Source organism: Serratia oryzae, from assembly GCF_001976145.1.
In the GTDB taxonomy this organism is placed as follows: Bacteria; Pseudomonadota; Gammaproteobacteria; order Enterobacterales; family Enterobacteriaceae; genus Chania; species Chania oryzae.
The window spans coordinates 115,343-173,013 of sequence record NZ_MOXD01000005.1; the positions used below are offsets into that span (position 1 = coordinate 115,343).

Genomic DNA, 57,671 nt, shown 5'->3' on the forward strand with positions numbered 1-57,671 from the left:
CGCATGGATTTCTCCTGCGAGATCCCGCCCCGGTTTCGCTCGCTGATCGTGATGCCCAGTATGCTGATGAACCGAGCAGGTATCGATGAACTGATTAACAGCCTGGAGGTGTGCTATCTGGGTAACGCGATGCCGCACCTGCATTTTGCACTGTTAACCGATTTCCCCGATGCGCCCACGCAGACGATGCCTGAAGATGCCGATTTGCTGACCTATGCGGTGTATCAGATCGCTCAGCTTAACCGCCGCTACCCAGCCCATCTTGGCACCTCATTCTTTTTGCTGCACCGCGAACGTGCATGGAATCCAAAGCAAGGGGTGTGGATGGGTTACGAACGCAAGCGCGGCAAGCTGGCGGCGCTGAACCAGTGGCTGCGCCACCAGCAACAGCAGTTTGCCACCGTGGCGGGCAACCATCCTGAAGTGCTGAGCAACGTTAAGTATGTGATTACGCTGGATGCCGATACCGTGCTGCCCCGTGAGGCCGCGCACCAGTTGGTGGCTACTATGGCGCACCCGCTTAACTACCCGGTGTATGATCCGCAAAGCAAACGGGTCGTCAGCGGCTATAGCATTTTGCAGCCGCGCCTGGCGGAAGAGATCCCGCGCTACGGGCAGAGCCGTTATGCTGCGATGTCCAGCAGCGTTGCCGGTAATGACCCCTACTCCCTGATGTCTTCCGATCTTTATCAGGATCTGTTCAAAGAAGGCTCCTTCGTCGGTAAGGGGATCTATGACGTTGATATGTTTATCTGCACCACCAGCGGCGTCTGCCCGGAAAACCTGGTGCTCAGCCACGATCTGCTGGAGGGCTGCTATGCCCGCTCCGGGCTGCTGAGCGACGTACTGCTGTATGAGCAGTATCCGGCCAACTATCTGGTGGACGTGGCTCGGCGCACCCGCTGGATCCGTGGCGACTGGCAACTGCTGAACTGGCTGCGCCTGCGGGTACGGCAGGCTGACAATAGCCGCATCGCCAACCCGCTCAGCGTGCTGTCGCGCTGGAAACTGGTTGATAACCTGCGCCGCAGCCTGGTGGCACCCAGCCTGTTAATGCTGCTGTTTTACAGCTTAACTATCGCGCCTAATCCGTTGTTCTGCCTATTGGCGCTCGCCATAATGCTGCTGTTACCAACGCTGCTGATGCTGTTGCAAGGGCTCATCAGCAAACCGCGCCGCCGCCCGCTGCTGCTGCACGTGAGCATTGTGCTGAACGGCACGCTAAAGCGCCTGAGCCACATTGGCCTGCATCTGGCCACGCTGCCGCATGAAAGTTGCTATTCCGTGCGGGCGATTGCCGTGACGCTGTGGCGGCTGGCCGTCAGCCAGCGCAATCTGCATGAGTGGACAAGCTTTGCTCAGAGCCAATCCGGCTTTGCGCCGCAGCCAAGCAACTTTTACCGGGCCATGTGGCTGAACCCGGTTGCGGGGATTGTGCTGGCTTTGCTGAGCGCACGCCTTAACCCCGCCCTGCTGCCGTTTGCCCTCGCGCTCGGCCTGCTGTGGTTTATCGCTCCCCGCTTGCTCAGTTGGCTAAGCCAGCAGCCGGTGCGTTCCCCGGTGGCGATCCACGATCGGCAGCGCCGTTTTCTGCGCCAGACCAGCCGCGAGATCTGGTCGTTTTTTGAAACCTTTGCCAACCAGCGGGAGAACTGGCTGCCGCCGGATAACTACCAGGAAATCCCGCTGCCGGCCATCGCCCATCGCACTTCACCCACCAATATCGGCCTGTCGCTGCTGGCGAACCTGACCGCCTGGGACTTTGGTTATATTCCCCAGGGTGAAGCGTTGCAGCGCATTTCCCTGACGCTGGATACGCTGGATAAGATGGAGCACTATCGCGGCCACTTATATAACTGGTACGACACCCGCACGCTGGCACCGCTCAGCCCACGCTATATTTCCAGCGTCGACAGCGGCAATCTGGCCGGGCACCTGCTGACGCTCAGCTCAGGCTTAAACCGGCTGAAAAATCAGCCGATCCTGGAAGCTCCCCGCCTGATTGCCGGGCTTAACGACGCCTTATACATTATCGAAGAACGTTGGGGTGAAGCCGCCCCCAGCCTGCTCAGGCAGGTGCGTAGTAGCCTGAACGATCTCACCTCGCTGCCGCTCAATACGCTCTTTGCGCCATTGAGCCTGACGATGACGCTGGCCAGCGGTCTGCAAAACCTGGCGGGCAGCAAAGACGGCGTATTAACCGACTGGCTGGAAAAGTTCGATAAACAGCTGAGCCTGATGTGCGCAGAGTGGACGCTGTTATTGGGCTGGATCACCCCCGACACCGAGCTGACCACCCTGCCGTCCACCCTGTGGCTGGCGCAGGCCGATCGGCCCTCTTCAGCCATCGGCCCGCAACAGTTGGCTAGCATGCAGCCCGCCATTGAGCAAGCCCGTCAGCGGCTGGCGATTATGGCCGAGTTGGAAAAGCGGTTGAACGAACATGCGATCATGGATTTCCAGTTTCTCTATCACCAGGCCAGCAGGCAGCTTAGCGTGGGCTATAACTGCGATATCACCAAAATGGACAGCGGCAAGTACGATCTGCTGCCTTCGGAAATTCGTCTGACCAACTTCTTTGCCATTGCCGCCAATCAACTGCCGATGAAAAGCTGGTTTGCGCTGGGGCGGCTGTTTACCCTGATCGATAAACAGCCCGCGCTCATGTCGTGGAGCGGTTCGATGTTTGAATATCTGATGCCGCAGTTGGTGATGCCCGCTTACCCCGATACGCTGTTGACCCGCATGTGTCAGTCGGCGGTTGAGCGCCAGATCGAGTGGGGTAAACAGTGCGGCGTGCCGTGGGGCATATCAGAATCCGGTTACTTCTCGTTTGATCCGCAGCAGAACTACCAGTATCACGCCTTTGGCGTGCCCGGCTTGGGGCTGCGCCGTGGCTTGGGTGACGATGTTGTTATCGCTCCGTATGCCACGTTGATGGCGCTGATGATCGCGCCTCAGCAAGCTTATGCCAACCTGCGGTTGCTGGAGAAAAACGGGGCCAAAGGCCAGTTCGGGTTTTATGAGGCGCTGGATTATACCGCCTCCAGACTGGCTCGCGGCCAGGTCTATGCGATCGTGCAATCCTATATGGCGCACCACCAGGGAATGGGCTTCCTGGCCTTGTCCCACCTGCTGCTCGAGGCGCCAATGGTCGATCGCTTTGCCGCCAATCCTTCATTCCAATCGGCTCGCTTGCTATTGCAGGAACGGGTGCCGGATGCCGTTGAGCTTTACAGCCCGCGCCGCCAGTTCGAATCTTATGAAGGCCGCCTGAAATCCGTCGACTACCAAACCCGTGAATTCAACGACGTTAGCAGCCCGATCCCTGAAGTTCAGTTGCTGTCCAACACCCACTATCACCTGATGGTGACCCAGGCCGGTGGCGGCTACAGCCGCTGGAAAGATATCGCGCTGACCCGCTGGCGTGAAGACACCACCCGCGATAACCGTGGCACCTTCTGCTACCTGAGCGACCCGAAAACCGGCGAAATGTGGAGCACTACCTGGCAGCCGGTAGGCCAAACCGCCGAGCATTACCATGTGCTCTTGACCGACGCCGGTGCTGAATTTAACCGCACGGAAGGCACTCTCAGCGTACAGACTAAAATCGTGGTCTCGCCAGAAGACGACGTTGAGCTGCGCCGCATGACCCTCATCCATCGCGGCCGTCATGCCCGCACGATTGAAATCACCACCTATGCCGAGGTGGTCCTGGCGCCTGCCGCCAACGAACTGGCCCATCCGGCGTTTAATAATCTGTTTATACAAACCGAGCTGTTGCCCAAGCACGAAGCGATCCTCTGCCATCGCCGCCCGCGGGAGCCTCACGAGCACTGCCCATGGCTGCTGCATATGATGGTGATCCACGGCGATATTCAGCGGGAAACCTCATTTGAGACCGATCGCGCGAAGTTTATCGGCCGTGGACAGACGCCGGGCAACCCGCAGGCGCTGAAACAGGGTGGCGCGTTGAGCAACACCTGCGGACCGGTGCTGGACCCGGTGATCGCTATCCGCCAGCGCATCCGCCTGGAACCCGGTGTGCCGGTGATTATTGATGCGATTTACGGCGTCAGCCCAGATCGCCCAACGACGCTGGCGTTGATCGAAAAATACCGTGACAGCCATCTTGCCGACCGGGTGTTTGCCATGGTCAGGTCCCACAGCCAGGTGGTATTACGCCAGCTCAATGCCAGCGAAGACGATGCCAGCCTGTTCAACCGCCTGGCCGCTGCCGTGCTGTTCCCCTCGCACGAACTGCGGGCCGAATCACGGCTGATCATGCAGAATCGCCGTGGGCAATCTGGCCTGTGGGGGCATGCTATTTCTGGCGACCTGCCGATTGTGCTGCTCACCGTCACCGACGATCAGAACATGGGGATCGTGACCACGCTGATCCGCGCTCATAACTACTGGCGCTTAAAAGGGTTGCGCGCCGATCTGGTGATCCTGAACGACAGCATGGGCGGCTACCGCCAAGATTTGCACAATCAGATTGTCGATCTGATTGCCGAGGATGCGCAAACCAACCAGCGCGATAAATCCGGCGGGATCTTTATCCGTAACGGCGAGCAGGTTTCGTCGGAAGATCGCACGCTGTTGCTGAGCGTGGCACACATTGTGCTCGACGATCAGAGCGGCGGCCTGCTGGAGCAGATCACACAGCGTATGCAGCCTACCTTGTCGATTCAGCAACCGCTGATCCCGAAAGTGAACTTACCGCGCAACCTGCAGCCGCAGCGGCGTTTTGCGACCGAGCATCTGGCATTTTTTAACGGTTTTGGCGGCTTCTCAAGCGATGGCCGTGAATATCAAATCCTGCTGGAAGAAGGCAAAAATACCCCTGCGCCCTGGTCTAACGTGATCGCTAACGCCAGCTTCGGCACCGTGCTTTCTGAAAGCGGCCAAGCCTATACCTGGTATGAGAATGCCCATGAATACCGCCTGACGCCGTGGGAAAACGATCCGGTATGCGACAGCTCCGGCGAGGCGTTCTATCTGCGCGATGAAGAGAGCGGTTATCTATGGTCGCCGATGGCCCTGCCGCTGCGCGGGCAAGGCCGCTACCTCACGCGCCACGGCTTTGGCTACAGCGTGTTTGAGCATCAGGAAACCGGCATTGACAGCGAACTGACGGTGATGGTGGCTGAACATGCGGCGGTGAAATTATTCACCCTGACGTTAAGCAATAACTCGGGCCGCACCCGCAAACTGTTGGTGACCGGCTATGTGGAATGGGTGCTCGGCAACCTGCGTTCGACCTCTGCCCGCCATGTGGTGACCTCTGCCGCCAGCGTGGCTAACGGCTGCGGCGTGTTGGCCAACAACTATTATGGCAGCAACGGTTCGGAGCGCACCGCGTTCTTTGCCGTGAGCGGCGCTCATTGTGCCATCAGCGGCGATCGCGGTGAATTCCTCGGGCGCAACGGTTCACCAGCCGCTCCCGCCGCGCTGCAACTCCTGCGGCTTTCCAATAAAACCGGGGCGGGGTTCGATCCGTGCGGTGCGGTGCAGTCTGCCACCACCCTGATTGATGGCGATCAGCGCACCTTTGTGTTTGCCTTAGGTATCGGCCAGGACGCGCAAGAGGCGGAAGCCTTGATACGCCAGTTCCTCAGTGAGGATGCGGCTAACGCCGAGCTGGGCCGTATTCACCATCACTGGCATCAGATGCTGGATAAAATCCAAGTCACCACGCCGGATGCGGCACTGAATCTGCTGACCAACGGCTGGCTGATGTATCAGACGCTGGCCTGCCGGATCCTGGCGCGCAGCGGGTATTATCAGTCTGGCGGTGCCTATGGCTTCCGTGACCAGTTGCAGGACAGCCTGGCGTTGGCCCATGCCGCGCCGGAAAGAATGCGCGAGCAGATCCTGCTGTGCGCATCGCGCCAGTTTGTTGAAGGTGACGTGCAGCATTGGTGGCACCCGCCGCAGGGCAACGGCGTGCGCACCCGCTGCTCGGACGATTACCTGTGGCTGCCGCTGGCAATCTGCCACTACGTTAAGGTGACCGGCGATAGCGCCATTCTCGACCAGAAGGTCGGCTACCTTGAGGCGCGCAGGCTCAACCCGGGGGAGGAGTCCAGCTATGAGCACCCTTCGCTCAGCTCGGTTGAAGAAACCCTGTGGCAACACGGCGTTCGGGCGATCAGGCATGGGCTGACCTTTGGTGAGCATGGCTTACCGTTGATCGGCTGTGGTGACTGGAATGATGGCATGAACCTGGTGGGGCTGGAGGGGCGTGGCGAAAGCGTCTGGCTCGGCTTCTTCTTCTACAGCGTGTTACAAAGCTATGCCACGCTGGCACAGCAGCAGCGTGATGGAGAAACCGAGGCGTTATGCCGGGAGCAGGCCGCTACGCTCAAGCAGAATCTGCACGACCACGGCTGGGATGGCGAATGGTATCGCCGCGGCTACTTCGACGGTGGCGAACCTTTGGGCTCCCACACCGCCAATGAGTGCCAGATTGATGCGATCGCCCAAAGCTGGTCGATACTTTCCGGCGCTGGCGACAGCGAGCGCAGCCAGCAGGCCATGCAGCAGTTGGATCGCCAGTTGGTTGACGCAGAGGCCGGGATCATCAAACTGCTGATGCCGCCGTTCGACGGCAACGGCCCGAACCCTGGCTATATTCGAGGCTATCTGCCCGGCGTACGGGAAAACGGCGGCCAATATACCCACGGGGCAATTTGGGCGGTGATGGCTTTTGCTGAGATGGGCGAGGTTGAGCGGGCGTGGCTGTTGATGGCAATGATTAACCCGATCAATCACAGCCTGAACGGTGACGAGGCCGAACGTTACAAAGCCGAACCTTACGTGATGTGTGCGGATATCTACGCGGTAGATCCCCACGCCGGGCGCGGCGGTTGGAGCTGGTATACCGGCTCCGCGGGCTGGACCTATCGCTTGATTACCGAATCCTTGCTGGGGTTGGAGCGCCACGGCGAATGTATCACCCTCCACACGCGCCTCCCGGCCAGTTGGCCTGAGGTGTCGCTGAGCTATCAGCAAGGCAGCAGCCGTTATCAGATCACCGTGCGGCGCAGTGAAAGCCAATACCGGGTGGTGATGGATGGGAATGTGCTGGCGGATGACAGGATCCCGATTGGGGACGACGGCGTGGATCACCGGGTGGAAGTGTTCGTTTAGGCACGGTTGCGGGGTTTGCTGATACAGGCGAATCCTGTGGTCATACTGACAGAGATCCTCTGATTCAGGTGCGTTAACCCCTACCGAGCGATTGGCATCGCAAGGTAAACATCAAGCACCTGAATCATTTATGGGCATCACTCCCCTTTAGTTTCTCCATTCAAGGAGGATGTGCCTGCAGGAGAGTAGCAGAGATTATTCTTGCGCTGCCTGAAGCGCCTGGGAAACATCCGCAATAATGTCTTCAATATTCTCAATGCCAACAGAGATCCTGATCAGGTCTTCGCTGACACCGGCGCGAGCCAGCTCTTCAGGGGTCAACTGCCGGTGGGTGGTGGTGGCCGGGTGGCACGCCAAGGACTTGGTATCACCAATATTCACCAACCGTAAAATCATCTTTAACGCGTCAATGAAGCGCCCACCCGCCTCTTTCCCGCCTTTGATCCCAAAACTCACAATCCCTGACGCCTTGCCGGAGGTTATTTTTTCACAGTTAGCCCTATAGGGGCTCGCAGGAAGCGCGGCGTAGTTAACCCAATTAACCAACGGGTGGTTTTGCAGAAAAACAGCGAGCGCCTGCGCATTGCTGCAATGCTTTTCTACACGCAAGCTCAGTGTTTCAAGACCCTGCAGCAGTAAAAAGGCGCTATGCGGCGAGAGTGCAGCACCTGTATTACGCAGCGGCACGACACGGCAGCGGCCTATATAAGCCGCAGGACCAAATTCGGCGGTATAAACTACGCCGTGATAGGAAGGGTCTGGCTCGTTCAACAGACGAAAACGGGACTTGTTAGCAACCCAGTCGAATTTCCCTGAATCGATAATAATCCCACCAATGGTCGTGCCATGCCCGCCGATATATTTGGTCAATGAGTGAACCACAATATCCGCACCGTGTTCAAAAGGCCGACACAGTACCGGCGTTGCCACCGTGTTATCCACGATCAACGGTACACCATGGCGGTGAGCAATCTGTGCCAGGCGAGCAATATCGACCACATTGCCTGCTGGATTGCCGATGGATTCACAGAATAACGCTTTTGTCCGATCGTTAATAAGCGCTTCAAGGCCATCAAAGTCGTCAAAGTTCGCCATGCGGACTTCGACACCCTGGCGCGGTAACGTATGGGCAAAAAAATTATAAGTTCCGCCATAGAGCTGGCTGGTACTGACAATATTATCGCCGACTTCGGTCAACACCTGTATGGAATAGGTGATAGCCGCCATTCCAGAAGCCACGGCAAGAGCACCGACACCGCCTTCAATAGCAGCAAGCCGTTCTTCAAGTACCGCCGTTGTTGGGTTCATAATGCGGCTGTAGATATTACCCGCCACTTTCAGGTCGAAAAGATCGGCCCCATGCTGCGTGTCATCAAAGGTATAAGAGGTGGTTTGATAGATAGGGACAGCGGCCGACTTGGTGGTCGCTTCCGACACATAGCCGTGGTGCAAAGCCAGCGATTCCAGTTTCATAGGATTGCCTCTCTGTAAGGTTGCCATGGGTAATTCATAAACAGAATACGATGTGCTTTTAAAAATTCATCATAAATAAAAAGCATTACGTTAGATGAATACCTGGCGTAGCGCCTGTCTTTGTCAGCATTGCGTATCGGCATGCTTAACGCGGCTTGTTGCTGTGAATTCTGCAACGTTCTTCAAGGTCTTTCTGCCCATTGTTCAAACCCGCATAAACTTCGCAAGGCATCGTCAGGTCTTTGTCCTCAAGATACCAATACGGCGGTTCTGGTGAACAGATATCCATCTGTTTCACGTTCCATTGCTTGCTGGATTTATTGAGCACCACCCAAAGCATTTTATCTAAATCCGCATCACAGTCCTTAGCCAGCTTCCAGTTGAGATCGCCACCGTCAGCGGCCACCAGCTTGCCAATCAGCACACCCCAATCGTGGCTGACATTCAACCGGTCTACCTTAATCAGCACCGCCTGCCCCGCTTCGCTGGCCGCCGCAGGACGAATAGCATCAAGAATAAGCTTCCGCTCACTCTTGCTGGGTTCTGGCATATTGGGTTTGGCATCAGGCTTGGGAGTACCCGCAAGCTCCAACAACAGTGCGGTATTATGATGCCCGCTATGTGCATGACTGAGGCTACCGTTAACGGTAACGTGCCGACCGGCAAAATCCGCGAGATCGAGAGAACCCGTAGGAATCAGCGTCACCTCAATCTGCTCCTTTTCTGCATCATTAAACTCTTCTTCAACAGTGCAAATTGGCTTATCTAAAAAAAGAATGCCTTGAATATTCCGGCTGTCGGTTTCTGGATCTTCACCAAAATTGGGTGGGCCAAAGAACACCCGTATTTCGACAATGCCGCTGAGGCTGACGGGCTTGTCATAATGCAGACAACGCTCTGCCGCCGATACCGCACCGGTATACAGTGTGAGAAATGCCAAGAGAGTGATAATCAATTTATAGAGATGGGTAATACGTTTATTTTCAGTCATCATTTAAGGGGCTCTTTCATCGTCTCGTCATTTCACATGTTTAACATTATTTACTGTGGCGCTGTGCGAGGATAATCAAACACAGTCTGCATCAGACCTTATTGAACAGGCAGATTCTGGCGGTTCGGGAGCCACTCATGCCCCGGTAACCTGTTCTAGCACGGGTGTTGGCGCTCAAGTCTCAAATAGCCGGTATGCTACGTATCGACAGATGACAACAACATCTGAACGAAACGCTCAACTGCCCATTCTTTGATATCCGACACCTGACCATCGCCGATCTCGATCAGCCGTAATTTTCCGCTGTCGTTGATGGCCATATCGATGGAGTAAAATGGCCTTTCTATACGCTGTGCTATTGCAATGACCTGTTCCGGAATAGTGTCATCAGCGGCATAGATTCGTTTATTCAGCACAAAGTAACGCTTTTCGCTCTGATCATCAAAATGCTCAAAACGACGCAGGCAGATCCCTCCCTCAATCTGCCCGCGAAATTTCTCCAGTAGCTCGATAATCTCGCGGATCTCCCCAGCATTGCGTGCTATTGACCCTCGTTGTGTGGTTAATGATTTCACATAATCCTTAACGAAATAGGCAGGCCATTGCAGCTCTTCAACCAACTTGTCAAAATCGGCATCTCGCTCGGTAATATGAGTCTCTGGCGTGAAATCACGACAAAGAGAATACCAACCGGTTAAATGATGGCTGCGAAGATAGTCTTCTGGAGACGTCATCAATGTGGCACCTTGTTTTGCGACAGCCTGATGCAACTGCTGATACTCATCCCCGGCCATCATCCAACCTCGCCAGATCACCGGAACATCAGACTCGAAAGGTGCAGAAAAACGATGTTCCCCCATCGCTGCCGCATCAGAAGATAACAGCAGGCAATGAATCCCCTGCTGTTGGGCACAATAGAATTCTTGTTCGAAGGTTTCATCCGGTATTGTTGGATGAAAAAGCCGGCTGGGATAAATAATCTGCATGGATTTTGCCCCTGGATATAGCGTGTTCAAACTTATTGATGGAATAGCGACATTACTACAACAGAGATCCTCCTCACAGCCCGATATTTCATTTCACGCTGGTATCAGCCTGCTGCTAAACCACTCTATAAACGAACGGCCACACAGATAATTTTTGGGACATCCCGCGGTTTTTCCCCGCTGAATAACCATTGCTGGTAGAGATCGGTGAGTTTTGGCCCTTAATGGATTTCGACATCTGGCAACTCTTGAATGACCTCACCTTGCAGGCGAGCGAGTTCGTTGTCCCAGCGGCAACCTTCCAGCCAGACCAACCTTTCTGCTTCAGAGCGATTGGACGTGCCTAAATAAGCGTTCCAAATAGTAGATCACTTGAAGGGAACTCAGCCCAGATTGTGCGATCTGATCAATCGCCAAACATCACAAATCACCAACCGGACTGAGCGATGCCGATAATAGCACCAATACCCCGCAGTGAAAGACGCCTGATGCAAAAAGCGATTCACAGAACACGCGGCAAAAACCATGCACGCAGGCTGACCGCCATGCTGATGTTGCACCGAGGAGAACCCGTCAGCGCGGTCGCCAGAATGCTTTGCTGTGCACGTTCTTCCATTATTCGCTGGATTAACTGGTCTACCCGTTATGGTATCGACGGCCTGGAATCGCTTTCCCCCGGACGTGGACGCTGCTGGCCTTTTGAGCATATCTGCACGTTTTTACGTGAGCCGGTGAAACACACGCCAGGTGACTTTGGCTATCAGCGTTCACGCTGGAGTACAGAGCTGATGGCAATAAAAATCAATGAGATAACCGGTTGTCAGTGACATGCTTCCACGGATCGCCAAAACCACGTACACCGTTAAAAGTACAAAAATAATGATCAAATGAGCGGTTTTCCTGCATCAGGATGACGATGTGCTCCACATCCTGTAGCGTTCCGGTGCGTTGATGAGCGGGTATTGCCAACGCTTTTTGAATACTTTCCGGAATGGCACCTAATGCTGCTACACTCCCGGCAATTTTCAGAAAATTGCGCCGAATCATCTCTATCTTAATAACGTCCTTGTACATTCAAGACATCGTAAAAAATGTCATATTGAGTTGAAATAGCTTTCATCAATCCCCAAAATAATATGCATTTTTTATCGTTGACAAGAAATGACTCACACATAGACTTGACGAATCTATAGCCTGAGCAAAGAAAATCAACGTGCCCGCGCCCAAATTATTTCAGGTATGACATCATGTTATCGGCCACCTCGGCTTATGGTTTCTGAGTCTCTGTAGGCAAGCGTTTTTGCGTTTCAATAAATAGCGCTTTTGCTTCAACGGCAATATCAGGGTAATTGGAGAAAAAGCCATCCATTCCAAGCTCAAAAAAACCCAAATATTCAGCAATAGACTGGGCATCTAGCCTTGATTTATTAAATGTCCAACCTGTAACTGTCATACCAAGCTCATGAGCATAAGTATAAAAATCAGGTGTATATAAAGGCCAGCTTGAACTGGTTGTTAGCGCCTTAGACGTTGAGAGGGAGACACCAATATCTGGCGCATATTCTTTGATATCAGCAAGACGAATCACCTGTGGAGGGCTGTCTTGTGTAAGCACGCAGTAATCCTGACAGTCTAAGCCTAAAGTCCCACTATAGTCGGTGTCATTAAAGCTGCTATCAATCGCATTACCCAGTTGAACCAGAGGTAGTAAATACCCTCTGTTTTGCATTTTATTTTTTAAGCTTTTTAATGTCTCCGCACTAAAAGACTGAATGTATATTTTGTTTTTTTCAGTGTACCCGTATTTTTCTAATGACTCTAATATTTTATTTTCTTGAAGTTCATCTTTTAATTTTGCCTCTGGGTAGATGCCAATCTCTTTTGCGTTCTCCTTTGAGAGCCGTTGAGCCAGTTCGATCACTTCATTAAAGGTAGGGACTTTAAATGGATCGTTCGATGTTGGCGTAAAACCTGGATAAGTATATTTAGCCGTACCATTTAGCTTCATTTCAAGTTGCTTGATCTCTGCTAAGGTGTACTCCCCTACATTCGTAGAACCATTTCTGGCACCAAAACGTTCCAAAACATCGGTCGTCCGTTCCAAGGTTGTATCATGAACAGCGACAAGTTCCCCATCCTTGGTTAATTGAAGGTCAGGCTCAATGTATTCAGCACCCATTTTAACGGCTAACTCGTAGGCCCCTAACGTATGCTCGGGTAAATATCCACTTGCGCCTCTGTGAGCAATAATTATCGGTGACTTAATCGGTTTGAGTTCTGGTTCAACATACTCTGTTTTAGTGATATATTCAGTTTCTTTTTGGGTCACATACTCAGTTTCCGTCTTGGTAAGATATTCGGTATCACCATCGCAACCGGTGAGTAATATCGCCCCTACGGCTGCCGCACTCAGATTAAATATTCTCTTGCCTCTCATAATATTCCCCTTTTAAAAATTTAGGATATCTACTCGTCAAACTTCACCTTGCATGAATGCTGACTGAATGACTTGGTACTTATAACAGCCCGAATGCAGGATCGGTAATACTGTCTTTACCGATTTCTACCCGCCCGGCAAAACGGCGATAAAATGCCGGTAACTCCTCACACGTCACCTCAAAATCATACCAGTTGCCGCTGTCTTCCAATTCCCAGGCATATTCGTGCTGTGAGCCGGATGCTACAGTGGCCGTCCAGGGGCCGTCTTTGCGATAAGCTTTTGCTGTGACGTTAAAGGCGCAGGGACGATCGCTGCTGTTCATCAGGGTAACCAGCACTTTTCCATACGTGATGTCATAACAAACGCGTATTTCAGGATCGGCATGCCCCGGCGTTAGTTCGCCAGCAAAAGCGCGATGATAGCCATTGGGGCCGAGCACCCACAAATCATAAGCCCCTGCATCCGCGTTATCGAGAACCCAAACGTCATCCAGTTGTTTACCCGCTTCCACCACGTAACGGCGTGGTACACGCTTCAGATGCAATTTGTCATAGACGTGGAAAACCGCGGCCTGACTGCCGGTATTGGCAAATATCAGGCTCACTATCTGTGCCTGTGCATAAGTACGAGCGCTGGTATGCAACTCATAAGGCAATGCGCGAGACGGTTTTATTCCCGCCTGCTGAACGGGAAAATCCTGTTCTGCCGGGACGGGTATTTTCAATAAAGCCTCCTGCGCCTGCCGCAGTGTGTCCGCATACTCTTTGGTACTGCGCCCTTCCAAGGTTGGCAAGGGATCAACATTAGGATTGGTAAAGTTAAACGCACTGGTTAAATCGCCGAATACAGCACGCCGGAAAGGGCTGATATTCTCTTCCCTGACGCCAAAACGGGCTTCCAAAAAGCGCAATACCGATGTGTGATCAAACTGTTGTGAATTGACCCAACCACCACGACTCCAAGGCGAAATCACAAACATGGGCACGCGCGGGCCTGGGCCATAACAATCTTTATCCTGAGGCGGCATTCTGGTGCCATCGACGATGGGATGCGTGTAATACTCATAGGATAACTGCTCTTGGCTGAGGGTCGACTTGCCGATCGGTTCATCATTCTCATCCAACGAGGGCGCACAGGGCGGCGGCATATGATCAAAAAAACCATCGTTTTCGTCAAAATTGACGAATAACACGGTTTTACTCCAAACATCAGGGTTTTCAGTTAATGCATCCAGAATTTCTTGTGTGTACCAGGCACCCTGTACCGGGCTCGAAGGGCCGGGATGTTCAGAATAGTCGGCAGGCGCAATAATCCAACTCACCTGTGGTAGGTTCCCTGCCAATATATCCTGTTTAAAACTGGCCAAAAAACCACCGTCGGGCATGGTATTGGCAATCCCTTTATATAAGCCTTTGCTATCCGTTGCCGGGTCATAAGCAGGATTATCATCAAAATCCACATCGTTATAGACCGGTTTACCCGAAAGGATGTTGGCCTCGCGATATTGGCGGAACCCCGCCAGCGGATTATCAGTAAAGTTATCAGGCAAGTTCTGATAAACCTTCCAGGATACGCCGTTAGCTTCCAGTCGCTCAGGGTAGGTTGTCCAGTCATAGGCGTAATTCAGATCGGTATCCGTGTTTAATTCATCAAACACGTTGTTAACCACCACTTTGCCTGTAGATGTAGTGGCTCCGTTTGTCCCTGTCATATGGAATAAACGGTTGCTATTAGTCCCACCATGCAGTGAACAATAATAGGCATCACAAAGGGTAAACGCATTGGCTAGGGCAAACTGGAACTGCAACTCCTGCTCACCAAAATAGGACATGGATTGAGGTTGCTTGTATTGCGGCCAATGAGTCATGCGGCCTTTATCCCAGGCATTTCTGGCATCAACCCATGAATGTGGCGTACCGGCAACGCGCTGTGCATTACCCTGATCTTGATCGAGACGATAAGGCAAGATGACATTCCCTTTACCATCGCTCTGTTGCCAAACGTTGAGGTTGTTCGGCAATGGAATGGTAAAACGATCGCCAAAACCGCGCACGCCAGGAAAAGTACCAAAGTAATTATCAAAAGAGCGGTTTTCCTGCATAAATATAACAACATGCTCGACATCTTTAATAGTACCGGTTTTATTGTTTGCCGCTATTGCCAGTGCTTTTTGAATACTGGGTGGGAACATTTGCATCGCCGTCATCGCGGCAATGGTGCTTAATGAGCCCTTTAAAAATTTGCGTTTACCTTTATCGATTGTCATAACCAGTCCCTTTTAAAATAGAAAAATAAATCCATTCAACTCAACACACCTGCTTCAGGCGTTCGTGCAGTAGAGCTTGTATACCCGTCATACTTAAAGTTACATGGGTGTTGGCTCATCTATCAGCATCGCCCCTTTGGAACCGCCTACAAGCAGCGCTTGCAACTCGAATTATTTAGGGTATACATGCGCTAACTGTTATCATGGCGCGCAACGTATGACGCCTGGTTTTTCTTCTTGATCTTCTTCCTTATTTTTATCATCCGTTGACTCCTCCGATGATTCGGATGACTTCTCTTCTGCTGACAGGCTCGAATCTGTTGGCTGAACTGGCTGGGTTGAGGAATCACACGCAGACAAAACCGCCACACAGAATAACACCCGTAATAAAGGTAATAACTTCTTAGCCCAATCGAGTGGGCTATGGTGAATAACATACATGCTGACTCTCCCTAATTTGCCCCCGTCATACTTCACGTTGTGCGATGTTAACAGCGTGACTCGCTCCATGCGGGCCAGTGCAAGCGCGGTTTAAATCGCTCTCTCACCGATATATCTCTTAGTTCCCGTTGCCAACTCCGGGTTACCTCGGGCATATCACGTTTTCCATGGCCTTATGCTTTGTATTGTTCAAGTTACTGCGGGAAGTAAAAAAGCCATGCATCGATAACTTGAACCTAGAAAAAGATACTGACAAATAATGGTATATATATTAAGGAAATATGTGATTAATATGACATTGGAAATAACAGGGGACTCTTTACCATCGCTCCATTACAGCAGAGGTATTACCCTGCTGTAATGGAAACGTTTTGTCGGCCAATGTGACGTTAAATTTTAGATTACTTTGAGAGATCAATCTGGTAGAGGCTCATACCATTACCGTCATCGGCTTTGTAGACGCTGATATTCATCAAACCGATGCTCTGCGCATAGGCCAGTTTATCTGCGGCGGAACGGAAAATAACCGGGCCTGAGGTGGTCACCGGGGCAAAGCGCCAGCTGCGTGCGTTGCCATCCTGTTCGCGTGTCAAGACTGCCCGATTCTTGATGTAATTAATCAGTACATCGCGGTTATTATCCGGTGATGCATAAATAATCCGCTCCGCCGTGAGGCCAGGGAAACCACCCCCGCCGGTTGCACGATAATTGTTGGTGGCAATAATAAACTGCTGGCTTGCATCTATTGCTTGACCTTTATAGGTGAGGTCAACAATCCGTTTGCCGACGGGTTGAGTGATGTCAATCTGATATTTCAGGTCATCGGACGTAAACATATCAAAGTTAAAGCTGGGAAATGAGGTCGTCAAGTTTTGCGCCATGTCAGAAGCAGGATCAATCTGATTAAAGCGCTGTGCTGATTTTTCCAGCCAGTCTTTAACAATATCGCCTGTCACTAACACCGCATAAACCGTATTCGGATAGAGATAGAGATCGGCGGCGTTATAGATAGAGAGATTCCCCGCTTCAACTACTGTAAAATCACCGACGCCAGAAAAGCCGCCCTTAAATGGTGCGCTGACAGAGAGAACGGGAATATCGTGATATTCAGGGAGGTTAAGATCAACATAAGTCTTGACGTAATCCGCCTGTGCAGCGTTGACAATCTGAATAGCAGAAGCCTCGCCGACATCGGCAAAAAAGGTTGTCATATCAAAATCACTCCGTCCAATCGGCGTTTTGACATAATCAATCACTTCTTCATGCACGGCCTGAATCGTTTGTAAAATTGAGGGATCGGCAGCGACATAGGTTTTTGTGCTCGAATCTAATAGCGTTTTTTCCAATTCTACGCGGGTATTGTCCTTGATGACTTTCCAACCAGACCGATCGTGCTCTAGGGTTAAATGAATTAGCCCCACCGCTTTGCCCCAATAGCTGGCCATTACTGCCGGAACGCCATTCAGAAAACCATTTTTGCTGTCGACGCCTTGGGTATTACAGGCAGCGCTATTACAGGATGCCAATGGGAATTCATTATGGGTATGCCCCATAATGATCGCGTCTATTCCAGGAACTTTTGCAAGATAATAGTTGGCGTTTTCCATCTCTGCTGAGTAAGCGTCGGTGCTATAGCCGCCGTGAGAGAGTGCAATAACCAAATCGGCACCTTCAGCCTTCGCCATAGGAACATATTTTTCTGCCGCTTCAACAACACCGCTGACACCGATCTGTTCAGCCAGCCAGCGCTTGTCCCAGTTCATAATAGGGGGAGGCGTGAAACCAATAACGGCTATCTTGATGGGCACCAGGCTTTCCTGACCTTGAGCATCATAGGTTTTCAAGCTTTTATTCAGGATGATATAGGGTTTATAAAGGGGCTTACCGTCCTTTTGGCTCCAGACATTGGATGAAACCAACGGAAAATTGGGGCCAACACATTTCTTTTGTTCACTCACTGCAGGCAGAGCCGCTATGTTGAACGTTGCCCCGGTAACCTGGGCCAGATAAGGTAAACCGTAATTGAATTCATGATTACCCAAGGTACCCGCATCATAACCTATCTCATCCATCACTTGGTAAATAGCCAGCTTTTCATCACAGCTAATCGGATTAACCTGTGCCTGATAGTCTGCCAGTGTGGTGCCTTGAATGGTGTCACCATTATCCAATAGCAAGACATTACCGTATTTACTTTTCATTTCCCGCAACAGCGTTGCCGTTCGTTCAAACCCGAAGTTCTGATCCTCACTGAGTTTGAAATAATCATAACTCAAGGCGTTGGCATGAAGATCGGTGGTCGCAACCAGCGTGAGTTCGCTATTACCAACAATCGGAGTTGCAGTGGTATCTGTTTGATTATTGCTTGAGTCACAGGCGTCTAGCGCCAATACCACGATGGATAGAAGAGACAGGATAATAATATTTTTCTTAAAACCGGCTAACATAAGCTCTCCAGGAATAATAGGGGCGTCACTTAAACATTGATGACACCGTCGAAAAAATCGGTCCATGATTCAATATAAAAATATCAAAATAAAAAACCTCTGTTACATCAGCATTTCATTTTAGTGAACAATGAGATAATAGCTAATAAAAACTGATAACTACGCTCTGCCCTATCATCCCGCGATACACTGAATCTAAAAAGTCCGCTGATAATTCTGCGGGTAAGTCGGGACGACTGGAGGCGATGACCCAACGCACAGCAAGCTATACCCAAAATAATTCGAGTTGCTTGTAGACGGCAATTCCGAGAGTCGCCAGGAGCATAGATAACTATGTGACTGGTGCGAGCGGATGCAGCCAACATCCAAGCAACTTGAAGTATGAAGGGTATAGGCTGCATTCTTTAATTTGGCCACTTGCTTACCCTGTAACATTTTCGTCACACACTCTGATTAGTATTCATCGTAATTTTTATCCCAGCAACTCTGGTGAATGTTGCTCATGACACAAACTATTCAGGAAGCGAATACCATGACGAAGAAAATAGAACAACTCACTAGCTCCCCTCTGCTCAACCCTACCCGGCGCAAGTTGTTGCTCGGCAGCGCTAGTGCCGTTGGCGTAGTCAGTTTCCTCGGCGGCAGCATATTGAGCCTTTCCAGTGAAGCGCTGGCGGAAAATTTGCCAGCCAGTAATTTATTAGGTTTTAAAGGGATTGCGGCTTCTACTGCCGACGAAGTGGTCATTGCTCCAGGTTATAAAGCCGAGGTGCTGATCTCATGGGGCGATCCCTTGGTGGACGGCGCAATGGCGTTCGATCCCAACGGAGGCAACAGCGCAGCCGAACAAGAAAAACAGTTTGGCGATAACAATGACGGCATGAGTTTCTTCCCTATTGACGACAATCACGGCGTGATGGCGATCAACAACGAATACGTTAACGAACAATACCTGTTCGCCCATGGCGGCAGCCAGGCCAGCAGCCTGGAAGACGTCCGTAAATCCCAAGCGGCGCACGGCGTATCGATTGTCGCGGTGAAACGCATCGGCGATAGTCAACGCTGGCAAGTTGAGCGCCCATCGCGCTATAACCGCCGCATCACCGCCAACAGCGAAATGCAGTTCAGCGGCCCGGCCACGGGCCATCCACTGTTGCAAACCGCCGCCGATCCTTCAGGCCGTAGAGTTCTGGGTACGCTCAATAACTGCTCCAACGGAAAAACCCCATGGGGCACCTACCTGACCTGCGAAGAAAACTTCGAAACCTATTTCGGTACCCAACAGGCGGATTATAAAACCACCCCGGAACAAAAACGCTATGCACTCAAAGCCAACGAACCGGAGCGCAACTGGTCAACGTTTGACGAACGTTTCGACGTAGCGAAGAACCCCAATGAGCTCAACCGGTTTGGTTGGATCGTCGAGATCGATCCAATGAACCCGCACTCTACACCGATAAAACGTACCGCTCTGGGTCGTTTCAAGCATGAGAACGCCGCAGTAACGGTCGCCAAAGACGGTCGCCTGGTGGTTTATATGGGCGATGACGAGCGCGGCGAGCATATCTACAAATACGTTTCCAAAAACAAAGTCGATAGCAGCAATCCAGCAAATAATCACCGCCTACTGGATGATGGCACGCTGTACGTGGCGCAGTTTGACGGAGATGCCAACGGCACGCCTTTGAAAGGAACAGGCCGCTGGCTTGCACTTGAGTTTGGTAAAAATGGACTTACGCCAGAAAATGGCTTCCGTGATGCAGCCGAGGTCTTAATCTTTGCACGCAAGGCAGCATCACAGGTTGGTGCAACCAAAATGGACCGCCCGGAATGGATTGCTATCAATCCGCATGACGGCCAAACCTATTGTACATTGACCAACAACAGTAAACGCGGCGAAGAAGGCATGCCGGTCAATGCGGCCAACCCTCGCCCCAACAACCTTTACGGCCAGATCATTCGCTGGGATGAAGGCGGTGATGCAACTGCGGAGAATTTCTCTTGGGACATTTATGTACTGGCTGGCAACCCGATTGCCCATCCAGAGGGGGTTAACCGTGGTACACCAAATATCACCGCAGAAAATACATTTAACAGCCCCGATGGTTTAGGTTTTGACAAGGCGGGCCGTCTGTGGATCCTGACCGATGGCAAATACAGCAATAAAGGCGATTATCAAGGACAAGGCAATAACCAGATGTTAGTGGGTGATCCGAAAAGTGGCGAAATCCGCCGATTTATGGTTGGACCAAAGTCGTGCGAATTGACCGGTATCGCCTTCACTCCCGACTACAAGACGATGTTTGTCAACGTACAGCACCCTGGAGAAGAAGGGGATTCACGCTTCCCAAACAACAGCCCGCGCCCGCGTTCCTCAGTGATCATGGTCACCCGGGAAGATGGTGGCGTGATCGGAGCCTGATGCGTGAATATTTTATTCTGCCTATCTTCTTAACTTTGCGCCCTACACTTTTACTCACCGATATTCGCAGGATACCAAGCTAGCCCTTCAAATATCGATTCAACACAGGGTTAAGAAGGACAATTGAAACCAATACCTAATGATATAGTAAAAAACCGTTAAAGAAAAAACCAAGCGTATTAAAAGGTTGAAGCAGCGTATCTCCACACTGATTAATTGGAACAACGACGGCCAATGATAAAAGCTAGGGCTGGCTTTGTGACGAAAGTTACGGTATAAAAAACACCTTAATATTTTCAGAAAGATATTGCTGCTTCTATTTCACATTGAGCACAACTACTGTTAGAGGTACAGAGTATAGAGCAGACAAGCCCTGGGACAGGTTGGCTCTTCCCCGTCAGGACAGCGATAACAGAAGAATTAGGGAGGAAAATGCCGATTATTAGGCTATTCTGTAAAAAACCTTATGAGAGTCTTCACGGAAAAAGTTTACTAATATGCCGAGCGACTGTGTCCCTCAATTAAAAATGGTATACTAATAACTAACTCATTTTCAGATAGTTATCACCGTGGCTCGCTAAGCGGACAACTAATACCTTCTATTCATCCCAGTCACTTACTTGACTAAGCGCCTGGGACTCGTTCAGTTGCTGCTTACAAATAACTCAAATTATTTTGGGTATTTTACTCTTTATGTGTGTAAGCATTAAATGCAAGCAATAATCCCCCAAATAATGTTACGTTTTTAAGAAAATGGTATAGTTCATTGTAAAAATGATCAGGGCTAGCAGTCCAAAATGGATGGAACATCAACGTTGATGGTATCAAAAACACTGCCAAAGTCATAGCTGCCCATCGCGCTTTCCATCCTAAAGCTAGAGCAAAACCACAACCAAGTTCAATTACGATAGCCAATAGAATACCCGGCTTTAAAAGAATAGCTGGCACACCAACCTTGCCTAACATAGTCAGAAACGATTCGAAATTGGCTATTTTAATAAAACCTGCAACGATAAATAGGGATGAAAGCATAATCCCTGCCATACGTACAGCATGATTAACTCTATTAACATTTTTAATATTTACAGCGAGCTGGTTTGTCATATTTAATTCCTATTTTACAAGTTATGATATTAAAAAATTGACAGCAAGGCGATAATGATAATTTATGGTCTATGTATTGCCACGCAATATTAATAACTTTCTTTCATGTTGTTTTGGCCAAGTTCATGAGTTTTTTGCTATTCGGTTATGCACGACTCGGTCAACAAATAGCCCACAGTTTATCACTGCCGACTATTTGCAGTTTATATATGGAAAACTGCCTGAATTCACACACCAAGTTTCATAGCTGCTTGAGTCAATGCTGCTCCGACAGCGAGTACCTGCCTTTGTGCGGTAATATCACGTAGATGTCCTTCATCATCAAACGCTGTATGTGCTGAACTGAGTGCAAAAGAGTTTGGAATAACCAGAACACCGAGCTTATCCAGAACAGTGCGCATGCTCATTTGAGAGCGTAGGCCACCAAGCAAGCCGGGTGATGCAGAAACAAGGGCGGCAACTTTGCCTGTGAATAGTGCGGTACCAAGAATACCATTGTTTTGTGGCCTGCTAATCCAATCAATGACATTTTTCAACAGTGCCGTATATCCACCGTTATATTCAGGGGTAGCTATCAAAAAGCCATCGTGTTGTGCGAAAAGCTCTTGTAATGCTATAACACCTTTCGGTAAACCATGCTGTAATTCTTCATCGCCATCATAGATAGGTAACTCAAATTCAGCTAACTGTACAATTTTAACTTCTGCGCCAGTATCCACAGCCCCCTGAGCAGCTAACTTAAGCAGTTGTTGATTAAAGGAGCCGCGCCGATTACTGCCACAAAATGCCAGTATACGTATAGTCATTAATGGTTTCCTCCAAAACAAATTGGGCAAGGTTTATTGTAGATGAGAGGGTGGCGCTTTGTATTCAATCGCCCCATCTGGAAGAAAAAACATTATTAACGCTTTTCCTTCCACTGTTGGGAAATGTTCACTCATCGGTTCAAATACACGCCATCCCGCTGTAGTACCACAGAAGTTAGCACCCGACTCAAGTGGAATGATCATATTGATCTCTCCTTTAGTATGGCTGTGGTATTGACCTTTTACATTGCATAGAAGACCACTTTCAATGCTCATGCCTGCTGTATTAAAACCAATCTCAGCAAGGCGTCCGCGGCGATAACTCGGGCCCTCTATCTCAACATAAGCAACCCACCCCTCTTCAACCCCGAGTCGCAACAAGCGTGATAATGTCTGATAAGTACCCGTATTGGGCCCATAATGCATGTTCAAATATTCTGCTAGCTCATTATCAAGTGGCATTCCACGAATTGCGTCACATACTCGATGCACCACGTCAAGAAACTCTTTTTTATGTTTTTCACTGTTTGACATATAGAGGATTCCTTATGTTTTCAACAACCTTGATATAGGCCGTTTTTTCAATTTTTTCGTTCAAGCCAAAACATTATTTTCCGTATAATTTTTTATAAATAGAATCTGTAGATACTGGGCTAGAATAACATCGGTTAAGACCATCCCTTCGCCAACAATATGATATCTTTGTAAATTTCCATGTAAAAATAGCTATAATAGCTGTAAAAAGTGGTAATGAGATCATAAAAATAAAATCCGTTTTCATACTAAAACGCACTACACACTGGATCCACAAAAATGATGCAAACAAAGATTCCGGGATCCAGGAAAACAACATTAATGGAATACTCATACTATTAAACTGTATTCTTTGCCATGAAGAGATAGGGTGGTAAAAATATAGACTGGGCTTTGGTATAAGACCATCTCTAAAAGAGCGATAATTAATCCCCTCCCTCTATTGTAAAGAACAATCACCCGATTGCGGAGCACCCATGCTAGTACAAAAGGCATTAACACAATAAATGCTAACAACCAACGATAAAAAGAGATTGTAGCCGGATCTATTACATCAGTTGATGCTTTATTAACAACATTAATCGACCAGATCAATACGGCAAATAATGGAAATAGAAAACTCATAAAGCCCATAGGCAAGATATATCCTTACGCGGACACTGTATACAATGAACGTACCAATCATCCTGTCGTTCATTTCGGAACAACTTCGTAAATAAGTTAAGTTTGCCGGTCACCCAGTGGTAGCATCATGACATTAAGCGGCGAGAGTGTTTAACGTACAAACAACTGCATAGTTACTCCGCTGATACTAACATCTATACCTTGATGCTCATTTTACTCCGGTCGAATGAGTGACGTCTGTCCCTTTCTCGTCCAGCATAACGAGGGTAATAATGCAGTTTCCCTCGTAGTGCTTTAGGGTTACAAGGAGTATAGGACTGAAACGAATTGACCAGATACGCATAATATGACAGTTTATATCTAAAATATGCCATTATTTATACTGCCCCTATGTTGATCGATCCAGAGACATCTCCCCTGCCTGTAGTCGCCCTGCAGATAGATGTAGACGGTACTCTACCTGAGCAATTGCCTCATCATCATAGCAAGGGACAGTTGGTCATCTCTTTGAGTGGTAGTACTGCTTGCCAAGTACCAGATGCACTTTGGTTGGTGCCGCCGCAGTCAGCTATCTGGATTCCACCAGGCATCCCTCATCACAGCCATGTTACATCCAAAGCACGCTTTCATTTCTTGTTCATCGATCCCAGCGCAGCCCGTATGCCAACTCAGTGCTGCAGCTTGACACTGTCACCATTGGTCAGGGAAATTATTTTACATCTAAGTGGGTTACCACAGCATTATGAAAGCACGGATCGTACTGGCAGACTGGTGCAGGTGCTGTTGGACGAACTGGTTGATTTGCCGATGGAATCTATCTACTTCCCATTACCCAACGATCCTAGATTGCGTCGGATTGCCGAGGCTTTACGTAGAAACCCGGCTGACCGTAGAACCATTGTGCAATGGGCAGAGCACGTGGCAATGAGTGAGCGATCCTTGGCTCGCAGGATCTACCATAGCACCGGAATGAGTTTTGGTCAGTGGAGGCGACAATTGCATCTGGTGGTAGCTGTGCAAAAGCTGTCGATAGGGTTACCAGTACAACAGGTTGCAGATGAGCTTGGTTACGATTCATCCGCTGCCTTCATTGTCATGTTCAAGAAAGCACTAGGGCAGTCCCCTGGGCAATATGCGACACAGTTACATCGGCGCTTCGATGTTTATAGGTAAGTCGTATTAAGATGCTGTCCAGTAACATTGATCTTACCCACGAACAATGGACACACGGCTAATGAAGCCAATATCCAATGACATACAGGATGATATACAAAAAAACCCAAGCTTATCAAAAGCTTGGGGTCAAAATATGGCGGAGGAGCAGAGATTCGAACTCTGGAACGGTTTCCCGTCGACGGTTTTCAAGACCGTTGCCTTCAGCCACTCGGCCACCCCTCCGCAACGAAGCGAACTATAAACACAGCCGATCCGCTTGTAAAGCCTGAAACCGTTCAACCGAACGAAAAACCGGCATATCACAGCTTTACGCTGAAGAAATCACCATTTCACCGGTGTAAAACCCAAGCGCGGCAGCCCATGAGTAAAGATGAGTAAACACTCTTTAATCAAACGATTATGCTGCCTATGATCATGATCAATTTTGTGATGACCTGATAAGAGAGATCATTATGGACCGCATTGTCGTCTCATCCTCCTCGCGCGACTCATTACTTAGCACGCATAAAGTATTGCGCAACACCTATTTCTTGCTATCCCTTACGCTGGCCTTCTCTGCATTAACCGCAACAGCCAGCACCATGCTGGGCTTACCCGCTCCAGGGCTGCTGTTAATGTTGGTTGGCTTTTATGGCCTGATGTTCCTGACTCACAAGCTGGCAAATAGCCCAGCAGGTATTCTTGCTGCTTTCGCCTTCACAGGTTTTATGGGCTATGCCCTTGGCCCGATTCTGAGTTCTTTCCTCAATGCTGGCGCAGGCGATCTGATTATGTTAGCGCTGGGCGGCACCGCGGCAGTGTTCTTTTGCTGTTCAGCCTATGTGCTGACGACCCGTAAAGACATGTCATTCCTTTCTGGCATGCTGATGGCGGGTTTCGTGGTGCTGTTAGTGGCGGTGATTGCTAACCTGTTCCTGCAAATCCCTGCCCTGCACCTGGCGATTAGCGCACTGTTTATCCTGTTTTCTGCCGGTGCCATGCTGTGGGAAACCAGTAATATTATTCACGGCGGCGAGACCAACTATATCCGCGCCACCGTCAGCCTGTATGTTTCACTATACAATATGTTCATCAGCCTGCTGAGCATTCTGGGCTTTGCCCGCAGCAACTGATCGTCCGTTAGGCGAGATCCTAGCCCCGCTCATCCCGCGGGGCTTTATTTTTGCCGATAACAAAATTTGCTAAACTGATGCCCGCCATAAATTATTTGTTACCGAGGCAATATGTTGGAGTTTGAAGGACAGATCATTGAAACTGACGCCCAGGGTTACCTGAAAAACAGCGCCGACTGGCAAGAAGGCATGGCACCGCTGCTGGCGGCGCAGGAAGAGATCGAGCTGACAGAGGCGCACTGGGAAGTGGTGCGTTTTGTCCGTAATTTTTATCAGGAATTTAATACCTCACCCGCTATCCGTATGCTGGTGAAAGCCATGGCGCAGAAATACGGCGAAGAGAAAGGCAACAGCCGTTACCTTTATCGCCTGTTCCCAAAAGGCCCAGCCAAACAGGCGACAAAAATCGCAGGTCTGCCAAAACCGGTGAAATGTATCTAATACCTAGTAGCGGATGCTGAACCCTTTGTAATCCGCTACTCCCTGCGGCTCCACCAGCACACGATCGACGCGAGCCCCCCGTGGGCCGCCGCTTTTTAGCCACGCCACCAGTTGTTCAACCTGTTGTTGTTCACCACATGCCACCACTTCTACGCTGCCATCATCCAGGTTGCGTGCATAGCCGGTCAGCCCTAACGCCGTCGCTTTATACTGTGTGTTATAGCGAAACCCCACGCCCTGCACCACGCCATAGACATACGCGGCAATACAAACTTGTGTCATAATCGGCTCCTTATCGATTTTCGTTTATGCATTTTCTGCGTTGATGCTCAGAGAGTGTGACTCTTTTTTATCTAGCTGGCAGCATACTTAATTATGACCGTACGTCTCTATCTCACCAAAGGACGTGAAAAATCCTTACTCCGTCGCCATCCATGGGTTTTCTCTGGTGCCGTTCAACGCATTGAGGGCAAAGCTCTCTCAGGTGAAACCATTGATATTCTCGACAGCCAGGGCAAATGGCTGGCACGCGGTGCTTATTCACCAGAATCACAAATTCGCGCGCGCGTCTGGACTTTCCAGCACGATGAAGAGATCGACATTGCGTTCTTTATCCGTCGTCTGCAACAGGCGCAGAACTGGCGAGACTGGGTGGCCAAACGTGATGGGCTGGACGGTTATCGTTTGATTGCCGGTGAGTCTGACGGGATGCCGGGGATCACCATCGATCGCTTTCAGAACTTCCTGGTGCTGCAGTTGCTTTCGGCTGGCGCGGAATACCAGCGTGCGGCGCTGATCTCCGCTCTGCAGCATTGCTACCCAGAGTGCGCTATCTACGATCGTTCCGACGTTGCCGTGCGTAAAAAAGAAGGCCTGCCTTTGGCGCAAGGCCAAATTCTGGGCGACCTGCCACCCGCTCTGCTGCCTATTACCGAACACGGCATGAAGCTGCTGGTTGATATTCAACAAGGCCACAAGACCGGTTTTTATCTCGATCAGCGTGACAGCCGCTTGGCCGCGCGCAACTACTCTGCTGGCCGCCGCGTACTCAACTGTTTCTCTTACACCGGCGCTTTCGCAGTTGCGGCGTTGATGGGTGGCTGTACGCAGGTCATCAGCGTAGATACATCACAGGCAGCGCTGGATATCGCCAAGCAGAACGTTGAGCTGAACCAACTGGATCTGAGCAAGGCAGAATTTGTGCGCGACGATGTTTTCCAATTGCTGCGTAATTATCGGACGCAGGGTGAGAAATTCGACCTGATCATCATGGATCCACCCAAGTTTGTTGAAAACAAGAATCAACTGGCCAGCGCCTGCCGTGGTTATAAAGATATCAATATGTTGGCGCTGCAATTGCTGAATCCAGGTGGCATTTTACTTAGCTTCTCCTGTTCCGGCCTGATGCCAACCGATTTATTCCAGAAAATTTTAGCCGATGCCGCTGTAGATGCTGGGCGTGATGTACAATTTATAGAGCAGTTCCGACAAGCTGCCGATCACCCGGTTATCGCGACTTACCCTGAAGGGCTGTATTTGAAAGGGTTTGCGTGTCGGGTGATGTAACTTGAAATACGCTGTATTTGCCCTCATATAGAGAGCAATACACTGTTTCTCAGGAGGTCATCATGATTGCCAGCAAATTCGGTATCGGACAGCAGGTACGTCATAAACTGCTAGGGTATTTGGGCGTAGTTATTGATATCGACCCTGAATACTCTCTGGAGCAGCCCAAAGCTGACGAGATTGCAGCTAATGATGAGCTGCGCTTCGCTCCTTGGTATCACGTGGTGATGGAGGATGAAGAAGGTCAACCGGTTCACACTTATCTGGCTGAAGTACAGCTGGCAGGTGAAGAACAGGACGCCCATCCAGAGCAACCATCGCTGGATGAACTAGCGGAATCCATCCGCCACCAGCTACAGGCACCACGACTGCGCAACTAAGCGCCAAGGCCTGAGAAACCCGCACGGGGGCTTGGCATGATGCCAAGCCCTTATTATTTTGGCTGACTCAGCGCGCCAGCCCCAAACGGGGGATCTCTATTTTCGGGCAGCGATCCATGATCACTTTCAGCCCGGCGTCACTGGCCAACACCGCAGCCTGTTCGCTGATAACGCCAATCTGCAGCCACAGCACTTTAGCGCCGATAGCAATTGCTTCCTGAGCCACACCGTAAGCCGCCTCAGCGTTACGGAATACGTCAACCATATCGATAGGATGAGGAATATCTTCCAGCTTGGCATACACTTTCTGGCCAAGCAGCGTCTGCCCAGCCAGCTTCGGGCTGACCGGCGTCACCTGATACCCTTGCGCCTGCAAATAGGCCATAACCCCATAGCTGGGCCGGCCAGGATTGTCACTGGCCCCCACCAACGCAATAGTTTTTACCTGCTTCAGTACGCCTGCAATGTCTTGATCTTGCATCTTCCGCTCCTGATATTGTGTAAGGACGCTCCTGCCTCAAGTGTAACCGAAGGCTCTTCCTCAGTAAGCATTTCTTCATAACGGGTTCAGACTAGGCAGCATCATTGATTTCAAAACGTTTATAAATATGTAAAAATGTAAATAACATATAGTATTGAATAATTTTGACACAACCTGAACCGTACTTAACACTAATAACAATGTTCTAGGATAAAGGAAAAAACGATGAAATTTGGTCTGGTGGTTGCGGGGCTATTCAGTCTCTTACTGAGTGTATCGGCCGCGGCTACGACCCTGAAGCTGTCACCATACATCGATTTACTGGCTGTCGATGGTAAGAAAATGACAGGCTCGTTATTAAAAGGCGCAGACAGCCTAGAACTGGATGGCGGCCAACACCAGTTGCTGTTCAAAGTCACCAAACCCGTACGCAAAAATGCACGTAGTCAAGTACTGTACACCTCGCAGCCGTTGATTGCGGTCTTCAATAGCCAGGGGATCGATTCGGTAAGCATTGAGCTGCCACGTATCGAAAATGAGCGTGACGGCCGACATTTCGACGAAACGGTGAACTATAGAATCATTGATAAAAACGGTAAAGCGCTGGCGCTGAAACGTGATGTGTTGCCGATGCATGCACTGTCTGCTGGCGTTAACCTTGAAAAAGTCATTGCCGATTACAATGCGCAGGATCGCCCCGCCTCTGTTCCAGCGTTGGCGCATCTGCGAGCAACGACCATTGCAGACACGCCGGGCACCACGAAAACCAACCAGAAAGTCATTACCTTGCAGGGAGGAAACGTCTCAGAACAGATGCTGCAATACTGGTTTTTGCAGGCAGATAAAGAAACGCAAAAACGTTTCATCACTTGGGCAAATCAACAGGCCACCTACTGAGATGAATTCGCGCCTTTATCATGAGCTAAAGAGGTGTTTTCTTCGCATTTTCCGGCGTTAACGCTAGGCAGTGAAAAGCAGTTTCAGTAATCTGTGGCAAATCATTTGATTTGCCAAGGATACCGATATGGAACAGACCACCCGGACCATCGCCGCACGCAAGCATATTGCGCTGGTTGCCCACGATCATCGTAAACACGCTTTGCTGCAATGGGTTGCAGATCACAAAGCCATACTCATGCAGCACCAACTCTATGCTACCGGCACCACCGGCAACCTTATCCAGCGCGCCAGCGGTATCCCGGTTCAAAGCATGCTGAGCGGGCCGATGGGGGGCGACCAACAGGTGGGAGCACTGATTTCCGAAGGCAAGATTGATATGCTGATCTTTTTCTGGGATCCACTAAACGCCGTACCGCACGATCCCGATGTTAAAGCGCTGCTGCGTTTGGCGACCGTCTGGAACATCCCGGTGGCGACCAACCGTTCCACCGCGGATTTCCTGATTGACTCACCGATGTTCAAACGCGAAATTGAGATCGCCATTCCCGATTATCAAAAATATCTCGAAGCCCGCCTGAAATAACCTTGCGGCCTGGTGCTACCACCAGGCTCTGCTCAAGGCTTTCTTTGCAGCGGCACGCCGATATCCTGCAATTGCTCAACAAACACCGACGGGCGCTCACGATCCTGCAATAACCAAACCTGGTGTTTAGCGCGCGTCAGTGCCACATACAGCAAGCGCCGTTCTTCAGCATCAGGGAAATCTTCCGGCTGCGGTAACAGCACGTCTTCGATCAAAGATTCACGCGCAAGCGCCGGGAATCCATCATGGCCATCATGCAGCCCAGCAATAATCACATATTCTGCCTGCTGCCCTTTGCTAGCATGTATGGTCATAAACTCAATATTCAGTTTCGGCCAACGCGTTGCGGCCTTCAGTAACACATCGGGCTGCAGGTGGTGATAACGCGCCAGCACTAAAATACGTTCGTCTGGTTTGGCATAACCACTCATCTTATCTAGCAAAGCCTCCAACTGTTCCTGCGGCAGGATAACGACCGACTTTTTATTGCCCTGAGTCAGGCTGTTAAGCGGCTTTTTCAGTTGATGCGGGTTCTGTTGAATAAAACTGTTGGCCACCTCACCGATACGATCGTTAAAGCGATAAGTGGTATCCAAGGCACATTGAGCACCTTCCCCGAAATTCGCTGCAAATGCGGTCGTCAACGCAAGCTCCGCACCGCTGAAACGGTAAATAGCCTGCCAATCATCACCAACGGCAAACAGGCAGGTCTGCTTATTCTGCCGGCGTAATGCTGCCAGCAACTGAGCTCGCTGCGGTGAGATATCCTGAAATTCGTCCACTAAGATGTGTTTCCACGGGCTGATAAAACGCCCTTTATCCAGAATATTGACCGCCTGATGAATCAACCCGGCAAAATCTACCGCGCCCTCTTCTTTTAACGCGGCTTTCCACGCTTTCAGCAACGGTGCCATTAGCCGGATACGTTTAGCGAATAGATCGCGAATCTCTTCATCGGCCAGCGCGATCATCTCGGCCTGACTGCCGCCATAGGTGCGCATCAGCCCCAGCCAACGTTCAAGACGCCCGGCCAAGCGTTCCGCCAGACGTTTGTCATGCCAGAAATCCCCTTCGGGAACCTCCCACTCCAACTCTTCCGTCAGCCATTGGCGCCACCCTTTAGCCTGGGCTTTTTTCTCTGTGCATTGCTGCTGCCAGTTTTTTATCAACAGCCCACGGCGTGCTTTGCTGTCGGTCTCCAGCTTGCTGATCGCGGGAGCTTTGCTGCTCCCTTCCTGAATCACCTGCAGCGCCAGCGCATGGAAAGTCTTAGCCTGAATGGCGACATTCCCCAGGCGATCCTGAATGCGCTCATTCATTTCATCCGCAGCTTTACGGCCAAAAGCCAGCAGCAGGATCTGCCCAGGTTCAGCTTCCTGACGACGCAACAACCACCCTGCCCGCGCAACCAACACCGACGTTTTACCGCTGCCAGCACCGGCAAGCACCAATACGGAATCCTCACCATTTACCACCGCACGGCTTTGCGATACGTTCAGCGGCGAGGTTTCTATGGTCTGGAAAAAGTCATGGTGGTTTTCCAGCATCCGCTCGGTCCACTGCTGGTTACGCTGCACGATGCTGCGCTGCCCGTGCTGCAGCCATTGCAGACAGTGCTGGTAATCCTCCCGGCAGTTATCAAACTCGTCCAGCCGCGCGACCGGCATGGGTAACGCCCCAAACGACTGGCGGATCTGCTGTTGCAACTTGCTCAACTCAGAGCGTTTAAACCATTTATCCTGCTGTTCAATATCACGAATGTGCTCAACCTGCTCTTGCAACACTCCAGCGCTGATCTCGCTCATCTCAGCACTCCATTGCTGCCAAGATTGCAGCAGATAATGGTAAAAACGCTGCGTCTCTTGCCATTCGGTGCCATGTAAACGCACCACTTTTTCATCAGGCAATTCAAATTCCAACTCGCCCCAAACGATGCCGCGTTTGCAACGCACCTGAATTAACTGGTTGAAAGGGATAAGATATTCATGCTTCTCGCCGCTCACCTCGACACCAGCATGCAACAGCCGCACACGATTGTAAGGATGCTGCGCCAGGTGTTTACCCAACGATGTCGCTTTAAGTTCCATATGCTCGCGCCATAACTCTATTGAGATTGATATCGCCAGTTTACCTGCGATAAGCAGTGGCACTCTAGCGCTAAAAAAAAGCTAGAATACTGTGTATGTTTGCCCGCCTCGCGGTCTATCCACTTTTAGAGCAGAATGATGCCTATGCGTACCGTATTGAATATCCTTAATTTCGTGCTGGGTGGTTTTTTCACCACCCTCGGTTGGTTGATCGCCACCTTCTTCAGCATAGTGCTGATTTTTACTCTGCCGTTAACCCGCTCCTGCTGGGAAATCACTAAGCTGTCCTTCCTGCCATTCGGCAATGAAGCGATTCATGTGGATGAATTATACCCGGAGAAAAGCAATGCGCTGCTTGCGGCCAGTGGCTCGTTATTGAATATCGTCTGGCTGGTGCTGTTCGGCTGGTGGCTGTGCCTGTCACACATCGTGGCCGGGATTGCCCAGTGTATAACCATTATCGGCATCCCGGTTGGCATTACCAATTTCAAGATTGCAGCCATCGCTCTTTGGCCCGTTGGGCGGCGCGTGGTTTCTGTTGAAATGGCTCAACTGGCACGGACAGAAAATGCGCGCCGTCAGTACCAGAAACGTTAATTTTCTCTGCGATTAAGGAGCTGTTGTGCTCTCTTTTGCACCGGCAATTCGGCGTTATGCCTACAACAGCAATCTGCTGTATAACCTGCGGATCTTCATTGCTTTGGCAGGTGCCTCAGCAGTGCCCTGGTGGCTTGGCGTGCCGACGCTGACTATCCCGCTGACGCTGGGAGTGGTAGCCGCCGCGTTAACCGATCTGGACGACAGGCTGGCCGGCAGGTTGCGCAATTTGCTGATTACGCTGGTCTGTTTTTTTCTGGCTTCAACGTCTATAGAGCTGTTATTCCCCTACCCCTGGTGGTTTGCCCTTGGGTTGATGACCTCAACCTGCGGATTCATCCTGCTCGGCGCGCTAGGGCAGCGGTATGCCACCATCGCTTTTGGTGCGTTATTGATCGCTGTTTATACCATGCTGGGCACCTCAATGTACGACGCCTGGTATCAGCAACCTATTCTGCTGATTATGGGTGCCGTCTGGTACAACCTGCTGACGCTGATCGGCCATCTGCTGTTTCCCATCAAGCCGCTGCAGGAAAACCTGGCGCGTAGTTACGAGCAGTTAGCGCACTATCTGGATGCCAAAGCCAACCTGTTCGATCCAGATGCCGAACACGATACGGATTTGCCCTGGATGGATGTAGCGATGGCCAACAGTGCGCTGGTCGCAACGTTAAACCAGACCAAGGCTTCGTTGCTCACCCGCCTGAAGGGCGATCGCGGCCAGCGCGGCACTCGCAGGACATTGCACTATTATTTTGTGGCGCAGGATATTCATGAGCGAGCCAGTTCCTCTCACGTGCAATATCAGGCGCTGAGCCAACAGTTCCGCCATAGCGATATTCTGTTTCGTTTCCAGCGGTTGTTGACCATGCAGGCTCGTGCCTGCCGGCAGTTGGCGCAGTCGATCCTGCTGCGCCAGAAATACCTTCATAACCCGCGTTTTGAACCGGCCTTCACCCGTATAGAAGAAGCGCTGGCTCAAATTGCGGCCACGACGGAACACCCTGAACTGACCGGAGCACTGTCACATCTATTGAAGAATCTGCGGGCGATCGATGCGCAGTTGGCTAACATTGAGTCAGAACAGGCGCTAGCTAATGGACAAGCGGAGGAAAACAGCCTGTCAGACGATCGGCTCACTGGCTGGAGCGATATTCGCCTGCGCATCAGCCGCCACCTGACGCCCCAGTCTGCCCTGCTGCGCCATGCCGTTCGCATGTCGGTGGTGTTATGCGCAGGTTACGCTTTGATCCAGATTACCCATATGGAACACGGTTACTGGATCCTGCTGACCAGCCTGTTTGTCTGCCAGCCAAATTATAATGCCACCCGCCGACGCCTGGCGTTACGCATCATCGGAACGCTGGCAGGTATCTTGATCGGCCTGCCAATCTTGTATTTTGTCCCCTCTCTTGAGGGGCAAATGATTCTGATCGTCATTTCCGGTGTTTTGTTCTTCGCATTCCGTACCGTGCAATATGCCCATGCCACCATGTTTATCACCCTACTGGTTTTGCTGTGCTTTAACCTGCTTGGCGAGGGGTTCGAAGTGGCAGCTCCGCGCGTTTACGACACGCTGTTGGGTTGTGCTATCGCCTGGGCTGCAGTGAGTTTTATCTGGCCAGACTGGAAGTTCCGCCAGTTGCCCGCCGTGGTGAGCAAAACGCTCAATGCCAACTGCCGTTATCTGGATGCGATTCTGGTTCAATATCATCAGGGTAAGGATAACAGTCTACCTTATCGCATCGCCCGCCGGGATGCGCACAACAGCGATGCTGAGCTGGCTTCGGTGATCTCTAACATGTCTGCCGATCCCAACGCGGATAAGACCCTGCAGGATGCCGCTTTCCGGCTGTTATGCCTCAACCATACCTTGTTAAGCTATATTTCCGCACTTGGCGCACACCGCAAGCGCCTGAATAATTCCGCCGTACTGGATTTGCTCAATGATGCCGTATGTTATGTTGATGGCGCATTGCACCAGGATGCACTAGACCATCAACGTATCACGCAGGCCCTGGAAGCGCTTTCCCTACGTATTGGACTGTTGACCCCTGAACCAGAAAGTGAAGAACAACTGGTGTTGCAACAAATTGGATTAGTGCTTGAACTGCTACCTGAACTGACGGCACTTAACGCGCAGATCGGTAAAGCAGATTAATCATTCATTAAAGAGCGCAAAGCTAGGCCTTTTCGCTAAACGTGGCTCCAGACAGGGAGGCACTATGGTTTCTTCGAACCACTCGAGCAACGCCTCCCTCTGCGTGCTGGGCAATGCAGCGTGATGATAGCCTGCCATTGCTCCCGCTAGCGATATCAGAACCTTCACGCTAAGGGTTGGCTGTTGCTGCAACAATTTGAGGTAGCTGCGCCTAGCCCCCAGTAAACGCAGTTCATAAATGTTCTGTATACCAGCCCGCCACAGCAAGCGTTCCATCGAGACATCAATATTCGGCAACTCTTTCAGACGACCGTTGCTGCGAGTCTTGAGCGTGACCTCTTTACGTGTTTCGCACACCACCTGCCAGGCAAGTGACAACAGCTCTCGGTTTTCCTGCCATAAGGATTCATCGACCCAGTAATAACGCATGGTCATTGGCGCCCCGCGCTTGAGATAGGTCATATTCACCATGCCGCGCCCACGGAATACTGGTTCCAAACTTTCAGTAGCACGTAAATACAGTTCTCCCTCGGCTATAACGGCAAACATAGTGCCGTCAGCCAGCAAGCCATATCCGCCAAATTGTGAGCGTGTGGTAATTCCCCCCAATGCAGCAAAACAGACTTTTGCCTGTGCGACCCTTTCTGCGGATCTGCCTTTCATTAAAACCTCCTTGAACGAGTGATGGCCTTACCCATGTATTTCAACATGCTGGGGCGCTTGCCACTCGCCTCGCTATTGAAATCCATCAGGTATAATTATTCGTCACATCAATGAAATAAACGTAACGGGAACAACTAATTAGGGAAAATACGCATTATCCCCTTCAGTGCCAATCACAAAATCAAGGTGTATAAAAAAGAATCGCAAATATGCGAAGCGTCACGAAAATTTGGGTTGATCTTATGCTCGGATAGCCATACTGTATATACATACAGTAACACTAAGGGCGGGATACTTCATGCGAACTCAATCACTCTACCAACCCCATCTCAGCCATGCCTCTCTGGCCGCCGATAAGGTGATACAAACGCCTCACAGCAACAATGGCAATGGCCTTATCAGTGAACTGGTTTACAACGAACATCAACTCGCAGTGGTGCAGCTTCTGGTTCCATTGTTGCAGCAATTAGGCATGCAACAGCGTTGGTTGCTGTGGCTTACCCCGCAACAGAAACTCAGTCGGCAGTGGCTACAGCAGGCCCGGTTGCCCGTGAATAAAATCGTGCAACTGAATCAAATCAGCCCTATGGACACCGTTGACGCAATGGAGAGAGCTTTACTGACCGGTAATTACAGTGTTGTACTAGGTTGGCTGCCAGAATTAACAGCAGAAGATCGCCTAAAATTAAGCCAGGCTGCGGAATTGGGTAATGCTTATGGATTCATCATGCGCCCACAATGTGACACAAATGCTCCACACAGACACTGTTCTACGCTAAAAATTCACTCTTCTTTGTATCATTAAGTAAATTTAGGATTTTTCCCACCAGCATTTACCCCCACAAGGGGAACCCTAATAAGATCATGGTTGAAGCGAGGTTGGCTGGGGTTTTGCTTCTATTCTCGTGTAAAAAACAGACGCTTTTTGAGTTGTAATATGTTAGCAAATATGTCCAATTCCATGTTTTTTTTTAGAGCTTTATCACATCACACTTGTAACTTTCGCGCCACGTTGTAGACTTTACATCGCCAAGGTTGCTCTATAACGTCAGAAAAACTGGCAGAGTAACAAACGAGAGCACAAACCTAGGCGAAGGAATTTAAACCAAGGGCTTAAAGCAGCTTTAAAGCTCATTGCCTATTTGGATGATAACGAGGCGCAAAATGAAAAAGACAGCTATCGCATTAGCAGTGGCACTGGCTGGTTTCGCTACCGTAGCGCAAGCCGCCCCAAAAGATAACACCTGGTACACCGGCGCAAAACTGGGCTGGTCCAAGTATTTCGACACTGGATTCGACGGTAATGGCTTTGACAGCACTATCGGCAATGGTCCAACCCACAGAACTCAACTGGGCACAGGCGCGTTTGTAGGCTATCAAGCGAACCAATACCTCGGTTTTGAAATGGGTTATGACTGGCTTGGCCGTATGCCTTACAAAGGCAGCGTGAACAATGGTGCTTTCAAAGCTCAAGGCATCCAGTTGGCAACTAAACTCAGCTACCCAATCATGAACGATCTGGACGTTTATACTCGTCTGGGTGGTATGGTTTGGCGTGCAGATTCTACTGCTTACTATGGTGCAACTGGCAATCGTATCAGCGCTCACGATACTGGCGTTTCTCCTCTGGCCGCGGTGGGTGTTGAATACGCTCTGACCCAGAACTGGGCTACCCGCCTGGATTACCAGTGGACTAACAACATCGGTGATAAAGGTACCGTTGGTGCCCGTCCAGACAACGCCCTGCTGAGCGTAGGTGTTTCCTATCGCTTTGGCCAGGATGAAGTTGCAGCTCCAGTCGTTGCTCCAGCTCCAGCCCCAGCTCCAGTTGTTGAAACCAAGAAATTCACCCTGTCTTCTGGTGTTCTGTTCAACTTCGGTAAATACACTCTGAAGCCAGAAGGCCAGCACGCTCTGGACGAACTGTACACCCAACTGAGCTCACTGGATCCGAAAGACGGTTCAGTAGTGGTTGTAGGCTTCACCGATGCAGTAGGTTCTGCTGAATCTAACCTGCGTCTGTCTGAGCAACGCGCACGCAGCGTTGTGGACTACCTGATCTCTAAAGGTATCCCAGCAGACAAGATCACCGCTCGTGGTATGGGCAAAGCTAACCCAGTTACCGGTGACACCTGTGGTTACCGTTCTGGCCGTGCTACCCCAGCACAGATCGCATGTCTGGCTCCAGATCGTCGCGTAGAGATCGAAGTTAAAGGCATCAAAGAAGTGGTATCTCAGCCTCAGGGCTAAGTTTATCTCTTCTAGTAAAAACCCCGCGTTGCGGGGTTTTTTTTTCAGCATTTTTTATCAGATAAACAACCCGTTAACCATCATCTTTACCCAGAATCGCTTTCAGATCCTGCTTCAACGATGACATCTGGTTGGCATATTTTTCTTTCCGCTCTGCATCCTCAATCAGTTGAACGACGGTTTCCGACAGCGTTACCCCACGCCTGCGCGCCAGGGCAGCTAAACGTTGCCAGACCAGGAACTCCAGATCGATAGACTTTTTGCGAGTATGCTGATGTTCCGCGTTAAAATGACGCTTACGCCGAGCACGGATGGTTTGCTTCATCCGGTTACCTAACGCCGGATTCATGTGTGCATCAATCCATGACAATACTTTTACCGGCTCATTTTCCAACTTCAGCAGTTCATCAATAGCTTCCTGAGCAACGCTGGCTTCAAGGTGGTGAGTGATCAATTCACCTTCCCGGTGCTTTTTGACCAGGTATTTCCATTTCCAACCGCTCTCCAGATTTTCCAGTTGCTGATATTTCATCGTGAACTCTTCTGTGACCGCGTAACTTTATTAAGCATAACAGCTTTATGCTGATTTTCCTCGGCAATTAAAACCACTTTCAGCTTGTTTTTTGCACAGTCTTCGCGTGATGTCAAACTCCCTGCCACCAACAACCACTCTGCATCTATCAAGCTGGCGTTATTCTTGTATAATCGCCCTTTCCCTTTTTAACGATTGCATCTAACACCTTGACCAATAACCGACTTGAATGGCAATCTCTGTTGCCCGCTGCTACGCCTTATCAGGCGATATTTGATTCTGCCTCTCAACTGGCACCCGCAACCTTTTCTGCCATCCAGCCCCGTTTGGATAATGCGCTGACGCTATTTCTGCATCCGCTGTCCCAACCCCGTTTTATGCTCTTGAAAGCACAGGAAACGCGTGAGTATCTGGCGCTGGTTGCCCAAGCGGTGGAAAAGTTACAGCCTCAGAGCACCATTAAAGGCAGTAATTATGTGGTGGACGCCAGCAAGATCAGCGTGGAGTCCGCCGTTCGTGGTGATGAACCCTTCGCGGCTGGCGGAGCCTGCGTCTACCAGGATTGGATCGAGCCTGAACAATTGTTTGGCTGCGTCAGAATACACAACGGTGAAATCACCCTGCAACCCGGCCTGATCCACCAGGCAAACGGTGGGGTACTGATCCTGTCGGTGCGTGCATTGCTGGCACAGCCCTTGTTGTGGCTGCGCTTAAAGCAAATGATCTTGCAGCGCCAGTTCCAATGGTTTACCCCGGATGAAACCCGGCCACTGCCGGTGACTATCCCCTCTATGCCGCTGGAGTTGCGCCTGATTGTGGTTGGCGATCGCCACGGTTTGGCTGATTTCCATGACATTGAGCCCGAGCTGTGCGAGCAAGCCATCTATGGTGAATATGAAGACGATCTTCAACTCACCGAAGCGGATGACATGGTGCAGTGGTGCAGCTATATCAATGCAGTTATTGCTGAACAACAGTTACCTCCTCTGGCGGCAGACGCCTGGCAACCTCTGATGGTGCAGGCGGTGCGTTATACTGGCGACCAGGGTAACCTGCCACTGTCACCGCTGTGGGTCAGCCAGCAGCTCTCTGAGGCGGCGCTGTATGCCGAAGGAGAACAGATCTCCGCCAAGGCGTTGGAAGCAGCGCTAAACGCGCGCGAATGGCGGGAAAGTTATCTCGCAGAGCGCATGCAGGATGAGATAGAGCTAGGCCAAATCCTGATCGAAACCGAAGGCGAAGTCATCGGCCAGATTAATGGCCTGTCCGTCTTGGATTATCCCGGTCATCCACGCAGTTTCGGCGAACCTTCACGCATAAGTTGCGTGGTGCATCTCGGTGACGGTGAATTCACCGACGTTGAACGTAAAGCCGAGTTGGGGGGCAATCTGCATGCCAAGGGCATGATGATTATGCAAGCCTTCCTGATCTCTGAACTGGATCTTGACCAGCAGTTGCCTTTCTCCGCGTCGATTGTATTCGAGCAGTCCTATGGCGAGGTGGATGGCGACAGCGCTTCCCTGGCTGAGCTTTGCGCCTTGGTCAGTGCCTTGTCACAACAGCCGATCACTCAGCAAATCGCCGTAACGGGCTCCGTTGACCAATTTGGTAATGTGCAACCGATAGGCGGAGTCAATGAAAAGATCGAAGGTTTCTTTGAGGTCTGTCTGCGTCGTGGCCTGACGGGTAAACAAGGTGTTATTCTGCCTGCCAGCAATGTGCGCAATCTCTGCCTGCGTCAGGATGTGATCGACGCCGTGCGCGAAGAGCAATTCCACCTGTGGGCAGTGGACAGTGTTGCAGAGGCTCTGCCATTATTAACTGGGTACCCATACGCCGATGAGCAACAACCTAGCTTGCTGGCAGCCATTCAAGAGCGGATTGCCCAGGTAAATCCCCAAGAACGCCGCCAGTGGCCATGGCCATTACGTTGGCTTAACTGGTTTAACCACGGCTGATCGGACTTGTTCAGCTTACACGTGTTAGCTAATCTGCGTTCTTCATTAAAATAAGGCTTACTGAAACATGGTAGATAAACGCGAATCCTATACGAAAGAAGACCTCGAAGCATCTGGTCGCGGCGAACTGTTTGGCGCCGGTGGCCCCCCCTTGCCAGCAGGTAACATGTTGATGATGGACCGCGTGGTCAAAATGACCGAAGACGGTGGCAGCTACAATAAAGGCTATGTAGAAGCCGAACTCGATATCAATCCAGAACTGTGGTTCTTTGGTTGCCACTTTATCGGCGATCCGGTAATGCCTGGTTGTTTGGGTCTTGACGCCATGTGGCAACTGGTTGGCTTCTACCTCGGCTGGCTGGGTGGCGAAGGTAAAGGCCGCGCGCTGGGTGTAGGCGAAGTGAAGTTCACCGGCCAGGTGCTGCCAACCGCCAAGAAAGTCACCTACCGCATCAACTTCAAACGCGTTATCACCCGCAAACTGATTATGGGTGTTGCCGATGGCGAAGTGCTAGTTGATGGCAAATTAATCTACACCGCGAGCGACCTGAAAGTGGGCCTGTTCAAGGACGCCGCTGCATTCTAAGCACCATTACGGCGGCCCTTCTCGGCCGCCGTCTATTTTCCCGTAGTAGCGTTATTTCATACCATAAAGCTGGTTTAGTTAGCGATGATTTAGTGGCTACAATAAATGTAGTTACAGGGAGGGAAGGAATAGAATGAAAAAAGTCAGTTTTGCAGAAACCCCGTGCCCGATCGCCCGTTCTTTAGTCCACGTGGGAGAATGGTGGAGCATCCTGATATTGCGGGACGCTTTTCATGGCATATCCAAGTTTGATGAATTTCAGCAAAGCCTTGGGCTATCCCCCACGCTACTCACGCGGCGGCTCAAGTTTCTGGTGGAAAGCGGGATTTTGCACAAACAGCGGTATCAAACGCGGCCAACGCGTTATGAGTATTTGTTAACCGAGCGTGGCAAAGATTTTTTCCCCGTTCTGGTCACATTGTTCCACTGGGGCAATACGCATCTGGCTGATGATAACATCGCCGCACAATTGGTGGATCGGCGCAGCGGCAAACCGATACAACCGCAACTGATCGACACCATGACACAGCAGCCGCTCACTTTGCAGCATGTGGCCCTGGCAGCAGGCCCGGCCGCCGGCGAAGGTATGCGTTCACGCGCCCAACGGATGCAACAACATTCCGCTCTACTCACAGAATCCTCCAAGGAGTCAGTATGAACAGTCATCGTATCGTTATCACCGGGATGGGGGCTGTCTCTCCTCTGGGTTGCGGCGTAGAAAAAATCTGGCGGCGCTTACTGGCGGGCCAATCCGGGATCAGTCCACTACCCGAGCCGGTAGTGGCGGATCTGCAGGTCAAAATCGCAGGCCAAGTTCCCACATTTGCGCAAGATGCCGAAGCGGGCTTTAATCCCGATCTCTCAGTTGCACCGAAAGATCAAAAAAAGATGGACCGCTTTATTCTGCTGGCGATGGCGGCTGCTGATGAGGCCATCCAGCAGGCTGGCTGGGTTGCCGATAGCGAAGATAAGCAAGAGCGCACCGCCACGGTCATCGCCTCTGGCATCGGCGGCTTCCCGGCTATCGCCCATGCGGTACGCACTACCGACAGCCGCGGAGCAAAGCGCCTTTCGCCTTTCACCATCCCGTCATTTCTGGTCAATCTGGCAGCCGGGCATGTCTCCATCAAGCATCACTTCAAAGGGCCGATCGGTGCACCGGTCACCGCCTGTGCCGCTGGCGTCCAAGCCATTGGTGACGCAGTACGCTTGCTGCGTAATGGCGAAGCCGATATTGCGCTGTGCGGCGGAGCTGAAGCGGCCATTGATACCGTCAGCCTGGGGGGATTTGCCGCCGCACGCGCTATGTCAACAGCGCCATCTGAAGCAGCGACCCGCGCCTCACGGCCCTTCGACAGCGCCCGCGACGGTTTCGTGATGGGAGAAGGGGCCGGTATGTTGGTGATCGAAACTCTGGAACATGCTCTGGCACGCGGTGCCACACCGCTGGCCGAAATTGTCGGCTACGGCACCAGCGCAGATGCCTATCACATGACCTCCGGTGCCGAAGACGGTGACGGTGCTTATCGGGCAATGAAGACCGCCTTAAAGCAGGCCAGAGTAGCCCCTGAGCAGGTACAACATCTGAACGCCCATGCCACATCCACACCGGTTGGCGATCTGGGTGAAATCAACGCCATAAAGCACTTGTTTGGCACCAGCGGCGGTATTGCCATCACCTCAACCAAATCAGCCACCGGCCATTTGCTGGGGGCTGCCGGTGGTTTGGAAACCATCTTCACCGCGTTGGCGCTGCGCGATCAAATCGCCCCTGCCACGTTGAATCTGGATAACCCAGATCCTGCCGCGGCGGGCCTGCATTTGGTAGCGAACCAGGCAGAACCCATGGCGATGACCTATGCATTATCTAACGGTTTCGGCTTTGGCGGGGTCAATGCGAGTATCTTGCTGAAGCGCTGGCAGGAATAATTTTATACCAGAAACGAAAACCTCCGCCTTGGCGGAGGTTATTCCTTCTTCACAACAGGGGGCCGCTTAGGCGGTCACAGCCCTGTCCTCCATGGCTTGTCGCCACCCTCCCAGCCAGTTAGCCCGTGCATCTAAAGATTGGTAGGGGCAAAGCTCTCTTGAACGCCCCGCAATACCTGCTTGATAACCACGCGATTGAGCCCGTTCCAAACGATCTCGCTTCTGTCTCTTCATGCCTCGTTTCCCTCATTTTGCTCTGGTGGAAAGAAAACAATGGCCACTTTTTGCGCAGCCACATTTAACAAATAGCTCCAAATGGCGGGAAGATCAATGTACCCATTCCACACCAATGTCATATTTGTGAGCTACGCCCGGAGAATACGCTAAGTTGCTGATAAGCAAAGATGATTATAACATCATGAAATATAATAAAAAAAACCCGGCAGAGAATGGTCGAATTCTTTACCGGGAGAGATTTAGACTATTTTATTACCGATTATAACTAAAAGCGTGTCGCCTGAGCCGCTATAGCCAATGCTTCTTGCTGCCACCCCTGTGCCAAGGTACGAATCAGAGCGTCATACCCATCTTCCTCTTGCTGCAATTCCAAGCTGAATGGCCGTTTAAGTAGCTGCCCCTGATGATTCAGCACCCATTCGCCGCGAATGATCGCTTTACCATCATAGCGGCCATGGAAGCCGCTGATCGTCACGTTAAGCACGTCCTGATCGCTGCTCATTGGCTGTGATGACACCACCCAACCCGGCAGCGCACCGCTGAGATTGCTCACCAGCGTTTGTTGCAACTGCTGATCTAACGGGCTGGCCCACAGGTTGTTTTGCGCAATCACATACTGCACATCGTTGGTCTGATAGACCACACCGCTTTGCGCCAGAAAATCCGCCACGCTGACATGTTCCAGCCAAAGCTGGCGTGATGCCGGGGCTTCGCTCACCTGAGTTGTTGCCCCCAACGCGGGCAACTGATAATAAGTCTTGCTTGGTGTACTGCTACAGGCGCTGAGCAACAGCGCCAGAGCTACCGGAATCCATTTCATCATTTTTTGGCCTTCTTCGGCTGAGGATCGTCACTACCCGCGGCTTCAAACACCAGGGCATTACTCTTTTCATTCAGGGTACGCAGCACCGGTTGCAGTTCACGCAGCACCTGATCGAGGCGTTGCATATCGCCAACCATCTTGTTGTAGGCCGGTGAACCAGGCTGAACCCCTTTCATACTACGATTGAGTTCCTGTAGCGTTTTTTGCATGTCCGCAGGCAGCGCCTTCATCTCTTTGCTTGAGATGATTTCATTCAGCGACTGCATAGTTTTTTGCGTTTCCTGCATGGTTTTCTGGCTTTCGGCCAGCGTTTTAGTCGCTTCGTTGATCATCGGGGTCAAAGGCATCGAATTGATCTTATCCAGCGTCTGCATCAGTTTCTGCTGGATCTGCGCCAAACCAGCACTGGTGGTTGGCAACAACGGATAACCAAACATCTCACGCGGGCCTTTCCATGGTTTTTCCTGCGGATAGAAGTCCAGATCGATATACAGTGCACCGGTCAACAGACTGGCAGACTTCAGTGCAGCACGCATGCCACGGCCTTCTGCGTCTTTCAGATGTTGCTGGATGTTAAAGCCTTTGCCCAACTGCTGTTGGAAACGATCGGGTTCAATGCGGATCAACACCGGAATACGGTAGTCAGAATCCAGACGTTGCGTCATGCCTTCCTTATAGAATGGCACCTGTGCCACGGTACCAAGACGGATCCCACGGAATTCCACCGGAGCCCCAGCCTGTAGGCCACGTACCGAATCTGAGAAGAACATCAGGTAATCGGTATGCTCGGTATACAAGGAGTCTTGAATATTGCGCTCGTTGTCGAACAGTTGGAATTCCGACTTCTCTTTGACCGACTCACCACGTTCCCAGCCTTCCGGCACGTCAAAGCTGACACCGCCGCTAAACAACGTCGTCAGTGACCCCATCTCTACGCGCATGCCTTGCGCAGACATATCAAACGCCACGCCGCTATCTTTCCAGAAGCGCACGTTGCTGGTTACCAGTTGATCATAAGGGGCCGAAATAAAGAGCTGATAGCGCATCACACGCTCTTTGGCATCAAAGTAACTGGTTTCAACCGAACCGACGCGATAACCACGGAACAACACCGGATCGCCCGCATTCAGCTGACCGGATTTTTCACTGTCCAGCAGCACGCGCAGCCCCTTAGCATCGGGTGGTGCCAGCGGCGGCGCATCCAGTAATTGGAAATCGTCCTTTCCTTCTTTACCTTTGTTCCCCGGTTGCAATTCAATATAGGCACCGGACAGCAGCGTCCCCAAGCCCGAGATCCCTTCACGGCCAATCTGCGGTTTCACCACCCAGAAGGCCGAATCTTCACGCAGCAGCGCTTCCATACCGGAATTCAGACGCGCCTGCACCAGCACTTTGCTCAAATCTTCGCTCAGCGTCACGTTTTCTACTACGCCCACATCAACGCTGCGGCTCTTGATTTTAGTCTTGCCCGCTTCCAACCCTTCGGCGCTGGTGGTTGTCAGCATCACCTCAGGCCCCTGGTGGCTGAAGTGGTAAAACAGGATCCATGCGCCGATCAACGCGGTCACGATGGGAATGATCCACACCGGCGACCAACGCTTGATCTTTTCAACGTCCGCGACGCTATGATTACTTTCCTTCACCTTGCGGCTCCTTCTTTATTGTTTCATTTACGCGATCCCAAGTCAGACGGGGATCAAACGTCATGGCAGCAAACATAGTGAGGATAACCACCCCGGCGAACAGTAACGCACCCGTGGCAGGATAAATACTCATCAATTGTCCCATACGTACCAGTGCCGACAATACGGCGATAACAAATACATCGATCATTGACCAACGGCCAACAAACTCCACAATTTCATAGATAAGATGCATACGTTCACTGTCGGCACGATCTTTGCCTTTGCCATTAGCATCCAGGCATAACCAGCCGATCGCCAGCATCTTCAGTGACGGCACCATAACGCTGGCGATAAAAATCACCATGGCTACCGGGTAAGATCCCTCTCCCCACAGCAGGATCACCCCGGCCATCACTGTCGAAGGCATTTTGTTGCCCAACGCCTCAGTGATCATAATAGGCATTGCCATTGAGGGGATATACAACATGATCGATGTCACCAGCAGTGACATCGTCCACTGCAGGCTATGGCGGCGGCGCGCATGCCCGATAGAATGGCAACGCGTGCAGCGGAGCTGTTCGGCAGGCAGGATCGCGGTACAGCACTGGCAGGAACGGAGCCCCTGCCGTAACCCTGTGCGGCCAACCTGTGCTGGGTGTTCAAGCTGGGGTGCCGCTTCAATGTCTTGCCACAGCCAGCGGCGATCCACACACTGGAATGCGCGCACCTGCAATAGGCAAAACATGCAATAAGGAATAAAACTGGTACCAATACCGATATCCCCATAGGCCATCAGTTTGACGAAGCTGACCAATACCCCGGCAAGAAAGATCTCCACCATGCACCAGGTTTTAAACTGGAACAGCACTTTGGCCATCCACACCTTCGCCCCAAGCGGGATACGCGCTCTGGCACACAGCAGAATAATCGCCAACATGCAAAACGTCGGGATAAGCTGAACCAGCACCATAAACAACGTGGCCATGCTGGCGTAATTTTCCGCCACCATCACCTGTGGGATCTGGATCAGTTTAATTTCGCTCGTGATACCGGCAACGCGCATATTAACAAACGGGAAAAGATTGGCTAGCACCAGCATCAGCAATGCGCTGAAAGCATAGCCAATAGGCTGTTTACGCGGCTCAGCCCAGCGCGAACTGAGCGTAGTTTTACAGCGGGGACAAACCGCCTTGGAACCGAATGCCAACGGCGGTAACGCCACCAGCATGTCACATTGTGGGCACAGCATCAGGTTATCCTGCTGCTGTTCGCCATCCGTTTCATGGCTACGCTGCTTATGATTTTCGTGGGAACACACCATATTCATCCTTAACAACGTTGTTCACCGGAGTACCGGCCCGCGGCAGCGTGCGGGCCGGTATTTACCAATCAACCGTTCTTCATCGCTTCCAGCTCTTCCCAGCGGGCGAAAGCCTCTTCGAGAGCCTGTTCAGCCGTAGCGAGATCGAGCAATACCTGCTGTGTTTCGCTGTGTGGACGGGAGAAGAATCCCCCATCACTCACCTGCGCCTGCAACGCCTCGATATCTGCCTCCAGCTTTTCGAGACGCTGCGGCAGCTGTTCCAGCTCACGCAGCAGGTTATAACTTAATTTGGCCACCGATTTTTTGGCTGGCTCAACTTTTTTTTCCGCAACGGGCTTGGCTTGGGCCACAGCCACCTGGCGGATTGGCTTCGCGGTGGCACGCTGATGATGAGCGTCGTAATAGCCACCTACGTAGGTATCGATCACTCCGTTGCCTTCAAAAATCCAGCATTCCGTCACCGAGTTATCCACAAACTGACGATCGTGGCTCACCAGCAGCACCGTGCCCTGATAGCTGTCGATCATCTCTTCCAGCAATTCCAGCGTTTCTACGTCCAGATCGTTGGTCGGTTCATCGAGGATCAGTAAATTACTGGGCTTGAGGAACAGCTTGGCCAACAACAGGCGGTTACGCTCCCCGCCGGACAACGCTTTCACCGGCGTCATCGCGCGCTTCGGATGGAACAGGAAGTCCTGCAGATAGCCCAGCACATGGCGTGAACGGCCATTGACCATGACTTCTTGCTTGCCTTCTGCCAGGTTGTCCATCACCGTGCGTTCTGGATCCAACTCAGCACGGTGCTGGTCAAAATAAGCCACTTCCAGCTTGGTACCGCAGTGCACCCGGCCACTGTCGGCCTTCAGTTGACCGAGCATCAATTTCAACAGCGTGGTTTTACCACAACCATTCGGGCCCACCAAAGCGATTTTATCGCCGCGCTGTACCTGCGCGCTGAAGTTGCGCACCAGCAATTTATCGCCAATCTGATAATTGACGTCTTCCATTTCGAACACGATCTTGCCGGAGCGTACTGCTTCCTCAACCTGCATCTTGGCGGTGCCCATCACCTCGCGCCGTTGCGAACGTTCGTTACGCAGCGCTTTCAGCGCACGCACACGGCCTTCGTTACGGGTGCGACGGGCCTTGATGCCCTGACGGATCCACACTTCCTCCTGCGCCAGCTTGCGGTCAAATTCGGCGTTTTGCAGCTCTTCCACCCGCAGCGCTTCTTCTTTGCTTGTCAAATAGAGCTCGTAATTACCCGGCCAGGACACCAGCTTGCCGCGATCGAGATCGACAATGCGCGTTGCCATATTGCGGATAAACGAACGGTCGTGCGAGATAAACACAATGCTGCCCTGGAACTCTTTCAGGAAACCTTCCAGCCAATCGATGGTGGTGATATCCAGGTGGTTGGTGGGTTCATCGAGCAGCAGCACGCGCGGTGAACTGACCAGCGCACGGCCAAGCGCGGCTTTACGCAGCCAGCCGCCAGAAAGCGAAGACAGTTCAGCATCGCCATTCAGCCCAAGCTGCAACAGCACTTCGCTGATGCGGCTGTCGAGCTGCCACAGGCCTTGGTGATCGAGGATCTCCATGATCTGCGCCATACGCGCCAGATTCTTTTCGCTGGGATCCAGCTCCACCTGATGCGAAATCGCATGGTAAGCCTTCAGATGTTCGGCCTGCTCGGCCACGCCTTCGGCGACAAAATCAAACACCGTGCCGCCAATATTGCGCGGCGGATCCTGCTGCAAGCGCGCCACTATCAGATCCTGCTCGTAGATCACCCGGCCATCGTCCAAAGGGACCTCTTTGCTGAGGATCTTCAACAGCGTGGATTTACCTGCGCCATTGCGCCCAACCAGGCACACGCGCTCGTTATCTTCAATATGAATTTCGGTGTTGTCTAACAAAGGTGCATCGCTGAAAGACAGCCAGGCACCCGACATGCTGATTAACGACATAGTAATTATTTTCCTTCGCCAGCATGGTTCAGCAGCCAGCAGTTGTGAATCTGACGGTTACGGGCAAAGTCCTGCGACAAGGTCTGGGCGGTAATTTCTTTCGCTTCCAGACACAGTGCGTTCAGGCCAGCCAGATCCATCTGGAAACCGCGCTTGTTGTTGGAGAACATAATGGTTCCATTACGGCGCAGTAACCGCTTCAAATCTTTCATCAGGTCAAGATGATCGCGCTGCACATCAAAAGAGTTCTCCATCCGTTTAGAGTTGGAGAAGGTCGGCGGATCGATAAAGATCACATCGAACTGTTCGTCCGCATTATGCAACCATGACAGGCAGTCTGCTTGGATTAATCGGTGTTGTTTGCCAGTCAGGCCATTAACCCGCAGGTTTTTCTCTGCCCATTCCAGGTAGGTACGCGACATATCCACCGTGGTAGTGCTGCGCGCACCACCCAACCCGGCATGCACGCTGGCGGTGCCGGTATAGGCAAACAGGTTGAGGAAGTCCTTACCCTTGCTCATTTCACCCAGCATCCGGCGTGCAATGCGGTGATCGAGGAACAGACCGGTATCCAGATAATCCGTCAGGTTCACCCACAGCTTGGCGTTAAATTCTTCCACCAGCAAAAACTCGCCCTTTTGCGCCAGTTTTTCATACTGGTTTTTGCCTTTCTGCCGCTCGCGGGTTTTCAATACCAGCTGATTGGAAGGCAGATCCAGCACCGACAACGTTGCATTAATTACGTCAAACAGACGCTGGCGCGCTTTCTGCGCATCAACGGTTTTTGGCGGAGCATACTCCTGCACCACCACTTTGCTGCCGTAGCGATCCACCGCCACGTTATATTCCGGCAAATCGGCATCGTACAGGCGATAGCATTCGATCCCCTGCTGTTTCGCCCATTTTTCCAGTTTCTTCAGGTTTTTACGCAAGCGGTTAGCGAAATCTTCCGCTACCTGCACGCCAGCAGAACCCTGAGGGTTTTCCGCCAGCTGATAGTTTTTCTGCACGCAGTCCAGCGGGCCGTTTTTCGCCTTGAACTGGCGTTCGGCGCGCAGTTGCAGGCAGCTCAGCAGCTCAGGTGAAGCGCTGAACAATGACAGTTGCCAGCCGCCAAACGCGCTCTTCATGATCCGGCCCAGCATATTGTGCAAGGCGATCAGCGCCGGTTCGCTCTCAAGGCGTTCACCGTAAGGCGGGTTACTGATCACGGTGCCCACTGGGCCTTCCGGCAATGGATTGGTCAGTTTACTGACGTCATTAACGTTAAAAGTGATCAATTCCGCCACACCGGCACGGCGAGCGTTGCCGCGTGCCATCTCGATCACCCGGCGATCGATATCTGAACCAAAGAAACGGGACGTGGTTTCCTGCAAGCCACGGCGTGCACGCACCTGCGCTTCGGTGATCACTTCGCGCCACAGTTCAGCGTTATGGCCGTTCCAGGCGGTGAATCCCCAGTGCTGGCGATGCAGGCCGGGCGCGCGATCGGAGGCGATCATCGCCGCTTCAATCAACAGCGTGCCGGAACCGCACATCGGATCGAGCATCGGCGTGCCTAACTGCCAACCGGAGCGCTGAACAATCGCGGCAGCCAGGTTTTCTTTCAGCGGTGCCTGGCCGGTGAGATCGCGGTAGCCACGCTGATGCAGGCCTTCGCCGCTGAGATCGAGCGCTACGCTGGCCATATCGCGCTGCAGGAACACGTTGACGCGGATATCCGGCTGCTGCTTGGCCACGCTCGGCCGCTGGTCAATTTTGCGGGTAAAGCTGTCGACAATCGCGTCTTTAACCTTTAGAGCACCATACTGGCTGTTGCGGATCTCTTCATTGACGCCGCTGAAGTGGACGGCAAAGGTTTTATCCACGCCGAAAATGCTCGGCCAATCAATCGACTGAACGCCAAGATACAGATCCAGATCGCTGTGCACGCGGAATTCATTCAGCGGCAACAGAATGCGTGAAGCCAGACGGCTCCAAAGCAGGCTTTGGTACAGCAGACGATCGTCACCCTGAAAATGTACCCCACCCTGTACCACTTTACAGGCATGAGCACCCAGCAGCTCCAGTTCGCTTTTTAACAGTTCTTCCAATCCACGCGCCGTGCTGGCAAACAGAGAGTTCATATCGTGCTTATCACCAAAAAGAAAATTGTTGCGCATTATAGCTAATCCCGGCCGCTTGTCATAAAGTTGCTCCCTTCTATTTCATCATCGTTATGGGGGCAGTGGTGATCACGCTTTCGCGGCTTTACGTTCATCCGATCAAATCACTACGCGGCTTACAGCTTTCTCATGCGCTGGCGGCAAGCCACGGGCTGGCTTTTGATCGCAGCTTTATGATCACCGAACCTGATGGCACTTTTATTACGGCCCGCCAATACCCGCAGATGGTGCTGTTTACCCCGGCTTTGTTGCCAGATGGCCTGTACCTGACCGCCCCGGATGGCGAAAGTGCTACGATCCGCTTCCATGATTTTGCCGCCGATGAGCGCCCGACCGAAGTTTGGGGTAACCATTTCACCGCGCTGATTGCCCCACAGACGATCAACAGTTGGCTCAGCGGCTATTTTCAGCGTGACGTGCAGCTACGCTGGGTTGGGCCGCAATTAACCCGCAGAGTAACAAAACACCCGGAGATTCCACTGTCGTTCGCCGACGGCTATCCGTATCTGTTGGTCAACGAAGCGTCATTCCTGGATCTGCAACAGCGCTGCCCTGGCAGTATCAAGCTGGAACAGTTCCGCCCGAACCTGGTGGTCAGCGGAGCCAGTGCCTGGGCTGAAGATAGTTGGCAGGTGATTCGCGTCGGCGAGGTAATGTTTGATCTGGTGAAACCCTGCAGCCGCTGTGTTCTGACTACCGTCAGCACCGAGCGTGGCCGCAAGCACCCGAGCGGCGAACCGCTCGGTACGCTGCAAAAATTCCGCACTGCCGAGAATGGCGATATCGATTTCGGTCAGAATATGATTGCCCGTAACAGCGGTATTATCCGCGTGGGGGATACGGTTGAGGTGCTGTCCAACAAGCCACCGCGGCCATATGGCGCGGGTAAGGTTGTAGCCAGCCTGCAGGCACCGCAAGACAGCACGCACAGCGTGACGATCGAATACGCCGGGCAAGTGTTCACCGGTAATAATCAGCAGATCTTGCTGGAGCAGCTAGAGCAGCAGGGAATCCGCATTCCTTACTCCTGCCGGGCGGGTATTTGCGGCAGTTGCCGGATCCAGTTGGTTGACGGAGACGTCGCCCCATTGAAGCAGAGCGCCATCGGCAACGACGGCACCGTTCTGTGTTGCAGTTGCATTCCCAAAAGCGATGTAAAACTGGCCTGAGGTTAAACCGCTCTGTCGTAAGCCGGAGCGGATAAATCATCCAGAATGCAAGGCTTGAGGCGATCGTGCATCACCTTGATGGCATCGCCCAACACCATGGTGCGGCCAGCTAACATCAGTTGGTTTTGCGCCAGCACGCACAGGCTGGCATGATCACCGGCCTCAACCACCAGCAGGTGGGCGTCTTCGCCGCTATCCATCACCTTCACCGCCGCCAATGTCCCATTCTTGGGCTGCAGCGGATAATGCTGCTGGGTGAAATGCCAGCTCTTTGGCATCAAGGGTTTCAGGAAACGGAACGCGACCAGGGCATTCAATACCAGTTCGGCGCGCTGCTCATGGCTGAGCTGCAGCTGTTTACAGGGCTCTTCGTAATCAAAATAGAGTGCCGCATCGTCAACACAGAAAGCACATTCAGCAAACGCATCCGGCGTTAGCATTTTTGCCGGAAAGCGCGAACGGAAGAGAGTACCATTAGCGAGATCGAGCATGACTCGATCGTGTTCAGCGTCAAAATACCAACGCCAATTATCGTCTGGTTTTATCTTCATTATTGCTTATCCCTCTTGCCAACGTGCTACTTAACAACGCGATACCCTAACAGATGATGTTATCACCTCAACAGCCGCTAATTCTACGAACGATATTTATACCCGTCATACTTCAAGTTGCTTGGGTGTTGGCTTCCCTCATTCACCCCAGTCACTTACTTGAGTAAGCTCCTGGGGATTCATTCGGTTGCCGCCTACAAGCAACTCGAATTATTTTGGGTATAGACTGACGAACAAAATATAGACGAGCCGGGAGCAGAAATAAACCCCCGGCCAGAAATGAAGGGAAAAATATTAGATATGGGTAACGATATCTTTAATCAAACGCGGGCCATGGAAGATAAATCCGGAATAAATTTGCACCAGCGTTGCCCCCGCCGCCATTTTTTCCCGCGCAGCGGTCAGGGAATCGATTCCCCCCACGCCGATAATCGGCAAGCGCCCTTGCAGTTCCTGTGACAAGCGGCGGATCACTTCAGTGCTGCGTAATTGTACCGGGCGACCACTGAGCCCGCCGGTTTGCTCACAGTAATTCAATCCCTGGATCAATTTACGATCGAGGGTCGTATTAGTGGCAATCACGCCATCGATATTATGCCGCACCAGACTGTCGGCTATTTGGATCAATTCTTCCTCAGAAAGATCTGGTGCGATCTTTACCGCCACTGGCACATATTTGTGATGGCGGGCATGCAATTCGGCCTGCTTATTTTTAATGGCCAGCAAAAGATCGTCTAATGCTTCGCCATACTGCAACGAACGCAATCCCGGCGTATTGGGTGAAGAGATATTAATCGCGATATAACCGGCATAGGGATACACTTTATCCATGCAGGTCAGGTAATCATCTTTACCCTGTTCTACCGGCGTATCTTTATTCTTGCCAATATTAATCCCCAGAATGCCGCCAAAATGGGATTTTTTAACGTTCTCAACCAGATTATCCACGCCGTGGTTATTGAATCCCATGCGGTTAATCAGCCCTTCAGCTTCAACAATGCGAAACAGGCGTGGTTTATCATTACCGGGCTGTGGACGTGGGGTAACGGTTCCCACCTCAACAAAGCCAAACCCCATCGCACCAAAAGCATCAATGCACTCACCGTCTTTATCCAGACCGGCGGCCAGGCCTAACGGGTTTTTAAAAGAGAGCCCCATGCAGTTCACCGGCTTGGTCGGCACGGACTGACGGATAAGAAACTCTAACGGAGTGCCGGTGATCCGGCGGAGCTGACTGAAGGTCAATTCATGCGCACGCTCGGGATCGAGCTGAAACAACGCTTTCCTGATGAGGGGGTAGTACATGTACTCTCCTGATTTCCCGGTTAGTTGCAAGCCGGGGGCATATTCTCCGGTATCCTGCCATTAATTGGAATTGATTAAAGGCAAAAAAAACGTTTTTATCACCACCCCTTTCCCGATCCCGCCCTTGAAGCCCCTGCTTTCCCCTATTTACGCATATCAAAATCAGAAATTGAGATTTAAAAAACGCCCTCACTTGCTGTTAGCCTTAAAACACTAAACAAACATTATTTTAACATTGATAACTTTTATACCCAAAATAATTCGAGTTGCAGGAAGGCGGCGACGCAGAGACAAATCGGTCTTTGACCGATTTGAACAGCGCTTGCGCTGGCCCGCAGGGTGAGACTCTTTGAGGCTCATAATCCCCAGGAGCTTGCTCAAGATCGTTCCTGGGGTGAGCGACAAATCTGCCAGGAGCAGATTTGAACGCTGCTTGCAGCGGCCCCGAAGGGGCGAGGCCCACGGATGGGCCGAGTAACAAAGCCAACGCACATGCAACTTGAAGTATGAAGGGTATAGCTATAAGGAGCGGCAATGCGCGTTATATCACTGGCTGGCAGCCCACAAGTTCCGTCACGTTCAGCAGCCCTGCTACATCAGAGCCAACGCTGGCTGCAACAACAAGGTGTGGAAGTGATTGCCTATACCTTGCGCGACTTCGCTGCCGACGATCTGCTGTATGCCAATTTCAACAGCCCTGACATCAAAGCCTTTGCCGCCCAACTCGCGCTGGCGGACGGCCTGCTGATTGCCACGCCGGTCTATAAAGCCTCATTTTCTGGTGCATTGAAAACCTTACTCGATCTGCTGCCAGAGCGCGCATTAGACCATAAGGTGGTGTTACCGCTGGCAACCGGCGGTTCTCTCGGCCACATGCTGGCGGTGGATTACGCGTTAAAACCGGTGTTGGCGGCGTTGAAAGCCCAGGAAGTGCTGCACGGCGTTTTTGCCGACGATAGCCAGATCCTACTCAGCGGTGAACAGTTCACCCTGTCTGCCCCTGTTTCCACCCGTTTGGAACAGGCGCTGGAAAGCTTTTACTGGGCGCTGGGCCGCAGAAAATCCCCTGCTTTAAACCTCCCCTCCACGCTATTAACCCAGCAAACCGCCTGAGAATAAAAGGAAACAATGATGAAGCGACTCTCAACTCTTCGCCGCGGGTTCACTACGGCTGCACTGCTGGCGATTTTTGCCTTGGCGATCGCTAAGGCCGCCAGCGCAAAGGAGAATGCCCCAGCCCAGTTGCACATTGGCTATCAGAAAGGTTCCGTCAGCCTGGTGCTGGCAAAAACGCACCAATTGCTAGAGAAGCGTTTCCCCGGCACGCAAATCAGTTGGATCGAATTCCCGGCAGGCCCGCAGATGCTTGAAGCGCTGAACGTCGGCAGTATCGACCTGGGCAGCACCGGCGATATCCCGCCGATCTTTGCTCAGGCCGCCGGAGCCGATCTGCTGTATGTCGGCGTAGAGCCGCCAAAGCCTAAAGCCGAAGTGATCCTGGTGGCAGAAAACAGCCCGATTAACAGCGTTGCTGAACTGAAAGGGCGTAAGGTCGCCTTCCAGAAAGGTTCCAGCTCGCACAACCTGCTGCTACGTGCCTTGCAACGGGCCGGCCTGGAGTTCAGTGATATTCAGCCGGTTTACCTGACGCCTGCCGATGCTCGCGCGGCCTTCCAGCAGGGCAACGTCGAGGCCTGGGCGATCTGGGATCCCTACTATTCCGCCGCATTGCTGCAAGGCGGCGTCCGAGTGCTGACCGACGGCAGCCAATTGAACCAGACCGGTTCTTTCTATCTGGCCGCTCACCCCTACACCGAAGCCAATGGCCTATTCATCCAACAGGTTCTGGATACCCTGACGCAGGCCGATGCGTTAACCCGCAGCGATCGGGCAAAAAGCGTCACGCTGCTGGCGAATGCGATGGGATTACCAGAACCGGTGATTGCCTCTTATCTGGATCATCGCCCCATTACCGCGATCAAACCGCTGGATGCGAAGACTATTGCCGCCCAGCAGCAAACCGCCGATCTGTTCTTCACCAACCGATTACTGCCGTTCCGGGTGGATATCACTCAACGCATTTGGCAACCAAACTCACAATAAGCAGGAGCACATCATTATGAGTATTAACGTATTCTGGTTTTTACCGACCCATGGAGATGGTCACTATCTAGGCAGTGCTGAAGGCGCCCGCACGGTCGATTACAGTTATCTGCAACAGATTGCCCAAGCAGCCGATCGGCTTGGGTTTGGCGGGGTGCTGATCCCCACCGGCCGTTCCTGTGAAGATTCCTGGCTGGTGGCCGCATCGTTAATTCCGGTCACGCAGCGCTTGAAATTCCTGGTGGCACTGCGCCCCGGCGTTATTTCACCGACGGTAGCCGCCCGGCAGGCCGCCACTTTGGACCGGCTTTCCAATGGCCGCACGCTGTTCAATCTGGTGACCGGTGGTGATCCACAAGAGCTGGCCGCAGAGGGGTTGCACCTGAATCACGCGGAACGTTACGAAGCCTCTACCGAATTTACCCACGTGTGGCGCAAGGTGCTGGAAGGGGAAACGGTTGATTTCGCCGGTAAGCACATTAACGTGAAAGGCGCCAAACTGCTGTTCCCACCGGTCCAGCAACCGCGCCCTCCCCTTTACTTCGGCGGTTCTTCCGCTGCAGCGCAGGATCTGGCCGCTGAGCAGGTCGAACTCTATCTGACCTGGGGGGAAACGCCAGCGCAGGTGAAGGAAAAAATCGAGGAGGTGCGTGCCAAAGCGGCAGCCGTTGGGCGCAAAGTCCGCTTCGGCATTCGCCTGCACGTGATCGTACGCGAAACCACCGAAGAAGCCTGGCGCGCGGCCGATCGTCTGATCTCTCATCTCGATGACCAGACCATTGCCGATGCGCAAAAGGCCTTCGCGCGCGTCGACTCGGTAGGCCAACAGCGCATGACCGCCCTGCACGGCGGCAGCAAAGACCATCTGGAAATCAGCCCGAACCTGTGGGCCGGTGTCGGGCTGGTACGCGGCGGGGCGGGCACGGCATTAGTAGGCGATGGCCCAACGGTGGCAGAGCGCATACAGGAATACGCCGATCTGGGTATCGATACCTTTGTGCTCTCTGGCTATCCGCACCTTGAAGAAGCTTACCGAGTCGGCGAACTGCTGTTCCCGCATCTGGATCTGGTGAAAAATGAACCGCCAGCGCAGTTGCGAGCCATCAAACCGCAGGGAGAAACGGTCGCTAATATTTACTCACCACAAAAAGTAGCACAAAGCTGAGGAGGAGCCTGATGGCGATCGGTACACAACGTCTCCTGCAGCGGCTGGCCCCTTGGGTTTTGCCGGTGCTACTGGTGGTGGTCTGGCAGGCAGCCGTTGAGACCGGTTGGCTGTCAAACCGCATCCTGCCTGCCCCCAGCGCG

General features: G+C 51.8%; 45 protein-coding genes, 1 tRNA gene and 2 pseudogenes (2 of these 48 running past the window's edge). 23 read left to right on the top strand and 25 right to left on the bottom strand.

The features are described 5' to 3' along the window. Window positions 1-7,155, top strand: partial view of a GH36-type glycosyl hydrolase domain-containing protein gene (locus BMI79_RS10890; RefSeq protein WP_076942168.1) — the 3' portion only. 1,440 nt of this gene lie to the left of the window's left edge; 7,155 of the gene's 8,595 nt are visible here — the last part of the coding sequence; its start codon lies off the left edge, out of view; the stop codon is at window positions 7,153-7,155. 195 nt (window positions 7,156-7,350) lie between these two features. Here BMI79_RS10890 and BMI79_RS10895 read toward each other — a convergent pair whose 3' ends face one another. The 3 genes from BMI79_RS10895 to BMI79_RS10905 all read right to left on the bottom strand — a co-directional run bounded on the left by BMI79_RS10895 (window position 7,351) and on the right by BMI79_RS10905 (window position 10,605). Beyond that, on the bottom strand, window positions 7,351-8,628 hold the full coding sequence (locus tag BMI79_RS10895) for an O-acetylhomoserine aminocarboxypropyltransferase/cysteine synthase family protein (protein WP_076942169.1): 1,278 nt from the start codon (window positions 8,626-8,628) through the stop codon (window positions 7,351-7,353). 145 nt (window positions 8,629-8,773) lie between these two features. After that, a complete protein-coding gene (locus BMI79_RS10900) occupies window positions 8,774-9,622 on the bottom strand; it encodes a DUF4431 domain-containing protein (protein WP_076942170.1) in 849 nt (282 codons plus the stop codon). 194 nt (window positions 9,623-9,816) lie between these two features. Beyond that, a complete protein-coding gene (locus BMI79_RS10905; protein WP_076942171.1) occupies window positions 9,817-10,605 on the bottom strand; it encodes an ATP-grasp domain-containing protein in 789 nt (262 codons plus the stop codon). A 446-nt stretch (window positions 10,606-11,051) separates the two neighbouring features. Between BMI79_RS10905 and BMI79_RS10915 the strand changes: the two are divergent. Beyond that, window positions 11,052-11,429 (top strand): annotated as a pseudogene (locus BMI79_RS10915) (helix-turn-helix domain-containing protein); the annotation flags it as partial. Between the two features lie 16 nt (window positions 11,430-11,445). Here the strand turns inward: BMI79_RS10915 and BMI79_RS24580 are convergent. The 5 genes and pseudogenes from BMI79_RS24580 to BMI79_RS10935 all read right to left on the bottom strand — a co-directional run. Next, window positions 11,446-11,595: pseudogene (locus BMI79_RS24580) on the bottom strand (alkaline phosphatase family protein); the annotation flags it as partial. A gap of 277 nt (window positions 11,596-11,872) precedes the next feature. Next, on the bottom strand, window positions 11,873-13,042 hold the full coding sequence (locus tag BMI79_RS10925; RefSeq protein ID WP_076942172.1) for a glycerophosphodiester phosphodiesterase family protein: 1,170 nt from the start codon (window positions 13,040-13,042) through the stop codon (window positions 11,873-11,875). Between the two features lie 79 nt (window positions 13,043-13,121). Continuing rightward, window positions 13,122-15,311 (bottom strand): phosphocholine-specific phospholipase C, encoded by a 2,190-nt coding sequence (locus BMI79_RS10930; RefSeq protein WP_076942173.1) that lies wholly within the window; start codon window positions 15,309-15,311, stop codon window positions 13,122-13,124. 201 nt (window positions 15,312-15,512) lie between these two features. Next, window positions 15,513-15,752: a hypothetical protein gene (locus BMI79_RS23550; RefSeq protein ID WP_125828784.1), complete on the bottom strand. Its 240-nt coding sequence runs from the start codon at window positions 15,750-15,752 to the stop codon at window positions 15,513-15,515. A gap of 401 nt (window positions 15,753-16,153) precedes the next feature. After that, complete coding sequence (locus BMI79_RS10935; RefSeq protein WP_076942174.1) at window positions 16,154-18,199, bottom strand: bifunctional 2',3'-cyclic-nucleotide 2'-phosphodiesterase/3'-nucleotidase; 2,046 nt, start codon at window positions 18,197-18,199, stop codon at window positions 16,154-16,156. Window positions 18,200-18,731: 532 nt separating this feature from the next. On the opposite strand from BMI79_RS10935, the gene BMI79_RS10940 reads away from it, so the two are divergent. After that, window positions 18,732-20,621, top strand: a complete 1,890-nt coding sequence (locus BMI79_RS10940; protein WP_076942175.1) for a PhoX family protein — start codon at window positions 18,732-18,734, stop codon at window positions 20,619-20,621. Between the two features lie 684 nt (window positions 20,622-21,305). Here the strand turns inward: BMI79_RS10940 and BMI79_RS10945 are convergent. From BMI79_RS10945 to BMI79_RS10955, 3 genes are all read right to left on the bottom strand, one after another. After that, window positions 21,306-21,725, bottom strand: a complete 420-nt coding sequence (locus tag BMI79_RS10945) for a DoxX family protein (protein WP_076942176.1) — start codon at window positions 21,723-21,725, stop codon at window positions 21,306-21,308. 227 nt (window positions 21,726-21,952) lie between these two features. After that, the gene (locus BMI79_RS10950) at window positions 21,953-22,531 is read right to left on the bottom strand and encodes an NADPH-dependent FMN reductase (RefSeq protein ID WP_076942177.1); all 579 of its coding nucleotides are present in this window, start codon (window positions 22,529-22,531) and stop codon (window positions 21,953-21,955) included. A gap of 33 nt (window positions 22,532-22,564) precedes the next feature. Beyond that, window positions 22,565-23,065, bottom strand: coding sequence for a 4-hydroxylaminobenzoate lyase (locus BMI79_RS10955; RefSeq protein WP_076942178.1), 501 nt, complete (start codon window positions 23,063-23,065; stop codon window positions 22,565-22,567). 1,014 nt (window positions 23,066-24,079) lie between these two features. Here BMI79_RS10955 and BMI79_RS10965 point away from each other — a divergent pair. Then, window positions 24,080-24,862: an AraC family transcriptional regulator gene (locus tag BMI79_RS10965; RefSeq protein ID WP_076942180.1), complete on the top strand. Its 783-nt coding sequence runs from the start codon at window positions 24,080-24,082 to the stop codon at window positions 24,860-24,862. Between the two features lie 137 nt (window positions 24,863-24,999). Here BMI79_RS10965 and BMI79_RS10970 read toward each other — a convergent pair. After that, window positions 25,000-25,087, bottom strand: a tRNA-Ser gene (locus BMI79_RS10970). A 230-nt stretch (window positions 25,088-25,317) separates the two neighbouring features. On the opposite strand from BMI79_RS10970, the gene yccA reads away from it, so the two are divergent. Further along, entirely contained in the window at window positions 25,318-25,977 is a 660-nt protein-coding gene (gene yccA / locus BMI79_RS10975; protein ID WP_076942181.1) for an FtsH protease modulator YccA, read from the top strand. A 111-nt stretch (window positions 25,978-26,088) separates the two neighbouring features. Continuing rightward, window positions 26,089-26,418 carry a sulfurtransferase TusE gene (tusE, locus tag BMI79_RS10980; protein WP_076942182.1) on the top strand — a complete coding sequence of 110 codons (330 nt, stop codon included), beginning with the start codon at window positions 26,089-26,091 and terminating at the stop codon, window positions 26,416-26,418. A gap of 3 nt (window positions 26,419-26,421) precedes the next feature. On the opposite strand, the gene yccX is transcribed toward tusE, so the two are convergent. After that, entirely contained in the window at window positions 26,422-26,700 is a 279-nt protein-coding gene (gene yccX, locus BMI79_RS10985) for an acylphosphatase (protein ID WP_076942183.1), read from the bottom strand. Between the two features lie 93 nt (window positions 26,701-26,793). Here yccX and rlmI point away from each other — a divergent pair, with 93 nt between their 5' ends. Further along, window positions 26,794-27,984, top strand: coding sequence for a 23S rRNA (cytosine(1962)-C(5))-methyltransferase RlmI (gene rlmI / locus BMI79_RS10990; protein ID WP_076942184.1), 1,191 nt, complete (start codon window positions 26,794-26,796; stop codon window positions 27,982-27,984). A 62-nt stretch (window positions 27,985-28,046) separates the two neighbouring features. Further along, window positions 28,047-28,364 carry a heat shock protein HspQ gene (gene hspQ, locus BMI79_RS10995; RefSeq protein ID WP_076942185.1) on the top strand — a complete coding sequence of 106 codons (318 nt, stop codon included), beginning with the start codon at window positions 28,047-28,049 and terminating at the stop codon, window positions 28,362-28,364. 67 nt (window positions 28,365-28,431) lie between these two features. Here the strand turns inward: hspQ and BMI79_RS11000 are convergent, their stop codons facing one another. Next, window positions 28,432-28,845 (bottom strand): CoA-binding protein, encoded by a 414-nt coding sequence (locus tag BMI79_RS11000; protein WP_076942186.1) that lies wholly within the window; start codon window positions 28,843-28,845, stop codon window positions 28,432-28,434. Window positions 28,846-29,070: 225 nt separating this feature from the next. On the opposite strand from BMI79_RS11000, the gene BMI79_RS11005 reads away from it, so the two are divergent. Both BMI79_RS11005 and BMI79_RS11010 read left to right on the top strand, forming a co-directional pair. After that, a complete protein-coding gene (locus BMI79_RS11005; RefSeq protein ID WP_076942187.1) occupies window positions 29,071-29,742 on the top strand; it encodes a DUF2057 family protein in 672 nt (223 codons plus the stop codon). A gap of 127 nt (window positions 29,743-29,869) precedes the next feature. Next, window positions 29,870-30,328, top strand: a complete 459-nt coding sequence (locus tag BMI79_RS11010) for a methylglyoxal synthase (protein ID WP_076942188.1) — start codon at window positions 29,870-29,872, stop codon at window positions 30,326-30,328. A gap of 32 nt (window positions 30,329-30,360) precedes the next feature. Here BMI79_RS11010 and helD read toward each other — a convergent pair whose 3' ends face one another. Further along, entirely contained in the window at window positions 30,361-32,415 is a 2,055-nt protein-coding gene (gene helD / locus BMI79_RS11015) for a DNA helicase IV (protein ID WP_076942189.1), read from the bottom strand. Window positions 32,416-32,559: 144 nt separating this feature from the next. On the opposite strand from helD, the gene BMI79_RS11020 reads away from it, so the two are divergent. Together BMI79_RS11020 and yccS are read left to right on the top strand one after the other, a co-directional pair. Beyond that, window positions 32,560-33,012, top strand: a complete 453-nt coding sequence (locus BMI79_RS11020; protein WP_076942190.1) for a YccF domain-containing protein — start codon at window positions 32,560-32,562, stop codon at window positions 33,010-33,012. A gap of 25 nt (window positions 33,013-33,037) precedes the next feature. Then, window positions 33,038-35,173, top strand: coding sequence for a YccS family putative transporter (gene yccS, locus BMI79_RS11025; protein ID WP_076942191.1), 2,136 nt, complete (start codon window positions 33,038-33,040; stop codon window positions 35,171-35,173). On the opposite strand, the gene BMI79_RS11030 is transcribed toward yccS, so the two are convergent. Continuing rightward, a complete protein-coding gene (locus BMI79_RS11030; RefSeq protein ID WP_076942192.1) occupies window positions 35,174-35,836 on the bottom strand; it encodes a TfoX/Sxy family DNA transformation protein in 663 nt (220 codons plus the stop codon). 298 nt (window positions 35,837-36,134) lie between these two features. Between BMI79_RS11030 and sulA the strand changes: the two genes are divergently transcribed. After that, entirely contained in the window at window positions 36,135-36,641 is a 507-nt protein-coding gene (gene sulA / locus BMI79_RS11035; RefSeq protein ID WP_076942193.1) for an SOS-induced cell division inhibitor SulA, read from the top strand. A 359-nt stretch (window positions 36,642-37,000) separates the two neighbouring features. Next, window positions 37,001-38,086, top strand: coding sequence for a porin OmpA (gene ompA, locus BMI79_RS11040; RefSeq protein ID WP_076942194.1), 1,086 nt, complete (start codon window positions 37,001-37,003; stop codon window positions 38,084-38,086). A 73-nt stretch (window positions 38,087-38,159) separates the two neighbouring features. Here ompA and matP read toward each other — a convergent pair whose 3' ends face one another. After that, window positions 38,160-38,618 (bottom strand): macrodomain Ter protein MatP, encoded by a 459-nt coding sequence (matP, locus tag BMI79_RS11045; protein ID WP_076942195.1) that lies wholly within the window; start codon window positions 38,616-38,618, stop codon window positions 38,160-38,162. Between the two features lie 209 nt (window positions 38,619-38,827). Between matP and BMI79_RS11050 the strand changes: the two genes are divergently transcribed. From BMI79_RS11050 to fabF, 4 genes are all read left to right on the top strand, one after another. Further along, a complete protein-coding gene (locus tag BMI79_RS11050) occupies window positions 38,828-40,576 on the top strand; it encodes an AAA family ATPase (protein ID WP_076942196.1) in 1,749 nt (582 codons plus the stop codon). 67 nt (window positions 40,577-40,643) lie between these two features. After that, entirely contained in the window at window positions 40,644-41,162 is a 519-nt protein-coding gene (fabA, locus tag BMI79_RS11055) for a bifunctional 3-hydroxydecanoyl-ACP dehydratase/trans-2-decenoyl-ACP isomerase (protein WP_076942197.1), read from the top strand. Between the two features lie 133 nt (window positions 41,163-41,295). Next, window positions 41,296-41,820, top strand: coding sequence for a winged helix-turn-helix transcriptional regulator (locus BMI79_RS11060; protein ID WP_076942198.1), 525 nt, complete (start codon window positions 41,296-41,298; stop codon window positions 41,818-41,820). Further along, complete coding sequence (gene fabF / locus BMI79_RS11065; protein WP_076942199.1) at window positions 41,817-43,091, top strand: beta-ketoacyl-ACP synthase II; 1,275 nt, start codon at window positions 41,817-41,819, stop codon at window positions 43,089-43,091. The genes BMI79_RS11060 and fabF overlap by 4 nt, the downstream gene beginning before the upstream one ends. 66 nt (window positions 43,092-43,157) lie before the next feature. Here the strand turns inward: fabF and rmf are convergent, their stop codons facing one another. The 6 genes from rmf to rlmKL form a co-directional block, all read right to left on the bottom strand. Beyond that, window positions 43,158-43,325, bottom strand: coding sequence for a ribosome modulation factor (rmf, locus tag BMI79_RS11070; RefSeq protein ID WP_072010836.1), 168 nt, complete (start codon window positions 43,323-43,325; stop codon window positions 43,158-43,160). A 268-nt stretch (window positions 43,326-43,593) separates the two neighbouring features. After that, window positions 43,594-44,151 (bottom strand): membrane integrity-associated transporter subunit PqiC, encoded by a 558-nt coding sequence (gene pqiC / locus BMI79_RS11080; RefSeq protein WP_076942200.1) that lies wholly within the window; start codon window positions 44,149-44,151, stop codon window positions 43,594-43,596. Continuing rightward, window positions 44,148-45,794: an intermembrane transport protein PqiB gene (pqiB, locus tag BMI79_RS11085; protein ID WP_076942201.1), complete on the bottom strand. Its 1,647-nt coding sequence runs from the start codon at window positions 45,792-45,794 to the stop codon at window positions 44,148-44,150. The genes pqiC and pqiB overlap by 4 nt, the downstream gene beginning before the upstream one ends. Further along, the gene (gene pqiA / locus BMI79_RS11090) at window positions 45,781-47,097 is read right to left on the bottom strand and encodes a membrane integrity-associated transporter subunit PqiA (RefSeq protein ID WP_076942202.1); all 1,317 of its coding nucleotides are present in this window, start codon (window positions 47,095-47,097) and stop codon (window positions 45,781-45,783) included. The genes pqiB and pqiA overlap by 14 nt, the downstream gene beginning before the upstream one ends. A 68-nt stretch (window positions 47,098-47,165) precedes the next feature. Next, window positions 47,166-49,070, bottom strand: a complete 1,905-nt coding sequence (locus BMI79_RS11095; RefSeq protein ID WP_076942203.1) for an ABC transporter ATP-binding protein — start codon at window positions 49,068-49,070, stop codon at window positions 47,166-47,168. Between the two features lie 5 nt (window positions 49,071-49,075). Further along, window positions 49,076-51,196 carry a bifunctional 23S rRNA (guanine(2069)-N(7))-methyltransferase RlmK/23S rRNA (guanine(2445)-N(2))-methyltransferase RlmL gene (gene rlmKL / locus BMI79_RS11100; RefSeq protein WP_095996125.1) on the bottom strand — a complete coding sequence of 707 codons (2,121 nt, stop codon included), beginning with the start codon at window positions 51,194-51,196 and terminating at the stop codon, window positions 49,076-49,078. A gap of 104 nt (window positions 51,197-51,300) precedes the next feature. Here rlmKL and BMI79_RS11105 point away from each other — a divergent pair, with 104 nt between their 5' ends. After that, a complete protein-coding gene (locus BMI79_RS11105; RefSeq protein WP_076942205.1) occupies window positions 51,301-52,404 on the top strand; it encodes a YcbX family protein in 1,104 nt (367 codons plus the stop codon). Between the two features lie 2 nt (window positions 52,405-52,406). Here BMI79_RS11105 and BMI79_RS11110 read toward each other — a convergent pair whose 3' ends face one another. After that, a complete protein-coding gene (locus BMI79_RS11110; protein WP_076942206.1) occupies window positions 52,407-52,955 on the bottom strand; it encodes a cell division protein ZapC in 549 nt (182 codons plus the stop codon). Window positions 52,956-53,249: 294 nt separating this feature from the next. Beyond that, window positions 53,250-54,260 (bottom strand): quinone-dependent dihydroorotate dehydrogenase, encoded by a 1,011-nt coding sequence (gene pyrD / locus BMI79_RS11115; RefSeq protein ID WP_076942207.1) that lies wholly within the window; start codon window positions 54,258-54,260, stop codon window positions 53,250-53,252. Between the two features lie 534 nt (window positions 54,261-54,794). On the opposite strand from pyrD, the gene ssuE reads away from it, so the two are divergent. The 4 genes in view from ssuE to ssuC are tightly spaced (at most 16 nt apart) and all read left to right on the top strand, a layout consistent with a single transcriptional unit that may run on beyond the window. Continuing rightward, entirely contained in the window at window positions 54,795-55,373 is a 579-nt protein-coding gene (gene ssuE / locus BMI79_RS11125) for an NADPH-dependent FMN reductase (protein WP_076942209.1), read from the top strand. A 15-nt stretch (window positions 55,374-55,388) separates the two neighbouring features. After that, a complete protein-coding gene (locus BMI79_RS11130) occupies window positions 55,389-56,363 on the top strand; it encodes a sulfonate ABC transporter substrate-binding protein (RefSeq protein ID WP_083704427.1) in 975 nt (324 codons plus the stop codon). 16 nt (window positions 56,364-56,379) lie between these two features. Further along, window positions 56,380-57,528 carry an FMNH2-dependent alkanesulfonate monooxygenase gene (gene ssuD / locus BMI79_RS11135; RefSeq protein WP_076942211.1) on the top strand — a complete coding sequence of 383 codons (1,149 nt, stop codon included), beginning with the start codon at window positions 56,380-56,382 and terminating at the stop codon, window positions 57,526-57,528. Window positions 57,529-57,539: 11 nt separating this feature from the next. Then, a protein-coding gene (gene ssuC / locus BMI79_RS11140; RefSeq protein ID WP_076942212.1) for an aliphatic sulfonate ABC transporter permease SsuC crosses the window boundary here: on the top strand, window positions 57,540-57,671 show its 5' portion. The gene runs 660 nt beyond the window's last position; the window shows 132 of its 792 coding nt (coding positions 1-132); the start codon lies at window positions 57,540-57,542; its stop codon lies beyond the right edge, outside the window.

Bases quoted from the DNA above. Each gene is read 5' to 3' on its own strand.
- rlmKL (WP_095996125.1), bottom strand. From the start codon at position 51,196: ATGAACTCTCTGTTTGCCAGCACGGCGCGTGGATTGGAAGAACTGTTA.
- BMI79_RS10900 (WP_076942170.1), bottom strand. From the start codon at position 9,622: ATGATGACTGAAAATAAACGTATTACCCATCTCTATAAATTGATTATC.
- BMI79_RS11095 (WP_076942203.1), bottom strand. From the start codon at position 49,070: ATGTCGTTAATCAGCATGTCGGGTGCCTGGCTGTCTTTCAGCGATGCA.
- BMI79_RS10895 (WP_076942169.1), bottom strand. From the start codon at position 8,628: ATGAAACTGGAATCGCTGGCTTTGCACCACGGCTATGTGTCGGAAGCG.
- BMI79_RS11020 (WP_076942190.1), top strand. From the start codon at position 32,560: ATGCGTACCGTATTGAATATCCTTAATTTCGTGCTGGGTGGTTTTTTC.
- pqiA (WP_076942202.1), bottom strand. From the start codon at position 47,097: ATGGTGTGTTCCCACGAAAATCATAAGCAGCGTAGCCATGAAACGGAT.
- pyrD (WP_076942207.1), bottom strand. From the start codon at position 54,260: ATGTACTACCCCCTCATCAGGAAAGCGTTGTTTCAGCTCGATCCCGAG.
- ompA (WP_076942194.1), top strand. From the start codon at position 37,001: ATGAAAAAGACAGCTATCGCATTAGCAGTGGCACTGGCTGGTTTCGCT.
- ssuE (WP_076942209.1), top strand. From the start codon at position 54,795: ATGCGCGTTATATCACTGGCTGGCAGCCCACAAGTTCCGTCACGTTCA.
- matP (WP_076942195.1), bottom strand. From the start codon at position 38,618: ATGAAATATCAGCAACTGGAAAATCTGGAGAGCGGTTGGAAATGGAAA.
- BMI79_RS10930 (WP_076942173.1), bottom strand. From the start codon at position 15,311: ATGACAATCGATAAAGGTAAACGCAAATTTTTAAAGGGCTCATTAAGC.
- hspQ (WP_076942185.1), top strand. From the start codon at position 28,047: ATGATTGCCAGCAAATTCGGTATCGGACAGCAGGTACGTCATAAACTG.
- BMI79_RS11000 (WP_076942186.1), bottom strand. From the start codon at position 28,845: ATGCAAGATCAAGACATTGCAGGCGTACTGAAGCAGGTAAAAACTATT.
- yccA (WP_076942181.1), top strand. From the start codon at position 25,318: ATGGACCGCATTGTCGTCTCATCCTCCTCGCGCGACTCATTACTTAGC.
- BMI79_RS10950 (WP_076942177.1), bottom strand. From the start codon at position 22,531: ATGACTATACGTATACTGGCATTTTGTGGCAGTAATCGGCGCGGCTCC.
- helD (WP_076942189.1), bottom strand. From the start codon at position 32,415: ATGGAACTTAAAGCGACATCGTTGGGTAAACACCTGGCGCAGCATCCT.
- BMI79_RS11060 (WP_076942198.1), top strand. From the start codon at position 41,296: ATGAAAAAAGTCAGTTTTGCAGAAACCCCGTGCCCGATCGCCCGTTCT.
- BMI79_RS10925 (WP_076942172.1), bottom strand. From the start codon at position 13,042: ATGAGAGGCAAGAGAATATTTAATCTGAGTGCGGCAGCCGTAGGGGCG.
- BMI79_RS10940 (WP_076942175.1), top strand. From the start codon at position 18,732: ATGACGAAGAAAATAGAACAACTCACTAGCTCCCCTCTGCTCAACCCT.
- BMI79_RS11005 (WP_076942187.1), top strand. From the start codon at position 29,071: ATGAAATTTGGTCTGGTGGTTGCGGGGCTATTCAGTCTCTTACTGAGT.
- BMI79_RS11030 (WP_076942192.1), bottom strand. From the start codon at position 35,836: ATGAAAGGCAGATCCGCAGAAAGGGTCGCACAGGCAAAAGTCTGTTTT.
- BMI79_RS11110 (WP_076942206.1), bottom strand. From the start codon at position 52,955: ATGAAGATAAAACCAGACGATAATTGGCGTTGGTATTTTGACGCTGAA.
- BMI79_RS10935 (WP_076942174.1), bottom strand. From the start codon at position 18,199: ATGTTAGCCGGTTTTAAGAAAAATATTATTATCCTGTCTCTTCTATCC.
- fabA (WP_076942197.1), top strand. From the start codon at position 40,644: ATGGTAGATAAACGCGAATCCTATACGAAAGAAGACCTCGAAGCATCT.
- BMI79_RS10965 (WP_076942180.1), top strand. From the start codon at position 24,080: ATGTTGATCGATCCAGAGACATCTCCCCTGCCTGTAGTCGCCCTGCAG.
- pqiC (WP_076942200.1), bottom strand. From the start codon at position 44,151: ATGATGAAATGGATTCCGGTAGCTCTGGCGCTGTTGCTCAGCGCCTGT.
- ssuD (WP_076942211.1), top strand. From the start codon at position 56,380: ATGAGTATTAACGTATTCTGGTTTTTACCGACCCATGGAGATGGTCAC.
- BMI79_RS10945 (WP_076942176.1), bottom strand. From the start codon at position 21,725: ATGACAAACCAGCTCGCTGTAAATATTAAAAATGTTAATAGAGTTAAT.
- yccX (WP_076942183.1), bottom strand. From the start codon at position 26,700: ATGACACAAGTTTGTATTGCCGCGTATGTCTATGGCGTGGTGCAGGGC.
- BMI79_RS11130 (WP_083704427.1), top strand. From the start codon at position 55,389: ATGATGAAGCGACTCTCAACTCTTCGCCGCGGGTTCACTACGGCTGCA.
- rmf (WP_072010836.1), bottom strand. From the start codon at position 43,325: ATGAAGAGACAGAAGCGAGATCGTTTGGAACGGGCTCAATCGCGTGGT.
- sulA (WP_076942193.1), top strand. From the start codon at position 36,135: ATGCGAACTCAATCACTCTACCAACCCCATCTCAGCCATGCCTCTCTG.
- BMI79_RS23550 (WP_125828784.1), bottom strand. From the start codon at position 15,752: ATGTATGTTATTCACCATAGCCCACTCGATTGGGCTAAGAAGTTATTA.
- tusE (WP_076942182.1), top strand. From the start codon at position 26,089: ATGTTGGAGTTTGAAGGACAGATCATTGAAACTGACGCCCAGGGTTAC.
- fabF (WP_076942199.1), top strand. From the start codon at position 41,817: ATGAACAGTCATCGTATCGTTATCACCGGGATGGGGGCTGTCTCTCCT.
- BMI79_RS10955 (WP_076942178.1), bottom strand. From the start codon at position 23,065: ATGTCAAACAGTGAAAAACATAAAAAAGAGTTTCTTGACGTGGTGCAT.
- rlmI (WP_076942184.1), top strand. From the start codon at position 26,794: ATGACCGTACGTCTCTATCTCACCAAAGGACGTGAAAAATCCTTACTC.
- BMI79_RS11010 (WP_076942188.1), top strand. From the start codon at position 29,870: ATGGAACAGACCACCCGGACCATCGCCGCACGCAAGCATATTGCGCTG.
- BMI79_RS10905 (WP_076942171.1), bottom strand. From the start codon at position 10,605: ATGCAGATTATTTATCCCAGCCGGCTTTTTCATCCAACAATACCGGAT.